This is a genomic window from Janthinobacterium sp. GW822-FHT07H11, from assembly GCF_058798615.1.
In genome coordinates, this window is sequence record NZ_CM179507.1 from 3,696,387 (window position 1) to 3,751,233 (window position 54,847).

The window sequence follows — 54,847 nt, forward strand, 5'->3', positions numbered from 1 at the left end:
CATTGCCGGCACGATTTTACTGGGCGGCGGCGCGCGCCTGCTGCAAATCCTCGACCCGCACGCCCTGCTGCGCATCGAAAACGTGCCCCACGTGCTGGCCCTGCAGGCGGCGGGCGCCAAGCTGAGCACGGCGCGCTACCATGCGCAAAGCGAACGCCGCCAGTGCGTGAGCTTTCACGCGGCCGGCGCCACGTTTGCCTTTGAAATGTGCGCGATCCAGGAAATCATCAAGGTGCCCGAGCTGCACAGCTCGCTGCTGAACAGTGCATTGTGCCTCGGGCGCATGCATTTTCGCGGCAGCCAGGTGGCCGTCGTCGACTTCGGCGCCCTGCTGCAGGCGGCCGCATCCGGCGAGGCGGCCAGGGAAGCCACGCCGGACCAGCGCGTCATCGTCTTGCGCCTGGACGAGGCGACAGTGGGCTTCCTCGTCGATTCCGTCGACAGCATCGTGCATTTTTTTGCCGATGACGTGCTGCCGATTCCCCTGCTGAGCAAGGCGCGCGCCGCCATGTTCGCCGGCTGCATCACGAAAGAAGGCCTGGGCGACATCATCCTCCTCGACCACAAGGGCATGCTGTCGCAGGCGGAGATCGTCGAGATGCGCGACGGCCACAAGCGCCTGTATCCAGACGACACGGACACGGCCAGCGCCGCCACGCGCAAGGCGCAGCGCCGCGTCTACATCACGTTTACGGTGGAAACGCCGTTCGCCGTGGAAATCGGGCAGGTGCGCGAAATCATCGATTTCAGCGGCGCCATCACGACGCCGCCGGGCATGCCGGCCTGCATGCGCGGCATGCTCAACCTTCGCCAGCAAATGATCAGCATCATCGACCTGCGCCAGCTGTATGCGATGCCGGCCCTGCCGGACGCCAGCGCGGGCAAGATCTTGATCGTGGAACGGGGCGCCGAGCGCTTTGGCTTCCTCGTCGACCATGTCGACAACATCATGACCGTCTCCGACAGCCAGCGCTTTGCGGCGCCGCAAATCATCCGCACGGGCACGCACGACGACCTGCGCGGCGACATGGATGAAATGCTCGACATCGGCACGGACGCGCAGCGCCAGACCCTGTGCGTCTTCCAGTGCGAGCACCTGCTGGAAAAACTGGGGGCGGCGCTGCCGCAGGCGGCCTAGGATTGCTTACATGCCCGGCAACTGGTGGCCCTTGAACTGCTCGCGCAGCTTGTTCTTCTGTATCTTGCCCGTGGCGCCCATGGGCAAGGCGTCGATGAACAGCACGTCGTCGGGCGTCCACCACTTGGCGATCTTGCCGTCGAAAAACTGCAATAACGCTTCGCGCGTGACCGTCATGCCGGGACGCAACACCACCACGAGCACGGGGCGCTCATCCCATTTCGGGTGGAATACGCCGATGCAGGCCGCCTGCAGCACGGCCGGGTGCGCCATGGCCAGGTTTTCCAGGTCGATCGTGCCTATCCACTCGCCGCCCGACTTGATCACGTCCTTGCTGCGGTCCGTGATCTGCATATAGCCGTCCGCATCGATGGTGGCCACGTCGCCGGTGGGGAACCAGCCGTCCTGCAGCACCTCGCCGCCCTCGTTCTTGTAGTACGAGGAAATGATCCACGGTCCTTTGACCAGCAAATGGCCGTAGGCCACGCCATCCCACGGCAATTCCTTGCCGTCGTCGTCGACGATCTTCATGTCCACGCCGTAGATCGCATGGCCCTGCTTTTGCAGGATCTTGCGCTGCTCGTCCTTCGGCAAGGCCAGGTGCTTGGTCTGCAGGCCGCCCGCCGTGCCCAGCGGCGACATTTCCGTCATGCCCCAGGCGTGGATGACCTCGATGTCGAACTTGTCGATCAGGGTATCCATCATGGCCGGCGGGCACGCCGCGCCGCCGATCACGGTGCGGCGGAAGCTGGAAAATGTCAACTTGTTTTGCAAGGCATGATTGAGCAGGCCCAGCCAGACGGTGGGCACGCCGGCCGAGAACGTCACCTGCTCGGCCTCGAACAGCTCGTACAGGGACTTGCCGTCCAGCGCCGCGCCGGGAAACACCATGCGCGCGCCGGACAGGGGCACGGAATACGGCAAGCCCCAGGCATTCACGTGGAACATGGGCACGACGGGCAGCACCGTGTCCGAGGCGCGCACGTTCAGGGCGCTGGGCATGGCCGAGGCGTAGGCGTGCAGCACGGTCGAACGGTGCGAATACAGGGCGCCCTTGGGATTGCCCGTCGTGCCGGACGTATAGCACAGGGTGGCGGCCGAATTCTCGTCGAACAGGGGCCAGGTGTACTCGTCCGAATGCGTGGCGATCAAGTCTTCATAGCACAGCAGGTCGGGGATGCTGCTGCTGGCGGGCATGCGCTCGCGGTCGCACATCAGCACGAAGTGACGGACAAAGGTGCAGTCGGCGGCGATTTTCTCCACCACGGGCAAAAAGGTCAGGTCGAACAGCAGGACCTGGTCTTGCGCGTGATTGGAGATATAGGCGATCTGGTCGGGAAACAGGCGTGGATTGATGGTGTGCAGCACGGCACCCGAGCCGGACACGGCATAGTAGGCTTCCAGGTGGCGGTAGCCGTTCCAGGCCAGGGTGGCGACCCGCTCGCCCATGCCCACGCCAAGGCCATGCAGGGCGTTCGCCAGCCGGCGCGCGCGCTGGTGGCAATCGCGGTAGGTGTAGCGGTGCATATCGCCTTCCACGCGCCGCGAAATGATTTCGCTGCCGCCATAATGACGCGCTGCAAACTCGATAATGCTGGAAATCAACAGGGGTTGATTCATCATCTGGCCCATTACTGGACTCATGGGAAAAGCCGACATTGTGTCTCCTGGTGGGCGAGTAAATGCAAACACGCACGCGTCCATATCTACTCTTGAGTTTTAACTGACGGGAGCTAGTTTCGTACGGTCGTGCGGAAATGGTCAACGCATTTCGATATTGCACCGCAGCATGGAATTCTTGATTCCGTTTTCCGGTGCGCGCGCGCCAGGCCAGGCGGGGAAATCGGCGGACGGCGCACGCGGCGCCGGCCTGCGGTAAAATCGCCGTTCCAGGCCAGCGTCCGCTGCCGGCGCGCCTTTTATCGAATGGAACTGCCATCACCGCTCATACCTTACCACTGGACAATTCATTCGCGGCCTTGCCGCCCGCGTTCCACACGCGCTTGATGCCCACGCCCCTGCCCTCGCCCTATTTCGTCGCCGCCAGCGCGCCGGCAGCAGCCCTGATCGGCGTCGATCCCGCGCGCCTGGCCGAAGCCGACTATGTGGAGCTGCTGAGCGGCAATACGGTGGCGGAACGCTCGCAGCCGCTGTCGGCCGTGTATTCCGGCCACCAGTTCGGCGTCTGGGCCGGCCAGCTGGGCGATGGCCGCGCCATCCTGCTCGGCGATATCGCCACGGAACACGGCCCGATGGAGCTGCAGCTGAAAGGCGCGGGCGCCACGCCGTATTCGCGCATGGGTGACGGACGCGCCGTGCTGCGCTCGTCCATCCGCGAATTCCTGTGTTCGGAAGCCATGGCGGCGCTGGGCATCCCCACCTCGCGCGCGCTGGCCATCATGGGTTCGCAGCAAGGCATCCTGCGCGAAACGGTGGAAACGGCGGCCGTCGTGACGCGCATGGCGCCCACCTTTGTGCGCTTCGGCTCGTTCGAACACTGGTTTTACCGCAAGAAGCCGGACGAACTGAAAATCCTCGCCGACTACGTGATCGACGGCTTCTATCCCGCGCTGCGCGCGGCCGCCAATCCATACCAGGCCTTGCTGGCCGAAGTGTGCGTGCGCACGGCGCACATGATCGCGCAGTGGCAAGCCGTCGGCTTCATGCATGGCGTGATGAACACGGACAATATGTCCATCCTGGGCCTGACCCTCGATTACGGCCCCTTCGGCTTCATGGAAGCCTTCGATGCCGGGCACATCTGCAACCACACGGACCAGCAGGGCCGCTACTCGTACGAGAACCAGCCGCAGGTGGGCCACTGGAACTGCTATGCGCTGGGCCAGGCGCTGCTGCCGCTGATCGGCGAAGTGGAACTGGCGCAGGCCGCGCTGGACAGCTACCAGGGCGCGTTTGCCGACAAGATGAATGCCTTGCTGCGCGCCAAGCTGGGTTTGTGCACTGCACAAGAAGACGATACGCGTTTATTCGATGACATGTTTGCGCTAATGCAAGCCAATCACGTCGACTTCACGAACTTTTTCCGCGCCTTGTCTACACTGCAGGTGGCGGCACCCGAACATGACACGGTGCTGCGCGACATGTTCATCGACCGCCCCGCCTTCGATGCGTGGGCCGCCGCCTACCGCGCGCGCCTGCTGCTGGAGCACAGCGTCGATGCCGAACGGCAAGCGGCCATGAATGGCGTCAACCCGAAATACGTGCTGCGCAACTACCTGGCGCAAGTGGCCATCGAGCAAGCCCAGCAGCAAGATTACGCGGAAGTGGCGAAATTGCTGGAAATTTTGCAAAAGCCATTTGACGAACAGCCGGAACACCAGCACTATGCGGCCCTGCCGCCCGACTGGGCCAGCCACCTTGAAGTCAGTTGCTCATCCTGAGGTACTACCATGACCACGAATAAAGTCAAGAAAACCGATGCCGAATGGCGCGCCATGCTCGATTCCATGCAATACGAAGTGACGCGCCACGCGGCCACGGAACGCGCCTTCACGGGCAAGTTCTGGGACCACCATGAACACGGCGTCTACACCTGCGTCTGCTGCAACACGCCCCTGTTCGCGTCGGACACGAAATTCGACTCCGGCTGCGGCTGGCCCAGCTATTTCCAGGCGCTGGACCCGGCCAACGTGACGGAGATTGTCGACCGCAGCCATGGCATGGTGCGCACGGAAATCGTCTGCGCCGTCTGCGACGCCCACCTGGGCCACGTCTTCCCGGACGGCCCGCCGCCCACCGGTTTACGCTATTGCATCAATTCGGCCTCGCTGCGCTTCGATCCCCAGCCTTGATGCCCAGGGAATGGCGATGGAACAAGAATGTTGCTCCTAAGTCATTCCTAAGATGTTTACACCACGCTCATAGTAAAGTCTCGCCATGAAATTTCTATTCGACCTCTTCCCCCTGATCGCCTTCTTCGCCGCGTTCAAACTGGGCGGCATGTATGAAACGGCCACGCACGATTTCGTGCAGCACTATTTATCCGGCTTCGTGTCCGGCGGCCTGATCAAGGCCGACCAGGCGCCGTGGATACTCGCCACCCTGGTCGGCATCGTCGCCACCGCCTGCCAGGTCAGCTACCTGCTGCTGCGCGGACGCAAGGTGGACGGCATGCTGTGGCTGTCGCTGTTCATCTTTGTCGTGTTCGGCGGCGCCAGCATCTACCTGCATGACGATTTCTTCCTGAAATGGAAGCCGACCCTGATCTACTGGCTGTCCGGCCTGGCCCTCTTGATCGCCCACGTGGGTTTCAAGAAAAACCTGATCCGCAAGACCATGGAAGCGCAAGTGCAGTTGCCCGACGCCGTCTGGAACCAGCTGCTCGCTGCCTGGATCATTTTCTTCGGCGCCATCGGCGCGCTGAACCTGTTTGTCGCCTTCGTGCTGTACAAGGGCGACATGGCGGCCTGGGTCAGCTTCAAGGCGTTCGGCGCGACGGGCATTTTCTTTGCCTTCATCGTGGCGCAAACGCTGTTCCTGGCCAAACATATCAAGGAAGACGCATGAACACAGTGACGAACTCGCCGGAAACGCGCATGCAGCGCATCCGCTCCCGCCTGGAAACGGCACTTTCCCCCGTGGAATGCGTGCTGGAAGACGACTCGGCGCGCCACCGGGGCCACGCGGGCGCCGCCTCGGGCGGAGGCCATTACAATCTTCGCATTATTTCTAGCCAATTTGAGGGGCTCAGGCTCGTCATGCGCCATCGTCTGGTGTATGATTCCGTGCACGATATGATGCATAATGAGATACATGCATTGGCTATTGTTGCATTGGCGCCGTCCGAAGTATGAGAAGTGCGATACGGATGGCGTTTTTGGCGTGCCGGGAGGTTCCGGCACGGCGCATCAACAAACGCCGTGCACGCCATTTCTTCCATGCGTTTTTTACGAAACTTTCCCTAACAGGATTTAATAATGACTTTTAAGCCAGCCCGCTTGCTGATCGCACTACTCGCCGTTGTCGCGGTACCTGTTTTTGCGCAAAATGTTGCTGTTGTAAATGGCAAGCCTATCCCATCGTCGCGCGTTGATGCAGTCGTCAAGCAAGTCGTCGCCCAAGGCCAGCAACCGGATTCGCCGCAACTGCGCGAAATGATCAAGAAAGACTTGATCGGCCGCGAAGTGCTGATGCAAGAAGCGGAAAACAAGGGTTTCGGTAAAGATGCAGCCGTCAAGCAGCAAATCGAGAACGCCCGCCAGGCCATCGTCATCAACGCCCTGGTCGGCGACTACCTGAAAAAGAATCCCGTCACGGACGCTGAAATCAAAGCCGAATATGACCGCTTTGTCGCCCAGTCCGGCGACAAGGAATACCATGTGCGCCACATCCTGGCGGCGACCGAAGCCGAAGCGAAGGACATCATCGCCAAGCTGAAGGGCGGCGCCAAGTTCGAAGACCTGGCCAAGCAATCGAAAGATGCGGGCTCGGCCGACAATGGCGGCGACCTGGACTGGGCAGCCCCATCGTCGTTCCCGAAAGTGTTCTCGGACGCCTTCGTGAAACTGCAAAAAGGGCAAGTCACGGACACCCCGGTGCAAACGCCTAACGGTTTCCACGTGATCAAGCTGGACGACACCCGCGCGGCAAAACTGCCGACCCTGGAAGAAGTCAAGCCACAGATCGCTGAAGCGCTGCAGCAAAAGAAACTGCAGGCGTATCAGGAAGAAATGATCAAAAAAGCGAAAGTTCAATAAGAACTGACCACCCCGGCGCCCTTTTCGGCGCCGGTCGTGTATTCTGCGTTTGAATGCGCACTGCCCGCCAGGCGCGATCTTTGTATATTTATAGGAATGAACATGATTTTGAAGCCAGCCCGCCTGATCTTAGCCCTGGTCGCCGTCGTGGCGATCCCTGCGTTCGCACAAAACGTCGCCACCGTGAATGGCAAGGCCATCCCATCGTCGCGCGTCGACCAGGTTGTCAAGCAAGTCGTCGCCCAAGGCAAGCAAGCCGATTCGCCACAACTGCGCGAAGCCATCAAGAAAGACCTGATCGGCCGCGAAGTGCTGATCCAGGAAGCCGACAAACAAGGCTACGGCACCCGTCCTGAAGTCAAGGCGCAACTGGACAACGCCCGCCAAAGCATCATCATCAATGCCCTGCTGGCCGACTACGTCAAGAAAAACCCGGTCAAGGACGCTGAAATCAAGGCCGAGTACGACAAGTTCAAGGCCCAGGCAGGTGACAAGGAATACCATGCGCGCCACATCCTGGTGGCCACCGAAGCGGAAGCGAAAGACATCATCGCCAAGCTGAAAGGCGGCGCCAAGTTCGAAGAACTGGCGAAAGTATCGAAAGACGGCTCCGCTGCCAATGGCGGTGACCTGGACTGGGCCAGCCCGGCTTCCTACGTCAAGCCATTCTCCGACGCCATGGTCGCCCTGAAACCAGGCCAGGTCACGCAAACGCCCGTGCAATCGCAATTCGGCTTCCACGTGATCAAGCTGGAAGAAACCCGTCCGACGAAGCTGCCGGCGCTGGAAGAAGTCAAGGGCCAGGTGGCCGAGTCGCTGCAACAGAAGAAACTCGCCGCCTACCGCGATGAACTGATGAAGAAGGCCAAGATCCAATAAAAACGCCTGATATAAGCTACTGCGCGTCGCGCTTTGCGGCCTGCGATGCTCACCGTACCATCCGTACGGTTGCGCGTCTCGGCCACAAATCGCTGCCGCTCGCTACGCTTCTATCAGCCGTTTGGCTGGAATACCCGATCAAGCCTGCTGCGTTTCGTGACTTGCGGCCTGCGATGCTCACCGTACCATCCGTACGGTTGCGCGTCTCGGCCACAAATCGCTGCCGCTCGCTACGCTTCTATCAGTCGTTTGGCTAGCTGGACAAGAGCGCTCCCTGGAGCGCTTTTTTTACGCCTGGAGATGCCATGAATCTACATGCAGAATTGAAAGCCGCGCTGGAAGCGGCCGCCGAACCGGGCCGCGCAGAGCCCATGCAGGCGTATATGCGCGACCAGTTCGTCTTCCTGGGCGTGGCGGCGCCGCGGCGGCGGCTGGCCGCCAGGGGCTTGCTGGCGGGCTTGAAGGGCGTGGGGGCGGAGGCGCTGCTGGAACACGCGCAACGGCTGTGGCAGCAGCCCGAACGCGAATACCAGCACGTGGCGCTCGACATGCTGGACATGCACCGGCGCCAGCTGGGCATCGCTCACCTCCCCGCCCTGCTCGGCCTGGCGCGCCAGCGCGCGTGGTGGGACAGCGTGGACGGCATGGCCGGCATCGTCGGCGACGTGCTGCAGGCGGAACTGCGGCGCGGCGGCGACGGCCATGCGCACATGGAGGGCGCCTTGCGCCATGCGGATTTCTGGCTGCGCCGCATCGCCATGCTGCACCAGCTGGGCTGGCGCGGCGATACGGATGCACGCTGGCTGTTCGACGCGGCCCTGGCGCTGGCCCACGAAGACGAGTTTTTCATCCGCAAGGCCATCGGCTGGGCCCTGCGCGATTACGCGCGCCACGCGCCCGAGGCCGTGGCGGCGTTTGCCGGCGCCCAGCGCCTGCGGCTGTCGCCGCTCAGCTACCGCGAGGCGCTGAAGCACCAGCCGCCTTGAACGCCTGGCCGGCCAGCAATCGCAGCGCGGCGTCGATGCGCGGCGCCGCATCCCAGGCCGGCACGGGCGCCAGCTGCCCCAGCGCCATCTGCCGCAGCGGCTCGGCGATCACCATGGCCAGCAGCAAGCCGGCCAGCTCAGACGGATTATCGAGCGTCACATGGCCGCGCGCGGCCTGCCGGGCCAGCCAGTCGGCCAGCAGGGCCGTGCCCCGCTCGATGCCGTTGCGCTGGTACACGGCCAGCAGCTCGGCACGGGCGGGAAACTCCGTGCACAGCAGGCGGAACAGGCCCACGGCATCGGCTGTCAGCACGCGCGCCGCCATCGCCTGCAAGATCTCTTTTAGTAGGGGCAAGACCTCGGCCTGTGCGGCCGCATCGTGCGCCATGGCCGGCAAGAAGGCATCCGTCCAGCCGCGCACCACCAGCGCCACCAGTTCCTCGCGGTTGGCCGCGTACTGATACAGCGACTTCTTCGCCATGCCCGCGTGGCGCGCCACCGCTTCCATGGTCGTGGCCGCATAGCCTTCGTGCAGCAGCAGCCAGGTGGCCGCCTGCACGGCCGCCTCGCGCGCCTCCCCGGGTGGACGGGCCGGCCGGCCCCGCCCCCGCAACGGTGCCTGTTCTGTTTCCTGCATGCCTGCTCCTGCCTTGATCGATGGCCAATTCTACACTGAAAAATATTTAGGAAACGTAGTTCGTTTCTTTAATATATAATGGCCTCACCCAAACAAAGGAGAACGACATGACTGACACGCGCCACCATGAACATCCCTGGACCATCGCCCGCACGGGCGACTTGCTCGACCCGTTTCCGCTGCACCTGGAAACGGGCGTCACGCGCCTACCCGACGGCTGCCTGCTGGTGGCGGCGCGCACGGAACTGCACGGCTGCAGCGGGCGCATGCTGGACTGGTGGTTCACTTTCTTCGAGACGACGCAGCACATCAAGTGGTGGCATCCGCACGACCACGTGGCGCATCACGGCTGGGACAGCCGCTGGAAAAAAGGAGAGAATTACTACGGCGCCTCGATCGAAGCGGTGGAATCGCTGGGCGACATTCCGCCCGTGAAAGCCAAGCTGAAATTCCATGATCCGATGGAAGTCTTCGATCCGGCGCAACTGCAGCAGGCAAAGGCCAGCGGCGCCCTGTCGGCCGCCATCTGCGCGCGCATCGGCTTTGGCGACCACGTGGAACTCGATGGGCAAGGCGACCCGCTCGATGGCGAGATGCTGCACCTGACGCGCGACACGCCGACAGGCTGCGTGCTGCGCAGCCGCTTCTTGCTAGGTCGCAACAGCCTGGACCCCGTGCGCGACGTGCCCGACGTGCTGGGCCTGAACTTGCTGCGCCATTGCTACAGCGAATTTACCTATCTGTCGCGCTTTTTGCCCTCGCTCTACTACGGCGAGCACGGCAACGGCGAACAGGCCCCGCTGCCCTGGTAAGCGGCCTTACAGCCGTTTGTGCATGCGCGCCAGCGGCAGTTTGATGTCACCTGGCAAGTCGAGATGAAAATCTTCCGTCACGGCAAAGCCACTGGCCAGATAGAGCGGCACGCCGGGCAAGGTGGCGGCCAGTTCCAGCGCCGCAAAGCCGGCCGCCCGCGCCTGGCGCTCGCAATGGCGCATCAGCATGCTGCCCAGGCCCTGGCGCGCGCTAGCCGGCTCGACAAAGAAGGCGCGGATGCGCCCGGGCTGGCTGGCCGGGTCGAGCAGCGGGTCCGGCCCGCTCTTCGCGCGGTCGGCGCCGTACAGGGTGGCGCGCCGGCTCCAGCCGCCGCAAGCCAGCATGGCGCCGTCCCGCTCGATGAGGAAATAGGTCTGGTCGGCAACGAGCTGCGTATCGACGCCGAACACGTGGCGCGTCACGGCCTCGGCCTGCTCCATACTATAAAAGCCCGCGCTCAGCGCCACGCCGGAACGGGCGATCAGCGCGTTCATGGCGGGCACATCGGCCGGCAGCGCCACGCGCAGGCGCGTCAGGGCGCCAAAGCTGAACCAGGCGCGCGCGATGCGCCCCTGCTCCACCTCATAGGTCGCCACCAGTTCCTGCGCCGACACGCCATCGTCCGTGTCGCCATGGACGATCTCATGGTCGATCACCAGCTTGCCGCAGGCTATGCGGTTGAGCAACTGCGCCTGCGGCCGGCTGGCGGCGAAACGGGCCGCGAAACGGGGGCCGATCTGCGCACTGCCTTGTGCCAGCAAGATGTCCGGGTGCTGGAATTGCTGTGCGTCATCGGCATAGATGGCCAGCAAGGCAGGCACGTCGTGTTCGTTGTAGGCGTCCAGTTGCGCCTGGACCAGCGCCGTGGGGGAAATACGTGTATCGTTGGCCAATGCCATGCGCGCACCTGTTGTGATGTCGTTGGAAAGTTGCAAAGCGTAACATTGTCGCCCCTGTCGCGGCGCGGTTTACTGCGATAATAACAAGATTCGTCGCATCAAGCAGCTTGCGGCGTCACCAATCAATTGCACAATCGCAGCAGGAGTAAAGATCATGAAATGGGAAGGCAATCGCGAAAGCGACAATGTGGAAGACCGCCGTGGCGAGGATGGCGGCGGAGGGGGTGGTGGCGGCTTCGGCTTTGGCGGCCGCTCGATCGGCATCGGCACCATCGTCATCGCCCTCGTCGGCTCGTATGTGCTGGGCGTCAATCCCTTGACCTTGCTCAACCTGCTCAGCGGCGGTGGCGGCCAGGTCAGCACCCAGCCAGCGCCTGCGCGCCAGGCACCGGCAAACGACGAGATGACCCGCTTCGTGCGGACCGTGCTGGCCGATACGGAAGACACCTGGAGCGCCCTGTTCAAGGCCGAAGGCGGCAGCTACGTGAAACCCAAGCTGGTGCTGTTCTCGGGCAGCGTCCCGACGGCCTGCGGCACGGGCCAGAGCGCCAGCGGCCCCTTCTACTGCCCCGGCGACCAGAAAGTCTACCTGGACCTCGATTTCTTCAATCTGATGCAGCAGCGCTTCAAGGTCTCGGGCGAATTTGCCGAGGCCTACGTGATCGCGCATGAAGTGGGCCACCACGTGCAAAACCTGATGGGCCTGTCCGAAAAAGTCGACCAGGCGCGCCACACGCAATCGGAACGCCAGGCCAACGCCATGTCCGTGCGCCTGGAATTGCAGGCCGACTGCTTTGCCGGCGTGTGGGCCTACCACGCGAACGCCGACCGCAAGATCCTCGAGCAGGGCGACGTGGAAACGGCGCTCAAGGCGGCCACGGCCATCGGCGACGACGCGCTGCAGCGCCAGTCGCAAGGCCATGTCGTGCCGGACTCGTTTACCCACGGCACGTCGGAGCAGCGCGTGCGCTGGTTCAGCAAGGGCATCGAGAGCGGCCAGATTTCACAGTGCAATACCTTCGAGGCGCGCCAGCTGTAAACCGCCCGCAGACCAGGCGCGGCACAGCGCCCTGGCCCGTGCCGCCCCCAAGGCTGCACGGGCAGGCCCGGACTGCCTTTACTTCAAGTCGATGCGCCCGTACTGCCCGTGCGTCTCGTCGTTCGGCCCGGCCGCATAGAACAGGGTATTCAGAGGCTGGCTGTTGAGTCCATTGCCGAAGGCGATGCCCCACAGGCCATCGATCACCAGCGGCGTGCCGTCGGCCTTGCGCAGCGGACCGCCGGCGGCGCCCGTGGACGGGTCATAGGCATTGATCTTGCCGTCACCGAAATTCCCCACTAACAACATATTGCTGGCACTGCCAAAATCGGCCGGCGCCAGCGCCATGCCCCAGGGCGCATTCAGGGCGCCGCCGCTCACCAGGCGCTTGAGCAAGTTACCGCTGGTGTCATACACATTGATGATGCCCAAGCCGGCGCCCGCCTCTTCATCGTCGCCGCTCGCCTCCCGCTTCGCGTACGCGACAAAGATGCGTTCGCCGCTGGCCTGGATGCCGAACGGCGCATAGCCGGCCGGCAAGCCGGGGTCGCTGAATGCGCCGGGCAAGCTGACCCTGGCGAAATTGGCATCGAAGACATCGACGCGCCCGTTGTGGAAATCGGCCGCATACAGATAATTGGCGTTCGCATAACGCGAGATGGCCAGGCCCTTGTAGACGCTGCCGCCGGCGCTGCCGTCGAACACGACCACGGCCGTCGTGGGGCTGACCGATGGCGACCAGGCGGAAATGCTGCCGCTTTCGCTGGCAAAGATGAAGGGGCTGGGTGCCGTCACGCCGTTCTGGCTGAGCTTGAAGTCCTGCGTGCCGTTGAACACGATGCCGGTCGGTCCCGCCGGCGTGTCGACCACCAGCGATTGCGGCACGCCATTGCCATCGTAGAGCGTGGACTTGGCCGTGCCGTTGTCGGCCACCCAGACGAAGCCGCGCGGATTGAAGGCCACGCCCCAGGCGTTGACGAGATTGGCGTCCGTGTGTGCGGCCGGCAAGGCCGCCGTGTCGGACACGAGGCTGGTGACGGCATAGGCGCTTGCAGGCGGCGGGGGATGGTGATGATGGCCGCCGCCGCAGGCAAACAGGGCTGCGGCCAGCACGATGGCAAGACCGGCGCAAAGCATGTTGGTGAAACGGTGCGTCTTCATGGCATTCCCCCTCGGCGTGATGGGCAGTGTTGCGCTGCCTGCTTACAGGGTAGAAGCCGGCCATGCCGGACGCTTGAGTCGCGTCAAATACGGCGCAGATAGGCTGGCGTCAGGGCAGGCTGACGTCGTAGCGCTTGCCCAGTTTTTTCAGTTCGCCGCTGTCGATCAGGCTGGCGAATTCCTGGTCGAACTGCAGGCGCAGCCTGTCGAAATGGGGCGAGCGGGGAAAGGCGAAATAACCGTTCTGTACTTCGATGACCTTGGGCAGCGGCTTGACCTGGCGTTCATAGCCGAGCCGCGCGATGACGGGGTCGGTATTGCGGCGGTTGCTGACGAAGACATCGACGTGGTTATGCACCAGCATCTTCAAGCCATTTTCCACGGTATTGGCCACGCTGACCTGCAGGCCGGGCCGCACGCGCTCCCAGTCCGCGCCATAGGCCCAGCCATTGAGCAGCACCACGCGGCGGTTCTTCAGCGCCGCATAGTCGCCATCCCAGCCGACACTGGCATCCTGGCGCGTGTAGAAGACGATCTGGTCCTGGTAAAACGGCTTGTCGGAAAACGCCATGCCGGCGATGCGCTCCGGTGCCTTGTAGGGGCCGATCAGGATATCGGCCTGGCCCTGCACCAGCATGGCCTGCGCGCGTGCCCACGGCACCATGCGGAAGCGCACGGTGTTGCCCGTGCGCGCAGCCATCAGGCGCAGCAGTTCCGCGCCCAGGCCGCCATACTCGCCGCTGGCCTGGTATTCGAAGACGCGCTCGAACTGCGCGCCCACGGCCAGCAATTCGCGCGCCTGCGCGGGCAAGGCCAGCGCAGGCGCGGACAGCAGCAAGGCCAGGCCCAGCAGCCGCCTGCGCACCGCGCGCCGCGCCGTTTCCGTCATCAGCCGACGATGCGCAAGGAGTAATCGGTGGCCCGCACGTCCTTGGTCAGGCTGCCGATCGAGATGCGGTCCACGCCCGTTTCGGCAATCGCCCGCACGGTGTCGGCATTGATGCCGCCCGACGCTTCGAGCAAGGCGCGCCCTGCCGTCAAGGCCACGGCCTCGCGCAGCATGTCGTTGCTGAAGTTGTCGAGCAGCACGGAGACGGCGCCCGCGTCCAAGGCTTCCTGCAATTGCGCCAGGGTTTCCACCTCGATCTGCACGGGCACGCCCGCGTCGAGGTTGCGCGCGTTTTCCAGGGCCTGGCTGACGCCGCCCGCCGCCGCGATATGGTTTTCCTTGATCAAGATGCCGTCGTACAGGGCCAGGCGCTGGTTCTTGCCGCCGCCCACGCGTACCGCATACTTTTGCGCCAGGCGCAGGCCCGGCAAGGTCTTGCGCGTGTCCAGAATGGACGCCTTGGTGCCGGCGATCACATCGACATACCGGCGCGTGGCCGTGGCCACGGCCGACAGCAGCTGCAGGAAATTGAGGGCGCTGCGCTCGGCCGTGAGCAGGGCGCGCGCCGGCGCCTGGATCGTGCACACGACGCTGTCGGCCGTCATCATGTCGCCTTCGGCGTAATGCCAAACGATGTCGATGCCGCGGTCCAGGCTTTTCATGATGCCTTCAAACCACGGCGCGCCGCACAGCACGGCCGCTTCGCGCACGATGACACGGGCCGTGACGATCTGGTCGGGCGGCACCAGCTCGCCCGTCAGGTCGCACTGGCCCACGTCTTCCAGCAAGGCGGCCAGCAGATTGCCTTCAAAGGCGCGCGCCAGCGCGGGATCGAAGGGAGCGAAAGAATTAACGAGGGTACTCATGCTGGACCGATTCCTTGGAACAATGTGGTTTCTTTAGCCAGGTCTGCGCCTGGCTGGAGGCCCGCCTTCTTGGCGGCGGCGAAGTCGAGCATGCGATTGATCGAGCGCACGGCCAGCTGGCCGACGGCGGGATCGACATGGATTTCGTTGTGCATGTTTTCCAGCGTTTGCGCCAGGTTCAGCAAGCCGTTCATGGCCATCCACGGGCAGTGCGCGCAGCTTTTGCACGTGGCGCTGTTGCCGGCCGTGGGCGCCTCGATGAAGCGCTTTCCGGGCGCGGCCGCGCGCATCTTGTGCAGGATGCCGTTGTCGGTGGCGACAATAAACGTGTCCGTATCCATGGTTTGCGCTGCCGCAATCATTTGCGACGTAGAACCGACCATGTCGGCCAGCGCCACCACGTTGGCGGGCGACTCCGGATGCACGAGCACCTTGGCGTGTGGATACTCTTCCTTGAGCAGATCGAGTTCGATGCCCTTGAATTCGTCGTGCACCAGGCAGGAACCCTGCCACAACAGCATGTCGGCGCCCGTTTCTTTCTGGATATACGAACCCAGGTGCTTGTCCGGCGCCCACAGGATTTTCTTGCCCTGCGCATGCAGATGGGCAACGATATCGAGGCCGATCGACGACGTCACCATCCAGTCCGCGCGCGCCTTGACGGCCGCGCTGGTGTTGGCGTAGACGACGACGGTGCGGTCCGGATGGGCGTCGCAGAAGGCCGTGAATTCATCGACCGGGCAGCCGAGGTCGAGCGAACAGGTCGCGTCGAGGTCGGGCATCAATACGGTTTTTTCGGGACTGAGGATCTTGGCCGTTTCGCCCATGAAGCGCACGCCGGCCACGACCAAAGTCTTGGCCGGATGGTCGCGGCCGAAGCGGGCCATTTCCAGCGAGTCGGAGACGCAGCCGCCCGTGGCTTCGGCCAGGTCTTGCAGGTCGGCATCAACGTAATAGTGGGCAACGAGCACGGCTTCGCGCTCGATCAGCAAGCGCTTGATGCGCGTGATCAGTTCGGCTTTTTCAGCCGGGGACGGCGTCGCTGGCGTGCGTGCCCAGGCGTGGGCGGTGCAGCTGGCTCCGTCTTGTGGGTGTTCATACTCGACGGATTTGATGGCTAAAGTTTGCATGGCTGTGTCAAACAAAAACGGGATAGACCGGCACGATTGCAATAAAGCAGGTGCGCCGGAACGAAAGGACCGCGGCGCGTCGGTGTGGTGCTGGGTGGCTGGCTAGCTGGCCCCGTCATGTCGGATTACGCTCCGCTAATCCGACCTACCCAACTGACCGCTTGCATCTGACGTAGGTCGGATTAGCGCACAGCGCGTAATCCGACGCAACGTTAATCGATACCCTGGCTCTTCAAATAGTCTTCGTAGTTGCCGCGGTAATCGACCACTTCATCTTCCTTGATCTCGATGATGCGGTTCGCCAGCGAGGACACGAATTCGCGGTCATGCGAGACGAAGATCAGGGTGCCCGCGTATTTTTCCAGCGCGATATTCAGCGATTCGATCGATTCCATGTCCATGTGGTTGGTCGGCTCATCGAGCATCAGCACGTTGTGGCGGCCCAGCATCAGCTTGCCGTACATCATGCGGCCCTTCTCGCCACCGGACAGTACCTTGACGGCCTTTTTCACATCGTCGCCGCCGAACAGCAAGCGGCCCAGGATGGAGCGCACGGCCTGGTCATCGTCGCCCTCTTTCGTCCACTGGCCGATCCAGTCGGTCAGGTTCGTATCCTTGGCGAAATCTTCCGTCGGATCTTGCGGCATGTAGCCGACGTTGGCGTTTTCCGCCCACTTCACGCGGCCCTGGTCCGGCTGCAGGCCGGCAATATCGCCCGCGATACAGCGCAGCATGGTGGTCTTGCCGGCGCCGTTGGCGCCGATGATGGCGATGCGCTCGCCCGCCTCGACCATGATGCTGAAATTCTTGAACAGCTGGCGATCGAAGCCTTTCGAGATGTTCTCGACTTCCACGGCCAGGCGGTGCAGTTTCTTTTCGCCGTCGAAACGCACGAACGGGTAGGCGCGCGACGAAGGCTTGATGTCGTCGACCTTGATCTTTTCGATCTGCTTGGCGCGCGACGTGGCCTGGCGCGCCTTCGACTTGTTGGCGGCGAAGCGGCGCACGAATTCTTGCAATTCCGCAACCTTGTCTTTCGCTTTCGCGTTGTTGGCCAGCTGCTGGTTGCGCGCCTGGGTCGAGGCGAACATGTATTCGTCGTAGTTGCCCGGATAAATCTTCAAGGTGCCGTAGTCCATGTCGGCCACGTGGGTGCAGACCTGGTTCAGGAAGTGGCGATCATGGGAAATGATGATCATGGTGGAATTGCGCTCGTTGAGCACGTCTTCCAGCCAGCGAATCGTGTTGATGTCCAGGTTATTCGTCGGCTCGTCGAGCAGCAGGATGTCCGGGTTCGAGAACAGGGCCTGTGCCAGCAGCACGCGCAGCTTCCAGCCTGGCGAAACGTTGCTCATCGGGCCTTGATGCAGCTCGATGGCGACACCGGCGCCCAGCAGCAGTTCGCCGGCGCGCGATTCGGCCGTGTAGCCGTCGTATTCGGAGACCTTGCCTTCCAGTTCGGCCGCCTGCATGTAGTCGTCGTCCGTCGCTTCCGGGTTCGCGTAGATCGCGTCACGCTGCTGGATGGCGGCCCACATTTCCGTGTGGCCCATCATGACGACGTCGAGCACGCGCATGTCTTCAAACGCGAACTGGTCCTGGCGCAGCTTGCCCAGGCGCTCGTTGGTATCGAGCATGACATTGCCGCCCGAAGGGTCCAGGTCGCCGCCGAGGATCTTCATGAACGTCGACTTGCCGCAGCCGTTGGCGCCGATCAAGCCATAGCGGTTGCCGTCGCCGAACTTGACGGAGATATTCTCAAACAATGGCTTGGCGCCAAACTGCATCGTAATATTTGCGGTTGATAGCATGTGATATTGGGTCTTTATTCAGTGAAAACAGCTAGTTAAGTACTTTTCTTCCATTATACAGCACCCACCCTCTTCCACTCTATAGTGGCCCGGCAAGGGCAAGGGCAGCCACTGCGGCGAAACACAGGGTGGATGATGGCAAGAAAATATGATTGCCGCATTTTCATTTAGCCGATACGCTGCTTGCCTCCCTGCTTGCCTCCCGTTCCCCACTCCTTACTTCACAGGCATCACTTGAAAAAAATCACCATCGCCGCCGCCGTGGCGGCCATCGCCATCGCCGCCACCGCCTACGCTTCGCCGTACTACGCCTTGCGCCAGATCAAGACCGCCCTGGCCGAGCGCAACGCCGACGCCCTGGCCGCGCACGTGGACTTCCCCGCCCTGCGCGCCAGCGTCAAGACCCAGCTCGAAGCGAGCATGGCGCGCAGCATCGAAGCGACCGCCGGCAGCGGCAATCCGCTGGCCGCCCTGGGCCAGTCGATCGCCGGCGCCATGCTGGGCAAGATGGTCGATGCCATGGTCTCGCCCGCCGGCGTCGTCGCCCTCGTCAACAAGAGCGCCGTCAGCCCGCAGGCGGATGCGGACGCGCCGACCGATGGCGCGCAGACAAAGGCCGCGTATTCGGCAGGCTATGCCGGCGTGAACACCTTCGTCGTGCGCGCCAAGGATGGCAATGCGCAGCAAGGCGCGCTGGTCCTGCAGCGCCATGGCCTGTGGGACTGGAAGCTGAGTTCGATCGAAATCGCGTCGGCGATGGCTGCACGTTAAAGGAAAGGCACGCGCATGCGCAGGCGATCTGAGACACAATGCATGTCGTTTTACTTCAGATTGCAGGAGCTTTCATGCTGAAACATACGGTCTTATCGCTGGCGATGGCCCTCGCCGGTGCCGCGCCATGCGCCCACGCCCTCGATGGCACGGCCGGGAGCAGCCATTCTGTCGCCGCGCGCATGCAGGCGGAAACATCCAGTGCGGCCGACCCCGACGCGCCCGCGCCGCTGCCCGTGTCCAGCGACATTTCGCTGGCCGAACTGGAGCGCCGCTGGGCGCTGGGACAGGCGCAGGCCGAAGAAAAACACTACACCAGCGCGCTCGACCCGGCCGCGCTGACGGTCCTGGCGCAGCAGATGGATTGCCGCGATATCGTCGGCGTACAACCGTTCGGCTTCCCGCTCGATCAAACGCATCCTGCCGTGCTGAGCGGTGCGCACCTGCTGGCGCGCTGCCCGGACAGGGCCTACGTGACGATCACGGCGATGTCGATGGCGGGCAAGACGGGCAAGCGCGTCACGATGTCACCGCAAGCGTTCAAGCAGACGGTCGACGGCAGGCCCGCGCGGCGCCTGTATTACAAGGCGCCCAACGGCCGCCAGAGGGAAACGCTGACCATCCTCGACGGCAGTTATGCATATGCGCTCGAGTACTGGTCGCTCGATGACAGCCAGCATAGCGGCATGGTCGGCATGCGCCGCATGGAAACATTGACGTTGCCGCAACAACAGGGGAAGTGATCGCGCAGGGACGAGCCCGGGGCAAAGCCTTGTCGGCCGTAAACGGCAGTGGCCGGCGGCAAACCTGCCGCCGGCCACGTTCAGGCACGGCTGCTTACATGCCCAGGGACTTGAGCAGGTCGGCGTTGTCGTCGTCTTCCGGCTCCACCGCCGGTGCCGGGGCGGCGTCGCGTTCGCGGTTCGCGTATTCGCTATCCATCAGCGAGTCGGCGTCGACTTCGCGCGAGTCGAAATCGTGCAGCTTGATGAACTCGGTACGGTCGATCGCCAGTTCCAGATAGAAAATGTTATTCTTTTCCGTATAGAAAGTGACGCGGCGCATTTCCGGGCGGTCCAGCGGCGTATCGACGCTGAGCATCACCTGCTTGTTCAGCACCAGCATTTTCGGCTGGCTCTGGGTGATATTCGTTTGCAGCTCGCGCCGCACCTTGCCCGTGAAGTCGCCCACGATCTGGTTCATCAGCTCGCCCATGATGTTCGACACCTCGTCCGACGTGTAGAAGCTGGCCAGCTCGGACTTCGGCATACCCATGTGCAACATATAGCGCTCGTAGATTTCCATCGCCGTATCGGCGGCGAAATTGAGCACCACCAGGCCCGTGAAACCGCCGTCGAACATGACGAAACAACCGATATCGGGCTTCAATCCCGTCTTGGTGATGCGCTGCACCATCCCGGAATAATTGACCTTGCTTTGCGTTGCCACATTGAGCACCCGAACCACCGAGTTGCACAAACTCATCAACAAATCTTCTGTACCGTACACAACATCCTTTTCTGCATCCATGAGCAACCTCTCCTACTATTTGAAAGATGACAGCACTGTTCCCTGCCCGCCGCGAGCCCCGACAAGACAAATCGCTCAGCAAGCGGGCGACTTCACCTTTGCATGCCTGATCGTGCCTGGCTCCGCCGGTCTTGCCGCCGGAGCCGAACCCTACTCTTACTTTTTTCTGTATAGAAATAAGTATCTGATGCGCAGAATACCGAGATGTAACATTTCCGTCCAGCCATACCTGCATTTACTTGATGATCTGTGCGGAAATACCATATCCGACCTGGGCACGGACATTGGCACAGGAAATAGTAACTAAAAATCAAGTGCCCGCAAGACCACAGCGCTGGCCAGCAGGTCGCGGCTCAGGCAAGCGAAGGCGCGCTGGCCGATGCGCAGACGGTGGGCGTCGAAAACGGCCAGCAGGTCGCCGCCCTGCCCCTGGTCCAGGCTGTGCAAGGCCGTCACGGTGATGCGGCAGGTTTTTTCCGTCCCGAAGACGGCCAGGTGAAAGCTGATGGCATCGCCCGCCGGTTCAAGCGCGATGCTGTCCCTGAGAATGTCATAAGGCATGGCCGGACTGCTCCTGGCAAGGTTGTCACGGCAACGGCGCTCAAGCTGGGCACGATTTTCCGCTAGGAATACAGGCATCGCGACGTTTCCTGCGATCGATCATGAGTGCCAGTCAGGCAAGACTACCGGTAGCGCACGCAAGCCACCGTCTGTTACCGAACATTCGCGCATGCAAGAGCCCGCACGCGGCACGCCTTCCGTGCGGCCCTTGTTGCGGCCGTGCCTGAACACCTAGAATAGTGCTTTATATCAAACATATCCGTGACGGCAGCCGGCGGCACTGTCGCGCACAATACCGGAAAAGACGACGACACTGATGAGTACTCTTGTAGAGCTGGTAACGGCGGAAATGACGGCGGCCATCCACGCCTGGTTCGATGAACGGCTGCAACGCAACGACCTGGAGCAATCCGTCAAGCGCACGACCCTGCAAGCAGGCGTCTTCAACGACTTGATGCTTGACTACAAGCCGGGCCGCACGATGGTCGATGATATCGACCTGGGCCTCGATATCGACGACGCTCCCCGTTCCGGCACGGCGGCGCGCCTGGACGATGCGCAGATGCGCGAGGCTGTCGTGCCACAACTGACGGCCGTGGTACAGGCCCGCCTGGCGCCGCTGGTGGACACGCCGATGATCGACTACCGCTTCACCTGCCGCGGCAAGTTCCAGACGGCGCAGGGCAAGCTGCACCTGACGTTGCTGGAATACGTCAACGAGGATAAACGCCTGGCCTTGCTGGAAAACATACACGCGTACATCGGGCAAAAGCTCACGCATGGCAAGCAGCCGACGAAGCCGCTGGAAACGTTCTTCCTGGCGCGCCACCTGCTCGACCTGCAATTGTTCCCGCAACTCGACGTGGCCTGGACCATCGCCCAGTACGAACGCATCCAGGCCTTGAACAAGACCCAGCCGGACGACTTGGCCAGGCACCGTTCCGACATCATCCGCGCCATCACGCAATGGGCGGAAAACATTTTCCTGCCGCAATTTTATGACCGCGCGCTGTCCGCCTACCGCGCCACCGAATACACGCTGAAAGCGGGCGCGGCGCCCGATGCACGGACGCTGCAGCCTATCGACCTGCTGCTGCATGGCGCGGTGATGATCCTGCGCCACGACGCCAGCTACGCCAAGTCCAAGGGCCTGACATTCCTGGAAATCGCGCGCGAACTGGGCAGCGAACGGGCCGTGCGCATGCTCGAGGAAGGCAGCGGCAGCTTCCCCGATGCCGACATCCACCTGAAAAATGCGCTGCTCGAATGCCGCGCCAACGACGTGTTTGCCACCATCAGTATCACGATTGCCCGGGAAGAGGAAAGCGCGTATGCGCAGGCGCTGGCGTTCATCACGCATTTGCTCAACAACGGCTTCCCGAAAAGCTACCAGATCAAGCTCAAATCCAAGGCCAAGGCATACCTGCCGATCAAGGGACTGGCGAAATCCGACACGCACCGCTTCTTTGCCAATGCCCTCGCCCATGCCGCCCTGCAGCCGCAGCTCGAAGCCTATGCGCGCGCCGCCATCGAGCGCTTCGAATTCTATGCCGACACGGAGGGGGAAAACAATTGCATGCCCGGCAGCTATGCCACGTTCGGCCTGGGTTTGCTCGACGCGCGCTATTTCCCGCTGGTGCGGCACTACATGGCCAACGTCGACGAGGAGCACCAGTCGGTGCAGGACCAGTTCACGGCCGCCTTTGCCGAACGGCACGGCGTGACGACGGAGTCCGCGCCCGTGCTGGCGGCCTGCCTGCGCGCCTGCACGGATAACGCAAAAGTAAAAATCCAGGCGGAACTGGACGAAGTGGAAAAGCTGGAACTGTTCTGCCAGCAGTTGCAGGGACTGGAAGGCTATCTGGTCGAGCACATGCTGTATCCGATCTGGGGCAAGCTGGAAAAACTGGCCACTTTGGCGCGCAAGGCGGACGGCCGGCGCAAGGAGCTGCTGCTGGCTTTGCTGGAAGCGGCGAGCAAGACGCACGCCTAAAGTGCGCAACGTTATGACTTTCACCATCTATAATGCGCGCGCCAGAGTTGCTATAAAGCATCTTTTGGCGCCTGACATCGACTCATGGAGAATAGACATGCACCAAACAGTAGCAACATCGCGTAGCGCCCTGCTGGCGGCAGCCTTTGCCGCCGTGGCGCTGGCGCAGCCCGCCATCGCCGCGGAAACCGCCGTGGAACTCGCGCCGCTAGCCGTCGCCAACCTGTACATCAAGACCATCATCAACCACGATGAAGCCAGCGTCGCCCAGCTCAACGCCTATTTGCGCCCCACGCGCCTGGCGGGCCACCAGAGCGCCGAATACGCGTCGTACAGCGGATTGAAGGAGACGGATGCGAAATTCCCGAAAGAAACCGGCAAGCTGATCGCCGACCTGTTCCCCGCCGCCATGCGCGCGGCCGTCACGCCGGCCGCCGAACAGCTGACCGCGAACATCATCGCCGCCAAGAATGGCGCCGCGTGCCAGGCCACCAAGGCGGACCCTGTGACGGTGGAGAACGGCATGCAAACGTCCGCCGTCAGCTTCGAATGCCAGCTCGTCAAGGTGCCCGTGGCATGGGCGCCTGCAGCCCAGCAACTGGCGAAAAGCGGCTGCACGGTCGAGCAATGCAAGGCCGGCCTGCAAAAGATCGCCGCCACCTACACGGGCTCGCCAAAGCAGACCTGGCGCGCCGTGTTTGCCGTCAGCCGCGAAAAGGACTCGGAAGCGTGGCGCAACGATTTCGCGCGCGAAACTTTCGATGAAATCTGGGAATACCTGTAATCCTGGCCTCGTTTACAATGGCCCGATGAACAAGTTGACTCCGGTACCGCAGCCCGCAGGCCTGACCCTGCTGCGCCTGCTCGCCCCCGACCATGTGGAAGGCGCGGTGGTTGCACAAGCGCTGGCGCAAGACTTGCCTGCACTGCACGGCAAGCAATTGCTGGCGCTGCTGCGCCGGCTGCGCGCCGCGCAATCGAACCAGCAGCACTATGCGGGCGCCAGCCCGGCGCAGGCCGAGCAGCAGTTCGGCGCCGCCATCGCCGCCGTCAAGGCGGAACTGGCCACGCGCCCGCACATCCTCAACAAGCAGGAAGCGAAGGCCTTGCGCCAGGCGGCGGCAAAAAAGCGTTAATCGGGACGCCAGCCGCCCGCCAGGCCTTTCGTGTGGGCAAGCACGCCAGCCCCCTCCTATAATTGAACGCTCTCCTGTTTCCGCTCTTGAAAGGCGCCCCCATGCCCACACGATTTTCCCGCCTTGTATTCGGCTGCGCCATGCTGGCCCTGACCGGCCTGGCGACCGCACAGGCGTCCGGCGCCCGGCCCACCATCGGCCCCATCGACGCGCGCGCCGTGTGGCAGGAACGCTCCTTGTCGGCCTGCCGCAGCGAACAATCGCCCACCGCGCCCGACGTCTGCCTGCTGCGCACCATGCAGCGCTCGGGTGCCCGCCCGCAAGCCATCGCCGCCGCCAACATGCTGGTCAAGGCAAACAAGGCCGGCTTTATCTCGGCCTGGCGCCCGCTGGGCAAGGCGGCCCTGGCCACCGTCACCTATCCGTTCCGCGCCAACACGAATGAAGGCACCTTGCTGATCGGCAGCGATGGCGCCGCCATCGACGTCGACGAGCACTCCGTGCGCGAGGAAGACCGCGCCACGCCTGCATGGCAAGCGTTTACCGCCGCCCACCCGGATGCCATGCCGTTTGCGCCCGCCGAGTTCGTCGGCAGCACGGCGACGGCCGATGGCGGCCAGCGCCTGCTGTTTTCCACGCCTCTGATCACCTGCCACGCCTGCGCCGACGACGGTGCGCTGCTGGTCGCCTACACGATCGACAAGGCCGGTATCGTGCTCGAGCGAAAACTCTTGACGATCAAGTAAGGCTGCACCAAAGATAAGATAGAATTGCTTGATGGCATGTCTATACGCGTACATGCCATCGATCCAAACTTACTTATCACAGGAAACCATGCGCCGCTCTTGCCTTGCACTGCACCTCACCGCCGCCCTGCTGCTGTCCAGCTCCTTCCACCTCGCCACCGCCGCGCCCGCCGCTACCGCCAGCGCGGCCACGCCGCTCGTCATCGGCGAGAGTTTCACGATCGATTCGCAGGCGCTGAAGGAACAGCGCCACATCAATGTGTACATGGCGCGCGCCTGGGACACGCCGCCCGACGCGCCGCTGCCCGTGCTGTACATGCCCGATGGCGGCATCCAGGAAGACTTTTTGCACGTGGCCGGCCTGCTGCAGGTGTCGGTAGCGAATGGCACCATGCGTCCGTTCATGCTGGTCGGCATGCAGAACACGCAGCGCCGGCGCGACCTGACGGGGCCGACGGACAGCGCGGCAGACCGCAAGATCGCCCCCGTGGTGGGCGGCTCGCCAGCCTACCGGGCCTTCATCCGCGATGAACTGATGCCGGAAATCAAGCGCCGCTACCGCACGACGGGCGAAACGGCCATCGTCGGCGAATCGCTGGCCGGCCTGTTCGTGGTGGAAACCTATCTGCTGGAACCGCAGCTGTTCGACCATTACCTGGCCTTCGACCCCAGCCTGTGGTGGAATGGCGGCGCCCTGCCGCGCCAGGCGGCGGCCCTGCTGGCCAAGGGCAAGCCGGGCAAGCACAGCCTGTACCTGGCGTCCAGCAGCGAAGCGGGCATCGCCGTGGAAGTGCAGCGCCTGGCCGACGTGCTGGCAAAGCAGGCGCCGCCCGGCTTGCAGTGGCACCAGGAAAAGATGCCGGCCGAAACCCATGGCACGATCTACCATCCGGCAGCGTTAACAGCGTTCCGCGCCGTGTTCAAGCCGGCCGCCGCGCCCCAGTAAGCAGGACGGCTACGCCACCGGCAGCGCCTGCCCCATCTGCTCGCGCAGCCAGCGCAGCAAGGCGGTGCGGCGCACATCGCCGTCGAACGGCAGCGGCGACAGCAAGACATAGGCGCTGCCGTCGCGCCGGAAACCCAGGGGCGCCACCAGGCGTCCGCTGTCGATCTCTTCGCGCACCATGAAGATGGAGCCGATCGCCACTCCCAGGCCGGCGCAGGCGGCTTGCAGGCTCAGGTAGAAATGCTCGTAGATCTGGCTGTCGCCGTGGCCGGCGCCGGTGTTGCCCGCATCGGCGGCGCGCCACTGCGCCCAGGCGGCCGGGCGCGACGCCGTGTGCAGCAGGCGCTGCGCGGACAGGTCCAGCTTGCCTTGCAGCAGCAGCGCGGGCGCGCACGCGGGCGCGATCCATTCGTCGCCCACTTTTTCCACATGCAATCCCCCATCCCACGCGAAATCGTTGCGCCGCAGCGCCACGTCCACCGCATCGCGCTGGAACGCCACCGGCCCGCCCGAGGCGAACAGGTGCAGCGGCACGTCGGGATGGCGCTGGTAAAAGTCGCCGAGGCGCGGAATCAGCCATTTCATGGCAATCGTCGGCTCGCAGGACACCACCAGCGGCGCCGGGCGCGCCGGCTGGCGCACGGCGTCGAGGGCGGCGTCGAGCCGTTCGAACGCTTGTTGGACGGCATCGCGCAACTGTGCGCCCGGCGCAGTCAGGAAGACGCCGCGATTGCGACGCTCGAACAGGGCCGTGCCGAGCGACGTTTCCAGCAGGCGGATTTGCCGGCTGACCGCCCCGTGCGTCACGTGCAGCTCGTCGGCCGCCTGGACGAAGCTGCCCAGCCTGGCGGCCGCCTCGAAGAAACGCAAGCTGCCGAGTGCCGTCTGTCTGGTCATCATCTGTCACTTTTTCTCACACATACCGACAAGATATCATCGTTTTTCCTCGTCCGCCATTCTAGCGATAATGTGTGTCCCAGCCACCGGCATGGGGCAGATGCCGCCCCCGCACAGGCGATGATTACTCACCGATTGCCATGCGCCGCCACTCCCAAGGAAGAACCATGATTGCATTGCTTGCCGTTGCATTGATTACCCTGCTCGCCTCCATCGTGCCCGGCCCCGATTTCGCGATGGTCACGCGCAACAGCTATCTGCATGGCCGCCGCGCCGGCCTGCTGGCCGCGCTCGGCATCGCGCTGGGCGTGCAGGTGCACGTGTTCTATACGATGTTTGGCGTGGGCCTGATCATCGCCAGTGCACCAGCCCTGTTTACGGTGATCAAGTTTGCCGGTGCCGCCTACCTGATCGTGATCGGCTGGAAAACCTGGAGCAACCGCGCCGGCCTCGTCATCGACCTGCAGGGCGGCGCCCGCGTGCCCCGGCGCACGATCCTGCTGGGCGGCTTCCTGACGAATGCCCTGAACCCGAAAACCACCTTGTTTGTCATCAGCACCTACACCCAGGTAGTGCAGCCGGGCACGCCGTTGGGCGTCCAGTTCGGCTACGGCCTGTGCATGTCCGCCATCCACCTCGCGTGGTTTGCCCTCGTGGCCATCTTTTTCTCGCAGGCAAGCTTTCGCTTGCGCATGGTCAAGCAGCAGCGCACGATCGACCGGCTGATCGGCACGCTGCTGATGGCGCTCGGCGTGCTGCTGGCCTGCGCCAACATGGACAAACTGTAATGGCGCGCACGGCTCGGGTGCGCGCTACGGCGGGTAAAATCGGCGGCCCTGCTTTTCCCATCCAGCCCCCCCATGAGCTTTTTGCAATTATTTATCCTTTCCCTCGTCCAGGGCTTCGCCGAGCTGCTGCCCGTGTCCAGCTCCGCCCACGTCATCGTGGCGGAAAAACTGATGGGACTGGATCCGACCTCGCCCGAGCTGACCATGCTGCTGGTGATGCTGCACACTGGCACCATGTTCGCCGTCATCGTGTATTTCTGGGCATCCTGGCGCGCCACGTATTTCAGTGCGGCCGGCGCCTTGCGCAGCAATGTGCTGCTGCTGGCGGCCGCCACGGCCCTGACGGGCATCGTCGGCTTCGGCTTGCTCAAGGGCATCACCCATGTCATGCGCAAGGAGAGGCCCGGCTTTGAAATCGAACACCTGTTCGGCAATGCGACACTGATGGCCGCCGCCCTGGCCGCCGCCGGCGTGCTGATCATCGTGTCGTCGCGCCTGCAGGCGCGCCAGCATGGCACCTTGTCCATCGGCAAGGCGATGGTGATCGGCGCCGTGCAGGGCCTGTGCCTGCCCTTCCGCGGCTTTTCCCGCTCGGGCGCCACCATTTCCGCCGGCATCGCCATGGGCGTGCCGCAGCGCCGCGCCGAAGAGTTCAGCTTTGCCCTGGCCGTCGTGCTGACGCCGGCCGTGCTGGCCAAGGAAGGCTGGCGCTTCTACCAGGCCGTGGCAAATGGCGGCCTGGACCATCTGGAACACGGCAACAGCCTGCTGCACCTGCTCGGCCCCAGCCTGCTGGGCATGCTGCTGTCGTTCCTGGCCGGCTTGCTGGCCCTGCGCTGGCTGTCGCGCTGGCTAGAACAGGGGCGCTGGCATTTCTTTGGCGCGTATTGCCTGCTGGCCTCTGCCGTGGTGCTGTACGTAGGGTAAAATCGCCGGGTTTCTAGTTTACACACACATCCCAGCCAGGTTTTACAGAAAGCCAACGATGAATTTCGCCGCCACCGCCGCCCTCTCGCTTGCCATGTCCACCGATGCCTTCGCGGCTGCCGTCGGCAAGGGCGCCGCCCTGCACAAGCCGCGATGGCGCGAGGCGCTGCGCACGGGCCTGATCTTTGGCGTCATCGAGGCGATCACGCCCCTCATCGGCTGGGCGCTGGGCAGCGTGGCCGCGCCCTACGTGGAAGCGTGGGACCACTGGATCGCCTTCAGCCTGCTGGGCATCATCGGCCTGTTAATGATACGCAATGCCCTGTCCGATGCCGACGAGGAAGAAGCCCCCGCGCAATCGCACTCGTTCTGGGTGCTGGCCGTGACGGGCCTGGCCACCAGCATCGACGCCATGGTGGTGGGCGCGGGACTGGCCTTGCTGGGTGCCAATATCGTCGTCACGGCCGCCGCCATCGGCTTTTCCACCTTCGTCGTGGTGACCCTGGGCGTGATGCTGGGCCGCGTGCTCGGGACCATCGCCGGGCGGCGCGCCGAGCTGGTGGGCGGCCTGGTATTGATCGTCATCGGTTGCGTCATCCTGTACGAACATATCGGCCATCCGGCCTGACGAAGGGGCGACCAACAGGCGCGCACGCCACAGGCAGCGGCGCGGCTGGCCGCGCGCTTTGTGCTACATTCATTACTCTGCATTCCTGTCTCGCAAGGTGACCATCATGGAAACTCTGGAGCTGCTTTTTGCCGCGCTGCTACGCGAAACGGCCGTATCGATCCGCGACCATCACGTACCGTTTGCCATCAAACACGACGAGCGCGCCTACTTCGAATGGATGGATGGGCATCCGATCAATGGCTATATCCAGGAAGCGTATCGCGAGATCGAAGAAACGGCGCAGCAGATCCGCGCCATACGCGCTGGGTGATGACGCTTGCCGCAAGCTGCTGCGCGGGGCGCTTTGCGGCCGGCGATGCTCACCGTACTCATGTACGGTTGCGCTTCTCGGCCACACATCGCCGCCGCTCGCTACGCTTGCAGCCAGCGTCGATACGCTAGTTGAATGCGTTCAAGGGACGTATTGATACAAATCAAACACTCAGCTGTTTTATACGCTCAAAAAGGTCTGAGCCACCACAATCAGGTCTGGAGGCGGCAAACATGGAGCAACAACAAAAACACCAGATCAGGGGCTATGAATTTCATGTGGCGGGGGCGCTGGAGAAGGATGGGCGCTACCGGGGCATGATACTGATCAGCAAGCGGGGCGACACGCAGCAAGTGTATGCCAAGCCCGTGCTGATTGAAACGCCCAGCAGTTTCAAGTCCGTGCATGCGGCCTTGATCGAGGCCTCGGCGTATGCCCAGGAACTCATCTATAACGGCGCCATCAAGGCGCTGCTGCCGGCCGATGCGCCACTGGCGGATACACAGGCTGGCACGCAGGCGCCGCAGCCGCCGGATTTCGTCGGCAACTGACGCCGGCACGCCCATCCGGCCGCCTTGGGCGCGCGTATAATGACGCGCTTTCCCGGATAAGAACTCAGCACCATGGAATATGTGAATTTACCGCTGGCCTTCCTGATCGGCTGTGCCCTGATCGCCTTGCTGGCCAAGAAGAACGGCCACTCCTGGTACCTGTTTTTCTTCGCCATCGCCGTACCCGCCCCGCTGTTGCTGCTGCTGTTGCCGCACTTGCTGGGCAGCGGCGTGGCGGCGCTGCCGGCCGTGCGCCTGGGCACGGCCATGCTGTTTCCTGTCGCGGGCCTGCTGCTGGCCTTGCGACGCAAGGCCTGAACGGCCCCGCTCAGCGCGCCGGGGCGCCGTCGGCCAGGCGCCAGCCCACGGACAGCGCCAGTTGCTGCGCTTCTTTTTCATTGCTGCAATCGTCGTAATCGCAAGTATCTTCATACGCGCCGCACGCATGGTTCTGGCTGATGAAGGAGCCGACCCAGCGTCCGTCGCGGCGCTGGCGCGCCGTGGCGCTGATGGTGAAACCCTTGTGTATCGTGGGATTGTCAAAAGACATAATGTTTTCCTCCGCTGTCTACGCGTCAGGGACCTGACTTGCCATCACTGTGCGCCTGCCGCCGCGCGCGGTCTGTACGTTTGATCACACTCACGCCGCGTGCGACCGCGCGGCGGCGCGCCTGCGCCTTCGGGTATGATTTGGCCATGTGTGGACGATACGATCAAAACGAGACGGCGCGCGCGCTGGCGGCGCATTTCGGCTGGGCCGACGCGGTCTTCGACAGCCAGGCCGAGCCGCACCTGAACGTGTCGCCCGGCACGTACCGGCCCGTGCTGCACATCGAGGATGGCGTGCGCCGCGTCGACGACGTGTTCTGGGGCTACCGTCCCGCCTGGGCCGCGCAAGCCGTGCCGGCGCCCGGCAAGAAGAAAATTCCCATCGCTATCAATGCCCGCCTGGAAAAACTCGCCGGCGCCTACTGGAAACCCTTGCTGCGCGCGGGGCGCGGCATCGTCTGCGTGGCCGGCTGGTATGAATGGACTGGTGAAAAAGGCCACAAGCAGCCCTGGCACATCCACCGCAAGGACCGCGCACCCCTGTTCCTGCTGGCGCTGGCGCAGTTCGGGCCGTACAAGCACAGCCGCGAAGAAGCGGGCTGCGTGCTGGTGACGGCAGACAGCCTGGGCGGCATGGTCGACATCCACGACCGCCGCCCCGTGGCCGTCAACCTGGAAGACGCCCACCGCTGGCTCAATCCGCAGCTGTCGCCCGAAGCGGCGCTGCAGCTGGCCCGCACCTGCATGCTCGACGCGGACTTGTTCGAATGGCATGCCGTCGATAATCCGCTGGTGCCGTCCGCCAAGGCCAAGGCACCACCGCCGGCGTCGCCGCAAGGCGCCTTCGACTGGGGCACCGACTAACTCAGCCGGGCAAGCGCGCCAGCCTGCGCCACAGCGCCTCCATCGGCCCCTGGCGGAAGTGCCGCAGCCAATAGCGGCTCAGCAGCACCTGCCCCGCCATGATCACCAGGGCCAGGCCCAGCATCTCGATGGGGCGCAGCGTGGCGCCCCAGCCCAGCCCGGGCCCCTGCAGCAGCCAGGTACCGAGCGCCGATTGCAGCAGGTAGTTGCTGAGCGCCATGCGGCCCACGGGCGCCAGCCATGACCCCAGCCAGCGCAGCATGAAGGGGCCGGCCAGCATCAGCGCCGCCACATAACCGGCCGCCAGCACGGGGCCGCCCGCGAACAGGCCCATTTCGAACAGGGCCGTATCGAACACGGTTTGATAGGGATCGGCTACCTGCCACGCGATGGCGCCCGCCGCCAGCAGGTTGAACGGCAAGCCCGCGCCCAGTCCCACGGCACGCACCCGGCGCCACAGGCACTGGTGGCGCCGCGGCCGCGTCAGCCAACCGCAACGCACGGACAAGATGCCCAGCAAGAACAGCACGATGATATGCGGCAGCATGACGATGGCGTACAGCAGCGACATCAGGTAATCGTTGGCGCGCAGCCTGGCCACGGCCCACGCGCCGCCCTGCGTATAGGTCGCGTAGCGGGCGGCGAAGCTTTGCAAATCCTGCGCCGTATCCGGTGCGCCGCCCTGCTGGCCCACGGGAATCAAGAGGCACATGAACAGCAGAAAACCGCCCGCCACCAGCCAGGCGCGGTTGCGCACGCGGCTCAGTTTGGCGCCGGCCAGCGGCAGGACCAGCATGCCGGCCAGCGCGTACGAGGTCAGCACGTCGCCGCTCCAGATGCAAAAACCGTGCAGCAGGCCAAGCGCGAGCAGCCAGCGCAGCCGCCGCCGGTAGGCCGCTTGCGCCGCCTCCCAGCTGCCCAGCTGGCGTTTCAGGGAGCGTGTCTGCAGGGCGAAGCCGGCGCCAAACAGAAACGCGAAGATGGGATAGAACTTCAGTTGCGCCAGCGCCGCCACGCCGAAAATGACGAGCTGGTCCAGCACGGGCGGCTGGGCGGGCAAGGTGCCATAGCGCAAGGACAGGCTGCCCCAGGCGAAGGACCAGATATTCACCAGCAAGATGCCGAACACGGCGATGCCGCGCAGCACGTCGAGCTGCAGCAACCTGCCGGCCCTGGCGTGCATCGAGTCCAAGGCGGCGTTCAGGGGCGCGCCAGGGTCGGGTAGTCGCTCACCTGCAGGCTGAAGCCGGCGTCGTCCGAATGCAGCCGCGCCTGGCCGCCGAAGGGCAAGGTAACGCGGCGGCGGATGTGGCCGAATTCGAGCCCCGTCAGCACGGGCACGGGCAGGCGCGCGCGCACATAGGCCAGCATGGCGTCAAAATCGTAGCCCTTGTCCATGGGACTCAATTTATAGGCGGAAAAGTCACCGAGCACGACCGCATGCTGGCGCTGCAGCACGCCCGCGTGCAGCAATTGCAGCAGCATGCGCTCGACCCGGTACGGGTGTTCGTTGACGTCTTCCAGGAACAAAATGCCGCCATCGACCTGCGGGAAATACGGCGTGCCGAGCAGGTGCACGAGCATGGCCAGGTTGCCGCCCCACAAGGTACCCACGGCCTCGACCTGCGGATTGCCGGCAGACACGCCCGTGACCGTGTGCGTGGGACCGGCCAGGCAGGACCACAGTTGATCGAGCGTAAATGGCTCGGGCTCGTCGCGCGTGAAATCGTCGCAGAGCATGGGGCCGGCAAAGCTGGCGCGGCCCGTCTTGGCCAGCAAGCCCATGTGGAAAGCCGTGAAATCGCTGTAGCCGACGAACAGCTTGCGGCTGGCCGCCATGCGGTCGAAATCGATGTCGGGCAGGATGCGGCTGATGCCGTAGCTGCCGCGCAAGGCCAGCACCACCTGCACGTCCGGGTCGGCGGCCGCCGCGTCCAGCTGCGCCAGGCGGCCCGCATCCGTGCCGCCGAAGCGCTGGAAAGTATGTTCAGGGTCGTAGTAACTGTGGACGGTGGCGCCCTGCGCCCGCAAGCGGGCGATGCCGCGCGCCACGGCCGCCTCATCGGGCGCGCAACCGCCGGGGGCGACGATGGCGATGCCAATTTCAGGTGTCTTCAAAATGCCCATGCCTTCAAAAGTGGTGGGCGCGCCTAGGCTGGCTGGGAGCGCATCTGGGGCGCCATCTTACCTTGCAGATGCACATCGATCAAGGCGAGCAGGCGCTCGATCAGCTGGGGCGGCATGTCGTGCCCCATGCCTTCGATCACTTCCAGCCGGGCGCCCGGAATCAGCGCCGCCGTATCGATGCCGCAGGCGACGGGGATCAGGGGGTCGGCCGCGCCATGTATCACCAGCGCCGGACAGCTGATGCTCGGCAGCAAGGCCGTGCGCTCGCCCGAGGCGGCAATCGCCACCATCTGCCGCGCCACGCCTTCCGGGCAACTGCCCCGCTGCAGCGCCGCCTCGATGCGCTGGTACAGCAGTTTTTCCGAGACGGGATAGGCGGGACTGCCGATGACGCGCGCGGTGGCGGCCATATGGTCCATCAGTTCGGTGCGGCTGGCATGGCGTTTCGGCCGTTGCAGCAAGGCGTTGCGCGCCGCCCGCGTGGGACCGGGCAAGCCGCGCCGGCCGCTGCTCGACATGATGGAAGTCAGACTGAGCACCTGCCGCGGCGCGCGCGCCGCCATCACTTGCGCGATCATGCCGCCCATGGACACGCCGATCACGTGCGCCTGGGCGATGCGCAAGGCCGCCAGCAAGCCCAGCGCGTCGTCCGCCATGTCGTTCAAGGTGTAAGACGTTTTCAGGGGCCAGCCCAGCAGGTTTTTCACGTAGGCCAGCGGCAGATACGGCTTGCCCGCGAGCGCCATCTTGCTCGACAGGCCGCTGTCGCGGTTGTCGAAACGCACGACCCGAAAGCCTTGCTCGACGATGCCTTCGACGAAGTCCGCCGGCCAGGCGATCAGCTGCATGCCCAGGCCCATGATCAGCAGCACGCACGGATCGTTGGGGTCGCCGTGGCTTTCATAAGCGATGTTGAGGCCATTGGCCATGATGGTTGCCATGCTTGCCTCTCTTTCAGGAACCGGCACGCAGGCACGATCTGCGGTCCTGGAGTCAGCATACCACTATTGTGATAGTACCATCATGACTCATGCGGCAGTCCCTCTGCACTGTTGCCGCGCCGGTACGCCGGGCGGCAACGCTGCAGTGTCGACGCTGCTGTTTACTTGGCTTTTGGCAAGGAATCAGCCAGGTCCACCCACGCTTGCGGCTGCGGCTTGCCGCGCTCGCGCACGCCGAAGAAGGAGACCACTTGCGTGCCGTCGTTGTCGAAGAACTCGACGGAAGTCACGCCGCCGCGCTTGACGACCCAGCCGCTGCGCAGGGCCGTGTCGCGGATGTGCAGGTTGAAGTCCGGGTCCAGCACGTTGAAGAAGCCGCCGGCGGCCATGGTTTTTTCGATCTTGCCGCTGTAGATCTGCGTCAAGCCTTCATTACCCAGGAAGACCATGATGGCGACCTTGTCCCTGGCCGCGTTTTCCAGCAAGGTACGCAGCGCTTGCGGCGTCACGCGCTCGACCACGCCGGCCGGCGCCAGGCGCAGCGCCTGCTCGCGCGTCAAGTGGAATTCGCGCATGATTTGCGCGAACTGGTGCACGTCCGTCATGTCTTTCCAGGCCAGCTGGAATTCCTTGACGTCGATCTCGCTGTCCGGCTTTTCCGCCGCTTTCGGCGCCACGGCCAGCACGTTCAGTTCCGCGCCTTGCTGCGGCAGGCGGAAAGTCGCCACCAATTTATCGTAGACGGCCACGCCCGCCTCGTTGCGCACATAAATCTTGTGCACGGCCGTGCCGTTGGCGTCAAAGAATTGCAAGCTGCGCGTGGGCTTGCCGTCGCGACCAGGCTGCTCCACGGCAAATGCGTACTTCCAGTTTTCAAAGTGGAAACGCAGGTCGATCTGGCCGCCCAGGTAACCGCCCGCGATATTGCGCTGGCGCGCTTCCGTTTCCGGGTCCTTGGTGTCGGCCTGCTCGGACTTGTCGCCCGCCTGCTTGAACTTGCTGGCCACGCCCGTCGTCTCAATGACGCCGTTTTCATTGCGCGTGATCGCTTGCACGAGGCCCAGGTCCAGCGCGGCGCGCATGATTTCGCGCGGTTGGTTGCCATCGGCCTGCAAGCGCGTGACGCCCTTGCCGATATTGGTTGCCAGCAATTGCGCTTCGGACACGCCCAGCGCGCGCGCCGCGTCGCGGATCTGCAGCTTCGGCTGCTCCGTGCGCAAGGTGGACCAGCGTTCCGCCAGGGTGGCTGGGGCCGCGGTTGCGTTTGCAATCAGCAGGCTGCCTAGCAGGGATAGAACGAGTTTGGATAACTTCATAGAGAGACCATTCAATCAAACATGGAAAAAAAGAGGGGCAGGCGCCCCTCCCCGGTAAAAATTTAGAAATTGACGCTGAGGCTGGCGGCGACGTTGCGGCCCGGCTTGGCGTAGCGCTCGATCTCGGCGCGGCTGGCGGCCGTGGTGCCGGCGGACAGGCTGCGCGCGGCGGCGTAGTCCCAGTACTTGCGATCCGTCAAGTTGTACACGCCGACGACGATCTTCGCGTTCTTGTGCACGTTCCAGTAGGTCGACAAGTCAAGGATGGTGTACGACGGCACGCTGAAGCGCGGCGCGGTCGCGCCCATCAGCAAGTCATTCGCCGCCTGTTTTTCCCCCGCATGCACGGCCGTCAGGGCCAGGCCGAACAGCTCGTTCGCGTGGTCGTAGCCGAAGGTCAGGGCCGACTTGGCCGGCGCCACCGAGTTCAGATCGCCGCTGTCGCCCGTCCGGGTATTGAAGGAGCGGCCCTTGGCCACGCCCGTGGCCAGGTCGACGTGGTAGCCCTGCATGGCCGGCGCCCAGGCGCCCAGCTCCGCGCGCAGGGTCAGCTCGGCGCCCCAGGTGCGCGCATTGCCGATGTTTTCCGGACGGAACAGGCCCTGGGTGATGGTGGGATAGTTGACCGGGTCATCGTCCTGCATCACATACTCGATCATGTTTTTGTATTCCGTCTGGTAGACGGAGGCATGCAGGCTCAAACCCTTGGCGACGTCGCCCTTCAGGCCCAGTTCATACGCCTGGCTGGTTTCCTTGCGCAGATTCGCATTGCCCAGCACGGCATAGCCCTTGCCCGTGCCCGTATAGCTGATGGAATCATAGGTGCCCGTGCGCTCGGCCGCCGTCGGCAGGCGCGTGCCGCGCGTGACGGTGGCGTAGGCGTTTATTTGCGGCAAGACTTCCACGGACAGGCTCAGGCTGGGCGTGAAATAGCTGTCGCTCTGCTTGCGCACTTCCTTGGACGCGCCCGGCACGCCGATGGCATAGCCTTGCAGGTTCTTCGGCGCGTCCCTGCGGTAATCGGCACGCAAGCCCGGCGTCAGCACGGCTTTCTTGCCAGCCAGATTAAAACTGAGGTCGTCGCGCACGTACAGGGCCAGCTTGCTCGTGTCCATGTCGGCCATGCGGTTCTTGTTGGTGATTTGATGCTGGCCCGTGGCGATGATGAGGCGGTCTTCGCGCCACGGACGCCGGGTTTTCAGCTGTTCCAGCTGCACGCCGTACAGCAGCGCGTTGTCGGCGTTGAGCTGCTTGAACGCTTCCGACGTGACGCCGATGCTGTCATTCTTGAAGCTGGTGTCGATGGCGCGCTGCGCCGGGCTGCCAAAGGTGTAGACGCCTTGCGTCTTGTCGTCGGTTTTCGCATTCTGCAGATACACTTTCGACGTCAGGCGGTCGAACAGGGCGAAATCCTTGAGCACCACGTCGTGGCCCAGGCTCACGCGCGTGCGCTTGGTGGTGGAATCCTGCTGCACGCCCGTCGGGTAATACGTGCTGACCTTGCTGCGCAGATCGCGCTGGTTCTTGCGCTCGAACATGTCGACCGTCAAGTCCAGCTTTTGTTCGCCCGGCAAGGTCCACACCAGCTTGGACAGCAAGGCGTTCGAATGCCAGTCATCGGGATTGGGCGGCGTGGTGCCGCGGCTGTCCGTCTGCTCGCCGTCGCGGTGCACGTAGACGGCCAGGCCTTGCAGCGTGGCGCCTATCCTGGCGGCGCCCGTCAGGGTGTGCGCATTGCTGCGGTCGGCCGTGGCGCGGCCGTATTTATAGGCAACATAGTGATCCTGCCCCTCGCCCAGGTAATCCTCGGGCGACTTGGTGATGAAGGCCACGCCGCCGCCCAGGCCCGGATTGGCGCCGCTGGCGGCCGTCGTGCCAGAATCGATGCGCACTTCGCGGAACGTTTCAGGGTCGAAATAATCGCGGCCCGTGGCGAAGGCGTTGAGGGTGTTGCCGTCCGGCTTGGGTGCCGCGTCGGGCAGCGCAATGCCATCGAGCTCCAGGCTGACCCGGTTGCCTTCCAGGCCGCGGATGTTGTAGCCCGTATTGCCGGAACCGTCCCACACGCTGCCGCTGCCCGAGGCCGCCGCCGGCGCGGTAATCAAGGGCAGGTAGCGCACGATGCCGCCCATCCCGGTGACATTGCGGCGCTCCAGGTCGTCCGCCGTGACGACCGTCTTGGTGCCGGCGCGACGCTCGTAGTCCTGCTTGGCATTGACGACGATTTCCGGGAACACCGGCAGCCTGGCCGGCTCCTGGGCGGCCGTGCCCGCATTGACGGCGGCCGTTTGCGCCTGCGCGGGCAACAACGGTGCCGCAAACAGGCCCAGCAAGGCGGCGCGCAAGACCAGGTTGTGGCGGTGGAAGGCAGGAACGACGGGGGCAGCGGAGCGCTGCGTAGACACTGTAGTCATGATGATCCGGTGGAAGAGTGGAGGCTGGCTCTTGAACCCGGATCGGCAACGATGCGTAAGGGAAGTTTGCTGGCGAAAACAATACTGTAACACGAATCATTCTCATTTGAGAATGGCAATTGGTCTATACAGATGTTATTTCGCAACAGTTATAAAAAATGCCAGCCGGGATGGCTGGCATGGCTGACATACCGGCAAGGCCCTGGCGGCCCTGCCCTGTCAGGCCGGCGGATGGGCCAGCTTGCGCGCGTCCGCCTGGGCGCGGCGGCGCTCGGCAAAGAAACGCTTGAGGAAGGCGCCGCACTCGTCGGCCAGCACGCCGCCTGCGATGGCCGTCTGGTGGTTCAGCGCCGGCAGCTCGAACAGGTTCAGCACGGAACCGCAGGCACCCGTCTTCGGGTCGCCCGCGCCGTACACGACGCGCGCCAGCCGCGCATGCAGCATGGCGCCCGAGCACATCACGCACGGCTCCAGCGTCACGTACAGCTCGCAACCGGGTAGCCGGTAGTTGCCCAGCTTGTCGGCGGCCGCGCGCAAGGCCATCACTTCGGCGTGCGCCGTAGGGTCGTGGCGGCCGATGGGCTGGTTGTAGCCGACGGCGATGACTTCCCCATCCTTGACGACGACGGCGCCCACGGGCACTTCGCCCAGGTCCCATGCGTGCTGCGCCTGCTCCAGGGCCAGCTGCATGTAGCGCGCATCCTGCGCGCCATCCCGCACTTCAGTCATCGGTCACTTCTGCCCAGCAATTCGGCGTTTCATGCAGCACCAGCTTATGCAGGTGCAAGCCGGTGCCGAAATGGTCGGTAAAGGCCGCTTTCAGGATCTCGAAGGCGATGCGCGCCAGGTTTTCCACGGTCGGGATGCGGTCGATGACGACGGTTTTATGGTCGGGCAGGCTGGCCAGGAAGTCGCGCACGGCCGTGTCCTTCTCGTAGACGAGGAAGGCGTGGTCCCACACGTCGACCAGGTGCTGCTTGGCCAGCGTCTTGACGTCGGAAAAGTCCATGATCATGCCATTGTCGGAATTGCCTTCCGCTTCGATGACCTTGCCGACCAGGGTGATTTCCACCGTATAGCGGTGGCCGTGCAGGTTGCGGCACTGGCTTTTATGGTCGGGAATGCGGTGGCCCGCGTCGAATTCGAGCTTGCGTGTGATAGTCAGCATAGTGTGTTGTTAAGGTATTTGCAGGAGTTTATGGGTTTGCAGGCTCAGCTTCCACTTCGGGTTGCTTTTGCACGTCTCGATGGCCAGCTGCATGTTGTGCGCGGCCAGGGGGCCATCCATGGCCTGCACGAAGAAGTTCTCGAAATCGAGCCCTTCGTAGGCGGCCAGGTCTTGCTGGAACTGGGGAATGACGACCTTGATTTCGTTACCCTTGTGCACGACCAGGGTGGAACCCATCTTCGGGCTGACGCAGATCCAGTCCACGCCGGGCGGCACGGGCAAGGTGCCGTTGGTTTCGATGGCGATGGCAAAGCCGACCGCATGCATGGCGTCGATCAGGGCCGCATCGAGCTGCAGCAGCGGCTCGCCGCCCGTAAACACCACGTATTTGCTGGCCGCGTAGCTGGCCGGCCACAGGCTGTCGATCAGCGCGGCCAGTTCGGCCGGCGTCCTGAACTTGCCGCCCCGCTCGCCGTCCGTGCCGACGAAGTCCGTATCGCAGAACTGGCAGACGGCCGTGGCGCGGTCGCTTTCGCGGCCCGTCCACAGATTACAGCCGGAAAAGCGGCAAAACACGGCAGGACGGCCCGCATGCGCGCCTTCGCCCTGCAGCGTGTAAAAGATTTCTTTGATGCTATAAGTCACTGTATTTCCTAAGAGCTGGCTGGCGCCCTCGCGCATGGCGGACGCCTGGACGCGCGCGCGGCACGCGTGGCGAGGCAAGACAAGGCCGGCGCCGGGACCGCAAAAGCCGATTGACAACCCTCTATTATATGCCGCCCCGACAGTTCCCGTGCAAATGCCGCTGGCCTTGCCGGTTGCCACAGAAAAACGACAGCGTTGCGCGCCGCTCGCGGCAATCTGCATGGATTTTGCGTTTAGACAATATAAATGCATGCCAGTTACTATATTTTCAGCTAATAGAATTGCCTATTGGCAAACAATCGGGGAGCGAGCAGATGATGCAACGCACTACACGCCTGCCATGCCGCCTGCGGATACTCGCTTGCATGGGCGCCGGCGTCACCTTGTCCATTCATGCCGAACACGCCGCCCTGCCGCTGGCCGACGCGAGCACGCCGCTGAACCTGGTCACGGCCTGCGCCGTGCTGCTCGCGGCGCTGGTCTTGCTGCTGCTGTGGCGCCAGCGCCGCCTGGCGCAGCGCATCGACGCGCAATACCGGCTGCGCGCGCACGCCGAACCGGGCTTGCTCGAACGCGCGCGGCAAACGGCGCGCGAACAGGAGCGGCTGCGCATCGGGCGCGACATCCATGACGACCTGGGCCAGCACCTGCTGACGCTGAAGATCGACCTGGCCATGCTGCAGTCCGGTGCGCACGGCGCGCCAGCGCTGCTCAGGCAAAAACTGGCGCTGATCTCGCACAATGTGGACCTCAGCATCGCCGCACTGCGCTGCGTGATCCACGACCTGCGCCCGCCCGCCCTCGAAGGCGGCCTGCAAGCGGCCTTCGATGGCTTGCAGGCCGAATTTTCGCGCAGCACCGGCATCGCCTGCGAATGCGCGTGCGAATTCGACGCCGGCACGGACGGCCAGCACGATGCGCTGCTGTACCACGTGTTGCAGGAAGCGCTGGCAAACATCGCGCGCCACGCGCGGGCCACGCGCGTCATGCTGCGCCTGCGGTGCGACGACACCATGCTGCAACTGAGCATCAGCGACGACGGCGTCGGCATGCCCGCCGTACCCCGGCGCGCGGGCTGCGGCCTGGCCGGCATGCAGGAACGCCTGGCGGCGGCCGGCGGCAGCCTGTCCATCGACAGCCGCGCCGGCGGCGGCACCACGCTGCGCCTGTCGCTGCCGCTGGCGGCCGGCCCGGCCTGACGCTGGCGCGACACATTCCGATGGACAATTATTGCTCCATATCAACATCCTCGGGCCGCGACGCTGCATCATGGCCTTCTCGCCAGCCCCGATCCACGCCACATAAGGATGCGCCCATGCCGGACACGCACGCACATGCAAGCGAATCACCGTACGCCGAACCGCAGGGCTTCGCCGTGAAGATGATGGAATTGCTGGTCGTCCCGACCTTCGTGCTCGATGTCCATCGCAAGGTGATGATCTGGAACCGCGCCTGCGAACAGCTGACGGGGGTGCCGGCCGCCGAAGTGCTGGGCACGGACCAGCACGGCCGCTGCTTTTACGCGCAGCCACGGCCCACGCTGGCCGACCTGCTGCTGGCCGGCCGCGGCGGCGACCTGCAGGCGCTATATGCACAGCAGCAATACCGCAGCAGCACGGGCCACAATCTGTGCGCGGAAAACTGGTGCGACATGCCGCGCACGGGCCGGCGGCGCTACCTGGCCGTGGATGCCAGTCCCATCCATGGCAACAATGGCGAGCTGATCGCCGTCGTCGAAACCCTGCGCGACATGACCGATGAAAAGCGCGCGCAGCTGGCGCTGGAACGCCTGGCCACGCGCGACGGCCTGACGGGCCTGGCGAACCGCCGCTGCTTCGACGATACCCTGCATGCCGAATGGCAACGCGCCCAGCGCCACGGCCAGCCGCTGTCGCTGCTGATGGTCGATGTCGACAACTTCAAGCAATACAACGATTGCCACGGCCACCAGGGCGGCGACCAGTGCCTGCGCACGGTGGCCGGCGCCGTCGCCAGCGAAATGCGCGCGAACGACCTGGTGGCGCGCTATGGCGGCGAGGAATTCGCCGTGATCCTGCCCAACCAGTCGCTCAAGGGCGCGGCCATCGTGGCCGAACGCATACGCCAGCGCGTGGAACGACTGCGCTTGCCGCGCCAGCGCACGGGCGGCCCTTGCGTCACCGTCAGCATCGGCGCCGCCACCGCGCTGCCCGGCGCCGGCACGCAGCTGGGCCAGCTGATCCATACGGCCGACGGCGCCCTGTACCGCGCCAAGCACCTGGGCCGCAACCGCATCAGCCTGCCGGAAACGACGCTGAGCTAAGCGGCAAGTGCCGGCGAGATGCGCGGCGGCATGCGCGGACGCAGGACGTCGTCCGCATCCGCAGATTCCTGCCAGCGCGGCGCGACTATCCCAACCCTCTGACGGCACGCATCCTGCGGCCCGCCTCCAGGCGTCCCTCCTCGTCGTCGCCACGGCCACCCCTATGCACGGCGGCATGAATCTTCTATGCTGTGGTGTTGCACTTTCATTACATCCAAAAAAGAAGGAGCCCCCGTGTCAAGAGTCCTGCCCATTTTCATCCCCGCTTTCGCCCTGGCCCTGTCGGCCATGGCCGCGTCGAACCTGGCCGCCGCGCCCGTCAGGCCGGCCGCCGCCCACGGCGCCGCCGCCGGCAAGTCCGATTTGCTGCCGTTCAAGGCCACGGAAAAGACCCTGGCCAATGGATTAAAGATCATCATCGTGCCGACCGGCTTCCCGAACCTGGTGTCGCTGCAGATTCCCGTGCAGACAGGTTCGCGCAATGAAATCGAGCCGGGCAAGTCCGGTTTTGCGCATTTCTTCGAGCACATGATGTTTCGCGGTACCAAGGCTTATCCGCCCGAAAAATACCAGGAAGTCATCACCCGCGCCGGCGCGCGCCAGAACGCCTACACCAGCGACGACCTGACCAATTACCACACCACGTTTGCCAAGGAAGACCTGGAAACGCTGCTGAAGGTGGAAGCGGACCGCTTCCAGCACCTCGATTACGCGGAAGACGCGTTCAAGACGGAATCGCGGGCCGTGCTGGGCGAGTACAACAAGAACAGCGCCAACCCGGTCGCGAAACTGTTCGAGGTGATGCGCGACAGCGCCTACGCCACGCATACCTACAAGCACACGACGATGGGTTTTATCCAGGACATCGAGGACATGCCGAACCAGTACGCATACTCGAAGATCTTCTTCGACCGCTGGTACCGTCCCGAGCGCACCACCATCATCATCGCCGGCGACGTGGAACCACAAAAAGCCATTGCGCTGGTGGAAAAATACTGGGGCAAATGGCAGCGCGGCACGCCGCAGCCGGCCGTGCCGAAGGAGGCGGCGCCGCATGGTCCCGTCTACAAGCACGTGGCCTGGCCCACGCCCACGCTGCCGTGGGTGGCCGTGGGCTTCCACGCGCCCGCGTTTTCCGTGAAGGACAAGGACCAGGCGGCGCTGTCCACCCTGCTGTCGCTGGCGTTCGGCCGCACCTCGCCGCTGTACCAGCGCCTGGTGCAGAACGAGCAGAAGGTCGATCAACTGTTCGACATGACGCCGAAACGGGTCGACCCGACCCTGGCCGTGATCGGCGCGCGCGTGAAAGACATCGGCGACGCCGTGTATGTGCGCGACGCCATATTGACCACCGTGGCGCGGCTGCGCGACACGCCCGTCAGCGCGAAGGAGCTGGCGGACGCCAAGTCGGCGGAAAAATACGGCTTGATCCGCACGCTCGACAACACCGAGCAGATCGGCGGCACCCTGGCCTCGTTCGTGCACTTCGACCGCGCGTATGCCACCCTCAACGACTACTACCGCCTGCTCGACACGCTCACGCCGGCCGACCTGCAGGCGGCCGCGCGCAAATACCTGACGGACGAGGCCTTGGTGGTGAGCACCCTGTCGCACCAGCCGATGGCGGCCGCCATCGCCGCCACGCCGACACTGGCCAGCCTGCTGCCGGCCGCCTCGAACGCGCAGTTCGACGTGCTGCTGCAACGGTCCGCGCTGCCGCAGATCCGCTACAAGCTGCTGTTTGCGGCCGGTTCCGCGCACGACCCGCAGGGCAAGGAAGGGCTGGCCGCGCTGACGGCCGCCATGGTGGCCTCGGGCGGCTCGTCCGAGCGCAGGATCGACGAAGTCAACCAGGCCCTGTTTCCGCTGGCCGGCAGCTTTACCCAGCAGACGGACAAGGAAATGACGACGTTTACCGGCTCCATCCACAGGGACAACTGGAGCCAGTTCAATGACATCGCCCTGCCCCTGCTGCTCTCGCCCGGTTTCCGCGAAGACGACTTCCGCCGCCTGAAGGATGCGCAAAAGAACGCGCTGCTGCTGGACCTGAAGGACAATAACGAAGAGGAGTTCGCCAAGGAACGGCTGCAAACCAATGTGTATGCGGGCACGCCATACGGCCACCCGGTACTGGGCACGGTCGCCGGCATCGACGCCATCACCCTGGACGACGTGAAACAGTTCTGGAAGAGCGCGTATGCGCAGGGCGCCGTCAAGGTGGGCATGTCCGGCGACGTCTCCGACGCCATGACGGCCTCGCTGACGCAGGCGCTGGGCAAGCTGCCGGCCGGTCCCGGCCTGCCGGCCAGCGTCAAACCGGCGGGCCGCAAGGCCAACGGACTGGAAGTGGAAATCATCGAGAAGAACACGCGCGCCACGGCCATTTCCTTCGGCCTGCCCCTGGAGGTGACGCGCACGCACGCGGACTTCCCCGCCCTGTGGCTGGCGAAGACCTGGCTGGGCGAGCACCGCGCCTCGAATTCCTACCTGTACCAGCGCATCCGCGAGCTGCGCGGCATGAACTACGGCGATTACGCGTATATCGAAGCCTTCCCGCGCGGCATGTACCAGTTCTTCCCGAACCCGAACCTGGGCCGCAAGGCGCAGCTGTTCGAAATCTGGATACGCCCGGTGGCGCCGGAAAATGCCCATTTCGCCCTGCGCGTGGCGCTGACGGAACTGGGCAAGCTCATCGACAATGGCCTGACGCAGGACGATTTCGCCACCACGCGCGACTACCTGATGAAGAACGTCTTCGTCATGACGTCGACGCAAGACCAGCAGCTGGGCTACGCGCTCGATTCGCAATGGCATGGCACGCCCGAGTTCACCAAGCTGATGCGTGACGGCCTGTCGAAACTGACGCTGCAAGATGTCAACCGCGCCATCCAGCAGCACCTGTCGGCGAAGAACCTGTCCGTGGTGATGATCGCCAAGGATGCGGCGGGCCTCAAGGAAAAGCTCGTCAGCGACGTTTTCTCGCCGATCAAGTACGATGGCAACAAGCCGCAAGCCCTGCTCGACGAAGACCAGGTCATCGGCGCCATGCGGCTGAACATCGGGCCGGACGCGGTGACGGTCACGCCGGCGGCGCAGGCCTTCGCCAGGTAACCGTCCGTGCCGGCGCCCGCCCGTCCCGGCGCACTGCGTCGGGACGGCGGCGCTGGCAGCGGTCCGCTGCCGGCACGCGGCGGACCATTCAATTCACGCCTGCCGGAGCACGCCCATGCACGAATTCAAATTCAATATTTTTGGCACCTTGATCGCGGTGCGCGGCGCCGCCGGGGCATGGCGCGCCTTTTATCTTGGCGCGGAAGGAAAGCGCAGGCCCGCCGACTTCATCGTGCCATGCGATGTCGAGGAACAGGCGCTCTGCGAGTACCTGGCGGATCTGTTCCATGAAGATGCCACGCCGCGCAACAGCACGGCGACGCAACTGCCCTGACGGGCGCTGCCGGCGGCCACCATCACGCGGCCGCTGCTACGCGAACGGATTGGCCACCGACGTGACGGCGGGCGGCGGCAGCTGGTCCGGCAAGTCCTGCTTGTCCAGCTGCGCCACCACGTCGCCCAGCAGCTTTTGCAGCTGCTTGGCCAGGGCCAGGCCAGCCTTGTCCAGGGTCAGGTCGATATCGCCGCTGATGCTGATGCGGTCGACACGGTTTTCGATGCTCAGGCCGCCGATCTCCAGCACATCGCTTTCATTGGCGTAAGGGATGAATTTTTTTGCGCACATGGCATTTCCTCTCAAGAAGATGATTTTTTGGACTTGCTATTGATCTTGGGCAAACTCAGCATGCGCAGTTTCTGCTGCCGCGTCAGCGACGGTAACAGATTGATGCCTATCCTGTCTTCCAGTTGCGCGATGCTCAGCACTTCATATTGCTTGGTGTCGATGTTTTCGATGAAATAGGCGGCGCCGGCGCGCTGGCGCGGGCTGTACACGGCCTTGTATAGATGGCTGGGCACGATCACTCTTCCCACCTTGCGCAAATTGCCGCCGATAAAAGCCGGCCCCGTGATCACGTACAGGTCGCCCTCCTTCTTTGCCATCTTGCGCACGGCGCCTTCGATGCCGGCCCACACATAGCGGTTGTTGCGCGCGTCTTGCGGCACCATGTTGGCCAGGGTAAAGCTGTCGTGCTGGCTCTTGCGGTCCGGCATGTCGCCATTCGGCGCCATATGGCCACGGTCGAAGCCGCTACGGGCGTAATCGGCCAGTTCCGCGCGCTGGCTGGCAGGCAGGCTGCGCTCGGCATGGAAGGAATTCTCGCGCGACAAGTCCTGCGCCGCCTCCAGCCTGTTCGCCGTCAGGTGCTCGGCCGACCACAACGGCGTGCGCGTGATCCCCGAATGCATGACGCCGAACACGGTGTAGCACAGCTCCCTGGTCGCCACGTCGAGCTTGGGATTGGTGATTTCCGGCTCGCGGCCGTCGACATAATGGGCGGGACAGGCGCCCGCGTAGGCGGAGTTCGCGGCTAGGGCCGAAGCCAGCAGGCCGCACGCCAGGGTCAGCCTGGCGATCGATCGTTGAATCATAATTCCTTCATTGAAATTCTTGCAGGCCAACATTCTAGCGGACGATGGCCGCGCGCCACAAACCTGCCGTGCGCGCAGGCGGCGCCCTTGCGCACGGGTGCAAATAATGGGCAGGGGGACGGCGCAGCCGCATTCATATCTGATAAGATTGGTCCGATTTGTTCGCATCGACCCATCAAGATTTGGAGAGCATATGATCAAGAAAACACTGCTGCTCATCGTCGTCGCCATCGCCGCCATCCTCGGCTACGCAACGACGAAGCCCGACACCTTCAGCGTGCAGCGCGAAACGACCATCAAGGCGCCGCCGCAAAAGATCGCCGCGCTGATCACGGACTTCCACAACTGGCAAGCCTGGTCGCCGTGGGAAAAGCTCGATCCGGCCATGCAGCGCACCTTCACGGGGCCAGGCAGCGGACAGGGCGCGCAATACGCCTGGCAAGGCAACGACAAGGTGGGCGCGGGGCGCATGGAAATCACCGAGGCCGCCGGCCCCGAGCGCACGGTCATCAAGCTGGACTTCCTGAAGCCGTTCGAAAGCCACAACACCACCATCTTTACCCTGTCGCCCGACGGCGAGAACACGAAGGTAAACTGGACCATGACCGGTCCCAGCCCCTTCGTCAGCAAGGTCATGACGGTCTTCGTCAGCATGGATAGCATGATCGGCAAGGATTTCGAGAAAGGCTTGAACAAGCTGAAGGCGGCGGCGGAACAATAGCCCCGGCCGCAGGCGGGCGACAGGGCCTGCGCGGCCCTGTTTTCTTTGGCGGCAACCATACTGGAAGACGATTTGATGCCCATCCCCCCATCGCACCGCCTGCTGTTCCTGCTGCTGGCCGCCGGCGCCCGCCTCGTCCATGCGGCAGGCGAGGCGGCCACGCCGGCAGGCCCGGCCGCCGTGGCCCTGGCGGCGCCGCAATGCCCGCAGGTGAGCGTGCCGGAAGCGGCGCTGCGCGCGGGCCTGCACGGCACGACGCAGCTGCGGCTGCTGCTCAATGAACAGGGCGGCATCGATGAAGCGCAGGTCGCGCACGGCAGCGGCCATGCGCTGCTCGACGAAGCGGCGCGCGCGATGGCGCTGGCATGCCGCTTCACGCCCTACATGGCGCAGGGCAAGGCCAGCCGGGCATGGCTGTTGCTGCCCGTGGCGTTCCAGGCGTCCCGGCCGACGGCCGTGCTGGCGAACGGCAAGGCCCCCGTGCAGGCGGCCTGGCTCGACGTGCGCCACTGCGCCCGGCCCGACTACCCGCGCGCCGCCCAGGCGCAGGGCGCCCAGGGCACGACCTCTCTGGAATTGCTGATCGGCACCGACGGCGTGGTGCAGGAATCGCGGCTGGCCCGCAGCAGCGGCTATCCGCAACTCGACGAGGCGGCCCGCGCCGCCCTCGGCGCCTGCCGCTTCGCGCCCGCGCTGCGGGACGGCGCGCCGGTGCAGCAGTGGGCCAGCACCAGCTATGTCTGGCGGCTCGATGGCGGCTGACGGCCGCTGACAGGCCTGCCGCGCGGCAGGCTCAGAACTGTTCGATCCAGGCCGCCAGGTGATCGGGCGTCAAGCCCGGTTCGGCCTGCACCACCTTGCCCTGCAAGCCCTGCTCGCCCCGGTTCAGCTGCAATGACCAGCCGCGCCGCGCCAGCCACAGCAGGCTGGCCAGCCAGAACGCGTGGACGGCGGAGACGGGCGTGCCGGTCGGCGTTTCCAGGAATTCCGTCAGCAGGCGGCTGTCGAGGAACAGCGCCGTGCCGCCCTGGCTGTGCAGCGCCGCGCCAAACACGGGCAGCAGCATGTCGATCGCCTGCTCCACGCCGCGGCCGGGATGGTCGCGTTCCAGGCCCTCGAGCTGCTGGCGCACGGACGCGCAAAAGGCCGTGCCGCGGAACGCTTCCGAGCTGATCAGGTCGGCATAATCCATCAGCAGCCAGTCCGGCTCGGGCGGCGTGACGCCGGCCGTCAGGGCCGCCGACAGGTATGCTTCCACCGGCAATTGCTGTTCCGGCCCCGCCAGGCTCGCGCACAGCGTGTACAGCGTGCCGATGCGGTTGGCGATGGCTTGCCGCTGGCGCACCATGAGCTTTTCGCGCAGCAATTGCGCGTGCTCATTGCGCAAGCTGGCCAGTTCCAGCGCCTGCTTGAGTTCCATGCGCAGGGCAGCGATATCCCACGGCTTCTGGATGTAGCGGTGGATCTGCCCCTGGTTGACGGCTTCCACCGTATGCTCGAGCTCGGAATACGCGGTCGTCAGGATGCGCACGATGTGCGGATGGCGGTCCCAGCAATACGACAGCAGCTCGTTGCCATAGGCGCCGGGCATGCGCTGGTCCGAGACGAGCACGGCAATGCGGTCGGCCTGTTCGTCGAGGATGCGCTTGCCCTCCTCGACCGAGGTGGCGGTCAGCACGTCGGCCAGCGGCGCGATGGCGCGCTGGAAGTATTTGAGGGCGTTGGCCTCGTCATCGACATAGAGTATCGTCGGCAGGCCTCGCGCCGGCTCTCGCTGAGCCGGTAAACGCAGATTGGCGTCAATCATGCTCGTTCCTTATATGTACGGGAAAATTCAGGGTGACTGTGGTGGAACTGCCAGGCTCGGTGACGATATCGAGATTGCCGCCGAACGACTGCATCATGCGGCGGCAAAAAATCATGCCCCAGCCCGTGCCCTCATCGCCGCTGGCGGTGAGCGGGTCGTGCAGCAGCTGCTGCACGATTTCGGGCGCGATGCCGGGACCATTGTCGCGCACCGCGATATGCCCGCCGCCGACGGTGAGCGTCAGCTCGGGATGGGGGTGCTCGCCGACGGCGCGCAAGGCATTGCCCAGCACCGAGGACAGGATCAGCGACACGCAGTTGGGCGACTCGGCGATGGCAAAGTCTTGCCGCACGTCGACCGTGATGGCGGCGCGCTGGGCCGCGCTCAGCGGGTAGCTGTCGAGCAGCGCGTCCAGCAGTTGCCGCGCGCTGCCCATGCCGCGCCCGCCCTGCATGCCCGGCCCGGCAGTGGCCAGGCGCACGGTATCGACAAAGCTGGCCAGCACCGACAGGCAATAGCGGGCGTTGCCGTGCATGAGGGCGGCCGCTTCGCCGATCTCGGCCTGCACGGCGCCCTCCGCCTGCGCGCGCCGCGCGATGCCGCGCGCAAAATTGGCGATGGCCGCCAGCGGCGTATTCAATTCGTGGGCCAGGAAGGCCAGCGACTCTTCCATCGCCACCAGGCCCTGGCGCCGCGCGGCGCGCTCGCGCCCCGCCTGCACGGCCAGCTGCAGCGCGCCCAGCATGGCGGCCATGTCGAGCGGCTTTTCCAGCAGGCGGAACACGGCGCCGCCATTGATCAGTTCCAGCAGCACGTCCTTGTCCGCATACGCGGTCACCAGCAGGCAGACGATGTGCGGATAGCGGCGCGCCGTTTCATCGAGCAATTCGCTGCCCAGGCGGTCGGGCATGCGGTAGTCGGTGACCAGCACGTCGATGTCGCCGCCCTGCTCGGCCAGCACGGCCAGCGCCGCGTCCACGCCGGGCGCCGTCAGCACGCGGTAGCGCGGCGCGACCGCATAGTCGAAATACTTGCAGGCCAGGGCTTCATCGTCGACATACAGCACGGTGGCGCGGCTATCGCTGTGCATGCTAGCGGCCCTCCCAATCGGAACGCTGCAGGTCGAAATTCATGCTGGCCCACTCGCCGAGCACGCTTTCGGCGCTGAGCGTGCCGCCATGGCGTTCGATCACGCCATAGCTGATGCTCAAGCCCAGTCCCAGGCCCTGCCCCACTTCGCGCGTGGTGAAGAACGGCTCGAACACGCGCGCCAGGTTTTCCGGCGCGATGCCGGGGCCGTTGTCGCGCACGCTGATGCGCAGGCGGTCTTCGTCCCAGTGGGCCGTGACGCGGATTTCGAACGGCGGCGCATTGCCCTTGCGCATGGACAACACGGCATTGCCCAGCAGATTGATCAGCACGCCCACGATGGCCGCCTCGTCGCCGCGCACCAGCGTATCGACGGGCAGCGCATGGCTGATGCTGACATTCTTCGTTTCGTGGCCCACCAGGCGGATCGCCGCCTCGAGCGCGCTGCGGAACTGGAAATGCCCGTTTTCCAGCTGGTTGCCGCTCTTGCGGTAGGCAAAGGTCTTCAAGTCCGAGACGATGTGCTGCACGCGCAGCATGCCTTGCTTGGCGTCGGCCAGGCATTCGCTGACCAGCGCACTTTGCTTGGCGGCCGGGTCCTCGATGGCCACCTCGATGGCCATCATGCAGAAATTCACGGGATTGTTGACTTCATGCAGCATGCCGGCGGCCAGCGTGCCGATGGCGGCCATCTTTTCCTGCTGCAACATCTGCCCCTTGATATCGGCCAGGCTTTTATTCGTTTCTTCCAGCTGCGTATTCTTTTGCGCCACTTCCGCCTTCAGCTGGAACAGCATGAAGCGCGCGCGCTCGTTAAAGTAGGTAAACACGGCGCTGATGCTGGCCGACATGATGAGGAACAGGCAGTTGACGACAAACACGGCCTGCAGGTTGAAGCCGCGCGCATGCCAGGCGCAGGCGGCCACGTACAGCAGGCAGGAAACGGCGCCGAAGACCATGTTTTGCCACAGGCCGAAGGCCAGCACGATGCCGGACGAATAGATGGCCAGCGTCATGCCCACGTAATAGATCGAGGTGGCGCCCTCGGTGACGGCGATCATCCAGGCGATCATCACCTGCGGCAGCAGCAGCCAGATGAAGGTCAGCCCCTGGATACGGTCCTGCGCCCAGCGCGTGCGCATGGCCAGCACCACGCAAAAGATCAGCACCGACACGACGATGCGGGCGCTGGTGAACGCCGACTGCATGGCCGGATACAGGGCCGAATCGAGGCCCATGCCCAGCAGGATCAGGACGATGCCCGTGTAGGCGCCGCCGCGGCTGAATTCCAGGCGGAAGTCGCGCAATACGGCCGTATAGCCGGCGTGCAGGCCTGGACTGTCCATCAAGGAATGCTCACTTCCGCAAAGACATTGACGCCCGTGGCATCGACATAGATATGGTGCGCCGTCGCATATTCGGGCAACAAGGCCGACAAGCTCTCCTCATTGCGATAGATCAAATGCCATTCCAGCAAATGCTCCATGCCGAACTTGCCGGGATTGTTCGCATGCACGTTCGTGACGAGCAGGCGCCCGCCCGGCCCCACGCGCGACGCGAAGTGCAGCAGCAGGCGCGCGCACACCTTGTCGGACAGGTAGTCGAACAGGCCGGCGCAGTACACGGCGTCGAAACTGCCGGGCAGGCCGCTGATGCCCGCGCCATGGCGGCGCTTGAGCAGATTGTGCACGGAATCGTGCACATAGTCGATCTCGACGACGCGGCCCGTGCGCTGCATGATGGTGCTCAGGCGCGCGCGCGTCCAGTCCAGCGTTTCGCCGCTGAAGTCGACCAGCTCGAAGGCCAGCCACTGCGCGTCGGGGCAGGTCTCGAGGAAGCGCTGCACTTCGATGGCCGGGCCGCAGCCCACGTTGAGCACCTTGAAGACGCGTCCGGCCTCGCGCGCCGCGGCCGCCTTTTGCGCCAGGAACTCGCTCAGGATATCGATGCGGTTGCGGTGCGCGGTGGCCACGGCCGCCTGCAGGAAGGCGGCATTGACGATCTGGAAATAGGTGCTGGGCCCCTGGCGCGGATCGTCGAGCAGCTGGTTGACCATCTGGTAGTCGCCCGCGTAGCCGAGCGGCTTGGTAAACGTGCGGAAGACGAAGGGCGCGCGCAGGATCAGCGGGTGCAGCGCCGCCTGGGCAAAGGCGCGGTGGGCCGGCGCCCGCTCTTCCTCGACCAGCGAGGCCTCTTCCTCCAGCTGGCGCAAATACAGCTGGGTCTGTTCCATCAGCGGCTGCGCCAGTTCGTCGAAGATATCGGCGCGCAGGCGGCCATTTTCCTTGGGCAGCGAGTCCGACAGGTCGACCTGCTCGACCCAGCGCGCCACTTCCGACAGGAAGGCGCGCATTTCGTTGACGACGATCTGGTAGTCGCGGCGGATGCGGAAGCGCTCGCCCCAGCCGGAGACGAAGGCGCTCGCCTCCCTGGCCACGGCGCCCTTGACCACCACCACGTCGCTCAGCTCGCGCCACTCGTCGATCAGGGTCACGGAAACGATGGCCGTCAGGCCCGTATTGACGCTGCTGATGACGACCGCCTTGCCGACGTAGGCATTCTTCGCCCCCATGCGCACCGTCAGGTCGTTGAGCACCTCGCTCACCTGCACGATCGAGTAGGGATTATAGATTTCCATGACCAGCGAATTGCGCTGCACGTTGAAAATCGTGCCCCGCACCGCCTCACCCTGGGTGTTGCGGAAACTGACGACTGGATCGATTTGCGATTGTGAATACACGATTGAACATTATCAAGTTATCCGGTTCCCGGCTTGCCGCTTGCATCGGCAGGCCGGTTGCCAGACAGGGTTAGGGCAAGGCTAGCCGGTCGGCAGCGGCCGGCGCACCGTCGATATGGCGGCGCTGCGGCGTCGTGTGACGCCACGCCTGCCGGACCGCCTCAAAGCGCGTCTGTTCGCTCTCTTGCCGAGTGTACTATGGATGTAATAGAACGGGCAATTGTTCCCTATGGAATCTACATGACTGGCGCGGGCGCGCCACGGCAAACTCAGCCTGTACCGAACAGGGCCAGCGCGTGGCGCAGCAACTGCGGCGTCTGCCCCGTCCAGCGCTTGAACGAGCGGCGGAAGTTGGTCGCATCATGAAAGCCCAGATAGGCGGCCACCGCGTCGTTGTCGTAGCCGTGCGCCTGGAACAGGTAGATGGCCTGGTGCGCGCGCACCTGGTCGAGCTCGGCCTGGAAATGCGTGCCGTGGCGCGCCAGGTGGCGCTTCAGCGTGGCGGGACTGACGCCGAATTGCTGCGCCGTGCGTTCCAGCGTGGGCGCGCAGCGGATATGGGCCAGCAGGTAGTCGTACAGCGCGCCGAGCAGGCTCGGTGCCGGCACCGGCTCCAGCGCCGCCGCGCGCAAGGCCAGCGCCGCCGCCGTGGCATTGCCGCGCGGCCAGGGGCGGTCCAGCCAGCGCGATTCGATCAGCATGGCATCGATCTGGCAATCGAAGCGCAGGGCCTGGCCCAGGTGCACCTCGTGCTGCTCCACGTGGCGCGGGCGGGCGCGGTTGAAGCAGAAGCGCCACGGCAAGACTTCGCCGGCCAGCCAGCGGCACATGGCCGCCAGCGCCGTCATGTGCATCTCGACGAGGAAAGGCAGCTGGCTGGGCGCGCCGAACGAGTCCGTCCAGTACAGCACATGCAGCTCGCCCGCCTCGCGCAGGCGCGGTTGCAGCAGCGGACACAGCAAGGTATGGAAATCGCACAGGATGGCCAGGGCCTGGCGCAGGTTGCGCGCCTGCAGCAAGGCATGGCTGACGGCGCCGTAATGGCCTGGCAGCATCTGCTGGCCCAGCATGAAGCTGGTATCGAGGCTGTCGAGGCCGCGCGCCACGTTGGCCAGCAACTGCAGGTATTGCGCGGCGCTGAGCTGGCTTTCCTCGGACGGCAGCGCACCGTCGCCGAGGCCCGTGCCCTTGCACAGCGGCGCCGTGTCCAGCTCGCGGCTGCGCGCATAGTCGAGCACCAGCGCCGGCTGGTGCCGCGCCGCGATGCCGGGATCGCCCTGCTGCAACAACTGCATCAGGCAGGCGCGGCCGTGGTAGTGCCGGGAGCGGCCCGCGGCGCCTCCACTGCCCGGCTCAGTTCGGCCAGCACCACTTCCGGCACGCCGTCGGCCAGCGAGCAGGCGTGGCGCAGGCTCAGGCCGATTTCGCGGTTGTCGTTCGCATGGTGGCGCATCTGCCCCACCATCTGGCACAGGTGGCGCGCGGCAAGCGCCGCATCCTCGCGCGACACGCCAGGCATCAGCACGGCGAAGCGGTCGCCCGCATAGCGGCATAGCAAATCGTCATTGCGCAAGTTCAACAACAGCATGTGGCCCACGGCCTGCAGCACGCGGTCGCCTTCGCGGTGGCCGTATTCGCGGTTAATCAGGTGAAAGCTGTCGATATCGAGCAAGACCAGCGCGCAGTCGAAGCCGGGGCGGCGTTCCTGTTCCAGGCGGATCTGCGTGCGCAGGTAGCTGGCGTCGGCCAGCTGGGTGATGCGGTCGAAGGCGCGGTGGTCGCGGAACAGGCGCTCGCGCTTTTGCAGGTGTTCGTTCAGGCGGAACTGTTCCTGGCGCCAGTAGTACATGCCGATGGTCAGCACCAGCAT

Annotated in this window: 58 protein-coding genes (2 of these 58 only partly in view); 30 read left to right on the forward strand and 28 right to left on the reverse strand. The window is 64.4% G+C overall.

The window, feature by feature from the left end; all coding sequences use genetic code 11:
• Window positions 1–1,138, forward strand: the 3' portion of a protein-coding gene (locus AC3RCJ_RS16300) for a chemotaxis protein CheW (RefSeq protein WP_492958068.1). It extends 380 nt beyond the left edge of the window; only the last 1,138 of its 1,518 coding nucleotides appear in the window; its start codon lies beyond the left edge, outside the window; its stop codon occupies window positions 1,136–1,138.
• Between the two features lie 6 nt (window positions 1,139–1,144).
• Here the strand turns inward: AC3RCJ_RS16300 and AC3RCJ_RS16305 are convergent, their stop codons facing one another.
• Window positions 1,145–2,797 (reverse strand): 3-(methylthio)propionyl-CoA ligase, encoded by a 1,653-nt coding sequence (locus AC3RCJ_RS16305; RefSeq protein WP_492958070.1) that lies wholly within the window; start codon window positions 2,795–2,797, stop codon window positions 1,145–1,147.
• Window positions 2,798–3,042: 245 nt separating this feature from the next.
• Between AC3RCJ_RS16305 and AC3RCJ_RS16310 the strand changes: the two genes are divergently transcribed.
• The 7 genes from AC3RCJ_RS16310 to AC3RCJ_RS16340 all read left to right on the forward strand — a co-directional run bounded on the left by AC3RCJ_RS16310 (window position 3,043) and on the right by AC3RCJ_RS16340 (window position 8,720).
• Window positions 3,043–4,539 carry a protein adenylyltransferase SelO gene (locus tag AC3RCJ_RS16310; RefSeq protein WP_492958285.1) on the forward strand — a complete coding sequence of 499 codons (1,497 nt, stop codon included), beginning with the start codon at window positions 3,043–3,045 and terminating at the stop codon, window positions 4,537–4,539.
• 9 nt (window positions 4,540–4,548) lie between these two features.
• Window positions 4,549–4,950, forward strand: a complete 402-nt coding sequence (msrB, locus tag AC3RCJ_RS16315) for a peptide-methionine (R)-S-oxide reductase MsrB (RefSeq protein WP_034756083.1) — start codon at window positions 4,549–4,551, stop codon at window positions 4,948–4,950.
• 85 nt (window positions 4,951–5,035) lie between these two features.
• A complete protein-coding gene (locus AC3RCJ_RS16320) occupies window positions 5,036–5,665 on the forward strand; it encodes a septation protein A (RefSeq protein WP_492958072.1) in 630 nt (209 codons plus the stop codon).
• Window positions 5,662–5,952, forward strand: coding sequence for a BolA family protein (locus AC3RCJ_RS16325; RefSeq protein ID WP_492958074.1), 291 nt, complete (start codon window positions 5,662–5,664; stop codon window positions 5,950–5,952). The genes AC3RCJ_RS16320 and AC3RCJ_RS16325 overlap by 4 nt, the downstream gene beginning before the upstream one ends.
• Before the next feature lie 123 nt (window positions 5,953–6,075).
• Window positions 6,076–6,855, forward strand: coding sequence for a peptidylprolyl isomerase (locus AC3RCJ_RS16330; protein ID WP_492958076.1), 780 nt, complete (start codon window positions 6,076–6,078; stop codon window positions 6,853–6,855).
• Between the two features lie 102 nt (window positions 6,856–6,957).
• A complete protein-coding gene (locus tag AC3RCJ_RS16335; protein ID WP_492958078.1) occupies window positions 6,958–7,734 on the forward strand; it encodes a peptidylprolyl isomerase in 777 nt (258 codons plus the stop codon).
• Window positions 7,735–8,039: 305 nt separating this feature from the next.
• Window positions 8,040–8,720 (forward strand): DNA alkylation repair protein, encoded by a 681-nt coding sequence (locus AC3RCJ_RS16340; protein ID WP_492958080.1) that lies wholly within the window; start codon window positions 8,040–8,042, stop codon window positions 8,718–8,720.
• Here AC3RCJ_RS16340 and AC3RCJ_RS16345 read toward each other — a convergent pair.
• A complete protein-coding gene (locus AC3RCJ_RS16345) occupies window positions 8,683–9,357 on the reverse strand; it encodes a TetR/AcrR family transcriptional regulator (protein ID WP_492958082.1) in 675 nt (224 codons plus the stop codon). The genes AC3RCJ_RS16340 and AC3RCJ_RS16345 overlap by 38 nt on opposite strands.
• Before the next feature lie 107 nt (window positions 9,358–9,464).
• Here AC3RCJ_RS16345 and AC3RCJ_RS16350 point away from each other — a divergent pair, with 107 nt between their 5' ends.
• Window positions 9,465–10,169 (forward strand): DAPG hydrolase family protein, encoded by a 705-nt coding sequence (locus AC3RCJ_RS16350; protein WP_492958084.1) that lies wholly within the window; start codon window positions 9,465–9,467, stop codon window positions 10,167–10,169.
• A gap of 6 nt (window positions 10,170–10,175) precedes the next feature.
• Here the strand turns inward: AC3RCJ_RS16350 and AC3RCJ_RS16355 are convergent, their stop codons facing one another.
• Complete coding sequence (locus tag AC3RCJ_RS16355) at window positions 10,176–11,069, reverse strand: GNAT family N-acetyltransferase (RefSeq protein WP_492958086.1); 894 nt, start codon at window positions 11,067–11,069, stop codon at window positions 10,176–10,178.
• 154 nt (window positions 11,070–11,223) lie between these two features.
• Between AC3RCJ_RS16355 and ypfJ the strand changes: the two genes are divergently transcribed.
• Window positions 11,224–12,108 carry a KPN_02809 family neutral zinc metallopeptidase gene (ypfJ, locus tag AC3RCJ_RS16360; RefSeq protein ID WP_492958088.1) on the forward strand — a complete coding sequence of 295 codons (885 nt, stop codon included), beginning with the start codon at window positions 11,224–11,226 and terminating at the stop codon, window positions 12,106–12,108.
• Between the two features lie 78 nt (window positions 12,109–12,186).
• Here ypfJ and AC3RCJ_RS16365 read toward each other — a convergent pair whose 3' ends face one another.
• The 5 genes from AC3RCJ_RS16365 to AC3RCJ_RS16385 all read right to left on the reverse strand — a co-directional run bounded on the left by AC3RCJ_RS16365 (window position 12,187) and on the right by AC3RCJ_RS16385 (window position 17,965).
• Complete coding sequence (locus AC3RCJ_RS16365; protein ID WP_492958090.1) at window positions 12,187–13,269, reverse strand: TIGR03118 family protein; 1,083 nt, start codon at window positions 13,267–13,269, stop codon at window positions 12,187–12,189.
• Window positions 13,270–13,378: 109 nt separating this feature from the next.
• A complete protein-coding gene (locus tag AC3RCJ_RS16370; protein ID WP_492958092.1) occupies window positions 13,379–14,158 on the reverse strand; it encodes a substrate-binding periplasmic protein in 780 nt (259 codons plus the stop codon).
• A complete protein-coding gene (gene nadC / locus AC3RCJ_RS16375; RefSeq protein ID WP_492958094.1) occupies window positions 14,158–15,024 on the reverse strand; it encodes a carboxylating nicotinate-nucleotide diphosphorylase in 867 nt (288 codons plus the stop codon). The genes AC3RCJ_RS16370 and nadC overlap by 1 nt, the downstream gene beginning before the upstream one ends.
• On the reverse strand, window positions 15,021–16,154 hold the full coding sequence (gene nadA, locus AC3RCJ_RS16380; RefSeq protein WP_492958096.1) for a quinolinate synthase NadA: 1,134 nt from the start codon (window positions 16,152–16,154) through the stop codon (window positions 15,021–15,023). The genes nadC and nadA overlap by 4 nt, the downstream gene beginning before the upstream one ends.
• Window positions 16,155–16,366: 212 nt before the next feature.
• The gene (locus AC3RCJ_RS16385) at window positions 16,367–17,965 is read right to left on the reverse strand and encodes an ABC-F family ATPase (protein WP_131686473.1); all 1,599 of its coding nucleotides are present in this window, start codon (window positions 17,963–17,965) and stop codon (window positions 16,367–16,369) included.
• Window positions 17,966–18,199: 234 nt separating this feature from the next.
• Here AC3RCJ_RS16385 and AC3RCJ_RS16390 point away from each other — a divergent pair, with 234 nt between their 5' ends.
• Entirely contained in the window at window positions 18,200–18,736 is a 537-nt protein-coding gene (locus tag AC3RCJ_RS16390) for a DUF2939 domain-containing protein (RefSeq protein ID WP_492958098.1), read from the forward strand.
• Between the two features lie 74 nt (window positions 18,737–18,810).
• On the forward strand, window positions 18,811–19,479 hold the full coding sequence (locus AC3RCJ_RS16395) for a hypothetical protein (protein ID WP_492958100.1): 669 nt from the start codon (window positions 18,811–18,813) through the stop codon (window positions 19,477–19,479).
• A gap of 94 nt (window positions 19,480–19,573) precedes the next feature.
• Here AC3RCJ_RS16395 and AC3RCJ_RS16400 read toward each other — a convergent pair whose 3' ends face one another.
• Complete coding sequence (locus AC3RCJ_RS16400) at window positions 19,574–20,266, reverse strand: DUF3334 family protein (RefSeq protein WP_492958102.1); 693 nt, start codon at window positions 20,264–20,266, stop codon at window positions 19,574–19,576.
• A gap of 303 nt (window positions 20,267–20,569) precedes the next feature.
• Complete coding sequence (locus AC3RCJ_RS16405) at window positions 20,570–20,827, reverse strand: DUF1488 family protein (RefSeq protein WP_492958104.1); 258 nt, start codon at window positions 20,825–20,827, stop codon at window positions 20,570–20,572.
• Window positions 20,828–21,143: 316 nt separating this feature from the next.
• Here AC3RCJ_RS16405 and AC3RCJ_RS16410 point away from each other — a divergent pair, with 316 nt between their 5' ends.
• The 5 genes from AC3RCJ_RS16410 (at window position 21,144) to AC3RCJ_RS16430 (ending at window position 25,648) form a co-directional block, all read left to right on the forward strand.
• Complete coding sequence (locus AC3RCJ_RS16410) at window positions 21,144–22,820, forward strand: DUF6138 family protein (protein WP_492958106.1); 1,677 nt, start codon at window positions 21,144–21,146, stop codon at window positions 22,818–22,820.
• 97 nt (window positions 22,821–22,917) lie between these two features.
• Complete coding sequence (locus AC3RCJ_RS16415; protein WP_492958108.1) at window positions 22,918–23,604, forward strand: hypothetical protein; 687 nt, start codon at window positions 22,918–22,920, stop codon at window positions 23,602–23,604.
• A gap of 25 nt (window positions 23,605–23,629) precedes the next feature.
• Entirely contained in the window at window positions 23,630–23,956 is a 327-nt protein-coding gene (locus tag AC3RCJ_RS16420; protein ID WP_492958110.1) for a hypothetical protein, read from the forward strand.
• A 101-nt stretch (window positions 23,957–24,057) separates the two neighbouring features.
• The gene (locus AC3RCJ_RS16425) at window positions 24,058–24,702 is read left to right on the forward strand and encodes a hypothetical protein (protein ID WP_492958112.1); all 645 of its coding nucleotides are present in this window, start codon (window positions 24,058–24,060) and stop codon (window positions 24,700–24,702) included.
• 88 nt (window positions 24,703–24,790) lie between these two features.
• Entirely contained in the window at window positions 24,791–25,648 is an 858-nt protein-coding gene (locus AC3RCJ_RS16430; RefSeq protein WP_492958114.1) for an alpha/beta hydrolase, read from the forward strand.
• Window positions 25,649–25,657: 9 nt separating this feature from the next.
• Here the strand turns inward: AC3RCJ_RS16430 and AC3RCJ_RS16435 are convergent, their stop codons facing one another.
• Window positions 25,658–26,548 (reverse strand): LysR substrate-binding domain-containing protein, encoded by an 891-nt coding sequence (locus tag AC3RCJ_RS16435; protein WP_492958116.1) that lies wholly within the window; start codon window positions 26,546–26,548, stop codon window positions 25,658–25,660.
• Window positions 26,549–26,712: 164 nt separating this feature from the next.
• Between AC3RCJ_RS16435 and AC3RCJ_RS16440 the strand changes: the two genes are divergently transcribed.
• The 6 genes from AC3RCJ_RS16440 to AC3RCJ_RS16465 all read left to right on the forward strand — a co-directional run bounded on the left by AC3RCJ_RS16440 (window position 26,713) and on the right by AC3RCJ_RS16465 (window position 30,070).
• A complete protein-coding gene (locus AC3RCJ_RS16440; protein ID WP_492958118.1) occupies window positions 26,713–27,333 on the forward strand; it encodes a LysE family translocator in 621 nt (206 codons plus the stop codon).
• Window positions 27,334–27,405: 72 nt separating this feature from the next.
• The gene (locus AC3RCJ_RS16445; RefSeq protein WP_492958120.1) at window positions 27,406–28,260 is read left to right on the forward strand and encodes an undecaprenyl-diphosphate phosphatase; all 855 of its coding nucleotides are present in this window, start codon (window positions 27,406–27,408) and stop codon (window positions 28,258–28,260) included.
• Between the two features lie 58 nt (window positions 28,261–28,318).
• Window positions 28,319–28,888 (forward strand): manganese efflux pump MntP, encoded by a 570-nt coding sequence (gene mntP / locus AC3RCJ_RS16450; RefSeq protein ID WP_492958122.1) that lies wholly within the window; start codon window positions 28,319–28,321, stop codon window positions 28,886–28,888.
• Window positions 28,889–28,994: 106 nt separating this feature from the next.
• A complete protein-coding gene (locus tag AC3RCJ_RS16455; RefSeq protein ID WP_492958124.1) occupies window positions 28,995–29,201 on the forward strand; it encodes a hypothetical protein in 207 nt (68 codons plus the stop codon).
• Window positions 29,202–29,434: 233 nt separating this feature from the next.
• Entirely contained in the window at window positions 29,435–29,752 is a 318-nt protein-coding gene (locus tag AC3RCJ_RS16460; RefSeq protein ID WP_492958126.1) for a hypothetical protein, read from the forward strand.
• Window positions 29,753–29,824: 72 nt separating this feature from the next.
• Window positions 29,825–30,070, forward strand: a complete 246-nt coding sequence (locus AC3RCJ_RS16465; protein WP_492958128.1) for a hypothetical protein — start codon at window positions 29,825–29,827, stop codon at window positions 30,068–30,070.
• A gap of 10 nt (window positions 30,071–30,080) precedes the next feature.
• Here the strand turns inward: AC3RCJ_RS16465 and AC3RCJ_RS16470 are convergent, their stop codons facing one another.
• Window positions 30,081–30,302 carry a hypothetical protein gene (locus AC3RCJ_RS16470; RefSeq protein WP_492958130.1) on the reverse strand — a complete coding sequence of 74 codons (222 nt, stop codon included), beginning with the start codon at window positions 30,300–30,302 and terminating at the stop codon, window positions 30,081–30,083.
• A 146-nt stretch (window positions 30,303–30,448) separates the two neighbouring features.
• Between AC3RCJ_RS16470 and AC3RCJ_RS16475 the strand changes: the two genes are divergently transcribed.
• On the forward strand, window positions 30,449–31,165 hold the full coding sequence (locus AC3RCJ_RS16475) for an SOS response-associated peptidase (RefSeq protein ID WP_492958132.1): 717 nt from the start codon (window positions 30,449–30,451) through the stop codon (window positions 31,163–31,165).
• A gap of 1 nt (window position 31,166) precedes the next feature.
• Here AC3RCJ_RS16475 and AC3RCJ_RS16480 read toward each other — a convergent pair whose 3' ends face one another.
• From AC3RCJ_RS16480 to queE, 8 genes are all read right to left on the reverse strand, one after another.
• Complete coding sequence (locus AC3RCJ_RS16480; RefSeq protein ID WP_492958287.1) at window positions 31,167–32,348, reverse strand: DUF418 domain-containing protein; 1,182 nt, start codon at window positions 32,346–32,348, stop codon at window positions 31,167–31,169.
• 17 nt (window positions 32,349–32,365) lie between these two features.
• A complete protein-coding gene (gene ldcA, locus AC3RCJ_RS16485; RefSeq protein WP_492958134.1) occupies window positions 32,366–33,283 on the reverse strand; it encodes a muramoyltetrapeptide carboxypeptidase in 918 nt (305 codons plus the stop codon).
• A 32-nt stretch (window positions 33,284–33,315) separates the two neighbouring features.
• A complete protein-coding gene (locus tag AC3RCJ_RS16490; RefSeq protein WP_492958136.1) occupies window positions 33,316–34,233 on the reverse strand; it encodes an alpha/beta fold hydrolase in 918 nt (305 codons plus the stop codon).
• Between the two features lie 161 nt (window positions 34,234–34,394).
• Window positions 34,395–35,549 (reverse strand): hemin-degrading factor, encoded by a 1,155-nt coding sequence (locus AC3RCJ_RS16495; protein ID WP_492958138.1) that lies wholly within the window; start codon window positions 35,547–35,549, stop codon window positions 34,395–34,397.
• 62 nt (window positions 35,550–35,611) lie between these two features.
• Window positions 35,612–37,963, reverse strand: coding sequence for a TonB-dependent hemoglobin/transferrin/lactoferrin family receptor (locus AC3RCJ_RS16500; RefSeq protein WP_492958140.1), 2,352 nt, complete (start codon window positions 37,961–37,963; stop codon window positions 35,612–35,614).
• 219 nt (window positions 37,964–38,182) lie between these two features.
• Window positions 38,183–38,692 carry a tRNA adenosine(34) deaminase TadA gene (gene tadA / locus AC3RCJ_RS16505; RefSeq protein ID WP_492958142.1) on the reverse strand — a complete coding sequence of 170 codons (510 nt, stop codon included), beginning with the start codon at window positions 38,690–38,692 and terminating at the stop codon, window positions 38,183–38,185.
• The gene (gene queD / locus AC3RCJ_RS16510) at window positions 38,685–39,131 is read right to left on the reverse strand and encodes a 6-carboxytetrahydropterin synthase QueD (RefSeq protein WP_035819191.1); all 447 of its coding nucleotides are present in this window, start codon (window positions 39,129–39,131) and stop codon (window positions 38,685–38,687) included. The genes tadA and queD overlap by 8 nt, the downstream gene beginning before the upstream one ends.
• 9 nt (window positions 39,132–39,140) lie before the next feature.
• Complete coding sequence (gene queE, locus AC3RCJ_RS16515) at window positions 39,141–39,776, reverse strand: 7-carboxy-7-deazaguanine synthase (RefSeq protein ID WP_492958145.1); 636 nt, start codon at window positions 39,774–39,776, stop codon at window positions 39,141–39,143.
• Between the two features lie 314 nt (window positions 39,777–40,090).
• On the opposite strand from queE, the gene AC3RCJ_RS16520 reads away from it, so the two are divergent.
• From AC3RCJ_RS16520 to AC3RCJ_RS16535, 4 genes are all read left to right on the forward strand, one after another.
• Entirely contained in the window at window positions 40,091–40,975 is an 885-nt protein-coding gene (locus tag AC3RCJ_RS16520; protein ID WP_492958147.1) for a sensor histidine kinase, read from the forward strand.
• 116 nt (window positions 40,976–41,091) lie between these two features.
• A complete protein-coding gene (locus AC3RCJ_RS16525; protein ID WP_492958149.1) occupies window positions 41,092–42,078 on the forward strand; it encodes a sensor domain-containing diguanylate cyclase in 987 nt (328 codons plus the stop codon).
• 234 nt (window positions 42,079–42,312) lie between these two features.
• Window positions 42,313–45,189, forward strand: a complete 2,877-nt coding sequence (locus AC3RCJ_RS16530) for a M16 family metallopeptidase (RefSeq protein WP_492958151.1) — start codon at window positions 42,313–42,315, stop codon at window positions 45,187–45,189.
• A 115-nt stretch (window positions 45,190–45,304) separates the two neighbouring features.
• Complete coding sequence (locus AC3RCJ_RS16535; RefSeq protein WP_492958153.1) at window positions 45,305–45,523, forward strand: DUF7661 family protein; 219 nt, start codon at window positions 45,305–45,307, stop codon at window positions 45,521–45,523.
• 36 nt (window positions 45,524–45,559) lie between these two features.
• Here the strand turns inward: AC3RCJ_RS16535 and AC3RCJ_RS16540 are convergent, their stop codons facing one another.
• Window positions 45,560–45,814 carry a hypothetical protein gene (locus tag AC3RCJ_RS16540; protein WP_492958155.1) on the reverse strand — a complete coding sequence of 85 codons (255 nt, stop codon included), beginning with the start codon at window positions 45,812–45,814 and terminating at the stop codon, window positions 45,560–45,562.
• Between the two features lie 11 nt (window positions 45,815–45,825).
• Entirely contained in the window at window positions 45,826–46,620 is a 795-nt protein-coding gene (locus AC3RCJ_RS16545; RefSeq protein WP_492958157.1) for a DNA/RNA non-specific endonuclease, read from the reverse strand.
• 193 nt (window positions 46,621–46,813) lie between these two features.
• Here AC3RCJ_RS16545 and AC3RCJ_RS16550 point away from each other — a divergent pair, with 193 nt between their 5' ends.
• Window positions 46,814–47,341, forward strand: coding sequence for an SRPBCC family protein (locus AC3RCJ_RS16550; protein WP_492958159.1), 528 nt, complete (start codon window positions 46,814–46,816; stop codon window positions 47,339–47,341).
• 75 nt (window positions 47,342–47,416) lie between these two features.
• Complete coding sequence (locus AC3RCJ_RS16555) at window positions 47,417–48,103, forward strand: energy transducer TonB (RefSeq protein ID WP_492958161.1); 687 nt, start codon at window positions 47,417–47,419, stop codon at window positions 48,101–48,103.
• A gap of 31 nt (window positions 48,104–48,134) precedes the next feature.
• Here the strand turns inward: AC3RCJ_RS16555 and AC3RCJ_RS16560 are convergent, their stop codons facing one another.
• The 6 genes from AC3RCJ_RS16560 to AC3RCJ_RS16585 form a co-directional block, all read right to left on the reverse strand.
• Window positions 48,135–49,148, reverse strand: a complete 1,014-nt coding sequence (locus AC3RCJ_RS16560) for a response regulator (RefSeq protein ID WP_492958163.1) — start codon at window positions 49,146–49,148, stop codon at window positions 48,135–48,137.
• Window positions 49,141–50,238, reverse strand: a complete 1,098-nt coding sequence (locus AC3RCJ_RS16565) for an ATP-binding protein (RefSeq protein ID WP_492958165.1) — start codon at window positions 50,236–50,238, stop codon at window positions 49,141–49,143. Before AC3RCJ_RS16565 ends, AC3RCJ_RS16560 begins: the two co-directional genes overlap by 8 nt.
• A gap of 1 nt (window position 50,239) precedes the next feature.
• On the reverse strand, window positions 50,240–51,583 hold the full coding sequence (locus AC3RCJ_RS16570) for a sensor histidine kinase (RefSeq protein ID WP_492958167.1): 1,344 nt from the start codon (window positions 51,581–51,583) through the stop codon (window positions 50,240–50,242).
• On the reverse strand, window positions 51,583–52,977 hold the full coding sequence (locus AC3RCJ_RS16575) for a class I SAM-dependent methyltransferase (RefSeq protein ID WP_492958169.1): 1,395 nt from the start codon (window positions 52,975–52,977) through the stop codon (window positions 51,583–51,585). The genes AC3RCJ_RS16570 and AC3RCJ_RS16575 overlap by 1 nt, the downstream gene beginning before the upstream one ends.
• 269 nt (window positions 52,978–53,246) lie before the next feature.
• Window positions 53,247–54,272, reverse strand: a complete 1,026-nt coding sequence (locus tag AC3RCJ_RS16580) for an AraC family transcriptional regulator (protein WP_492958171.1) — start codon at window positions 54,270–54,272, stop codon at window positions 53,247–53,249.
• A protein-coding gene (locus tag AC3RCJ_RS16585) for a GGDEF domain-containing protein (RefSeq protein WP_492958173.1) crosses the window boundary here: on the reverse strand, window positions 54,272–54,847 show its 3' portion. 327 nt of this gene lie beyond the right edge of the window; only the last 576 of its 903 coding nucleotides appear in the window; the start codon falls outside the window, past its right edge; it ends in the stop codon at window positions 54,272–54,274. Before AC3RCJ_RS16585 ends, AC3RCJ_RS16580 begins: the two co-directional genes overlap by 1 nt.

What these genes read in the sequence shown, in the direction of transcription:
- AC3RCJ_RS16305 (WP_492958070.1), bottom strand. Translation starts at nt 2,797, where the DNA reads ATGTCGGCTTTTCCCATGAGTCCAGTAATGGGCCAGATGATGAATCAA.
- msrB (WP_034756083.1), top strand. Translation starts at nt 4,549, where the DNA reads ATGACCACGAATAAAGTCAAGAAAACCGATGCCGAATGGCGCGCCATG.
- AC3RCJ_RS16320 (WP_492958072.1), top strand. Translation starts at nt 5,036, where the DNA reads ATGAAATTTCTATTCGACCTCTTCCCCCTGATCGCCTTCTTCGCCGCG.
- AC3RCJ_RS16325 (WP_492958074.1), top strand. Translation starts at nt 5,662, where the DNA reads ATGAACACAGTGACGAACTCGCCGGAAACGCGCATGCAGCGCATCCGC.
- AC3RCJ_RS16330 (WP_492958076.1), top strand. Translation starts at nt 6,076, where the DNA reads ATGACTTTTAAGCCAGCCCGCTTGCTGATCGCACTACTCGCCGTTGTC.
- AC3RCJ_RS16335 (WP_492958078.1), top strand. Translation starts at nt 6,958, where the DNA reads ATGATTTTGAAGCCAGCCCGCCTGATCTTAGCCCTGGTCGCCGTCGTG.
- AC3RCJ_RS16340 (WP_492958080.1), top strand. Translation starts at nt 8,040, where the DNA reads ATGAATCTACATGCAGAATTGAAAGCCGCGCTGGAAGCGGCCGCCGAA.
- AC3RCJ_RS16345 (WP_492958082.1), bottom strand. Translation starts at nt 9,357, where the DNA reads ATGCAGGAAACAGAACAGGCACCGTTGCGGGGGCGGGGCCGGCCGGCC.
- AC3RCJ_RS16350 (WP_492958084.1), top strand. Translation starts at nt 9,465, where the DNA reads ATGACTGACACGCGCCACCATGAACATCCCTGGACCATCGCCCGCACG.
- AC3RCJ_RS16355 (WP_492958086.1), bottom strand. Translation starts at nt 11,069, where the DNA reads ATGGCATTGGCCAACGATACACGTATTTCCCCCACGGCGCTGGTCCAG.
- ypfJ (WP_492958088.1), top strand. Translation starts at nt 11,224, where the DNA reads ATGAAATGGGAAGGCAATCGCGAAAGCGACAATGTGGAAGACCGCCGT.
- AC3RCJ_RS16365 (WP_492958090.1), bottom strand. Translation starts at nt 13,269, where the DNA reads ATGAAGACGCACCGTTTCACCAACATGCTTTGCGCCGGTCTTGCCATC.
- AC3RCJ_RS16370 (WP_492958092.1), bottom strand. Translation starts at nt 14,158, where the DNA reads ATGACGGAAACGGCGCGGCGCGCGGTGCGCAGGCGGCTGCTGGGCCTG.
- nadC (WP_492958094.1), bottom strand. Translation starts at nt 15,024, where the DNA reads ATGAGTACCCTCGTTAATTCTTTCGCTCCCTTCGATCCCGCGCTGGCG.
- nadA (WP_492958096.1), bottom strand. Translation starts at nt 16,154, where the DNA reads ATGCAAACTTTAGCCATCAAATCCGTCGAGTATGAACACCCACAAGAC.
- AC3RCJ_RS16385 (WP_131686473.1), bottom strand. Translation starts at nt 17,965, where the DNA reads ATGCTATCAACCGCAAATATTACGATGCAGTTTGGCGCCAAGCCATTG.
- AC3RCJ_RS16395 (WP_492958100.1), top strand. Translation starts at nt 18,811, where the DNA reads ATGCTGAAACATACGGTCTTATCGCTGGCGATGGCCCTCGCCGGTGCC.
- AC3RCJ_RS16400 (WP_492958102.1), bottom strand. Translation starts at nt 20,266, where the DNA reads ATGGATGCAGAAAAGGATGTTGTGTACGGTACAGAAGATTTGTTGATG.
- AC3RCJ_RS16405 (WP_492958104.1), bottom strand. Translation starts at nt 20,827, where the DNA reads ATGCCTTATGACATTCTCAGGGACAGCATCGCGCTTGAACCGGCGGGC.
- AC3RCJ_RS16410 (WP_492958106.1), top strand. Translation starts at nt 21,144, where the DNA reads ATGAGTACTCTTGTAGAGCTGGTAACGGCGGAAATGACGGCGGCCATC.
- AC3RCJ_RS16415 (WP_492958108.1), top strand. Translation starts at nt 22,918, where the DNA reads ATGCACCAAACAGTAGCAACATCGCGTAGCGCCCTGCTGGCGGCAGCC.
- AC3RCJ_RS16420 (WP_492958110.1), top strand. Translation starts at nt 23,630, where the DNA reads ATGAACAAGTTGACTCCGGTACCGCAGCCCGCAGGCCTGACCCTGCTG.
- AC3RCJ_RS16425 (WP_492958112.1), top strand. Translation starts at nt 24,058, where the DNA reads ATGCCCACACGATTTTCCCGCCTTGTATTCGGCTGCGCCATGCTGGCC.
- AC3RCJ_RS16430 (WP_492958114.1), top strand. Translation starts at nt 24,791, where the DNA reads ATGCGCCGCTCTTGCCTTGCACTGCACCTCACCGCCGCCCTGCTGCTG.
- AC3RCJ_RS16435 (WP_492958116.1), bottom strand. Translation starts at nt 26,548, where the DNA reads ATGATGACCAGACAGACGGCACTCGGCAGCTTGCGTTTCTTCGAGGCG.
- AC3RCJ_RS16440 (WP_492958118.1), top strand. Translation starts at nt 26,713, where the DNA reads ATGATTGCATTGCTTGCCGTTGCATTGATTACCCTGCTCGCCTCCATC.
- AC3RCJ_RS16445 (WP_492958120.1), top strand. Translation starts at nt 27,406, where the DNA reads ATGAGCTTTTTGCAATTATTTATCCTTTCCCTCGTCCAGGGCTTCGCC.
- mntP (WP_492958122.1), top strand. Translation starts at nt 28,319, where the DNA reads ATGAATTTCGCCGCCACCGCCGCCCTCTCGCTTGCCATGTCCACCGAT.
- AC3RCJ_RS16455 (WP_492958124.1), top strand. Translation starts at nt 28,995, where the DNA reads ATGGAAACTCTGGAGCTGCTTTTTGCCGCGCTGCTACGCGAAACGGCC.
- AC3RCJ_RS16460 (WP_492958126.1), top strand. Translation starts at nt 29,435, where the DNA reads ATGGAGCAACAACAAAAACACCAGATCAGGGGCTATGAATTTCATGTG.
- AC3RCJ_RS16465 (WP_492958128.1), top strand. Translation starts at nt 29,825, where the DNA reads ATGGAATATGTGAATTTACCGCTGGCCTTCCTGATCGGCTGTGCCCTG.
- AC3RCJ_RS16470 (WP_492958130.1), bottom strand. Translation starts at nt 30,302, where the DNA reads ATGTCTTTTGACAATCCCACGATACACAAGGGTTTCACCATCAGCGCC.
- AC3RCJ_RS16475 (WP_492958132.1), top strand. Translation starts at nt 30,449, where the DNA reads ATGTGTGGACGATACGATCAAAACGAGACGGCGCGCGCGCTGGCGGCG.
- AC3RCJ_RS16480 (WP_492958287.1), bottom strand. Translation starts at nt 32,348, where the DNA reads ATGCACGCCAGGGCCGGCAGGTTGCTGCAGCTCGACGTGCTGCGCGGC.
- AC3RCJ_RS16490 (WP_492958136.1), bottom strand. Translation starts at nt 34,233, where the DNA reads ATGGCAACCATCATGGCCAATGGCCTCAACATCGCTTATGAAAGCCAC.
- AC3RCJ_RS16495 (WP_492958138.1), bottom strand. Translation starts at nt 35,549, where the DNA reads ATGAAGTTATCCAAACTCGTTCTATCCCTGCTAGGCAGCCTGCTGATT.
- AC3RCJ_RS16500 (WP_492958140.1), bottom strand. Translation starts at nt 37,963, where the DNA reads ATGACTACAGTGTCTACGCAGCGCTCCGCTGCCCCCGTCGTTCCTGCC.
- tadA (WP_492958142.1), bottom strand. Translation starts at nt 38,692, where the DNA reads ATGACTGAAGTGCGGGATGGCGCGCAGGATGCGCGCTACATGCAGCTG.
- queD (WP_035819191.1), bottom strand. Translation starts at nt 39,131, where the DNA reads ATGCTGACTATCACACGCAAGCTCGAATTCGACGCGGGCCACCGCATT.
- AC3RCJ_RS16520 (WP_492958147.1), top strand. Translation starts at nt 40,091, where the DNA reads ATGATGCAACGCACTACACGCCTGCCATGCCGCCTGCGGATACTCGCT.
- AC3RCJ_RS16525 (WP_492958149.1), top strand. Translation starts at nt 41,092, where the DNA reads ATGCCGGACACGCACGCACATGCAAGCGAATCACCGTACGCCGAACCG.
- AC3RCJ_RS16535 (WP_492958153.1), top strand. Translation starts at nt 45,305, where the DNA reads ATGCACGAATTCAAATTCAATATTTTTGGCACCTTGATCGCGGTGCGC.
- AC3RCJ_RS16540 (WP_492958155.1), bottom strand. Translation starts at nt 45,814, where the DNA reads ATGTGCGCAAAAAAATTCATCCCTTACGCCAATGAAAGCGATGTGCTG.
- AC3RCJ_RS16545 (WP_492958157.1), bottom strand. Translation starts at nt 46,620, where the DNA reads ATGATTCAACGATCGATCGCCAGGCTGACCCTGGCGTGCGGCCTGCTG.
- AC3RCJ_RS16550 (WP_492958159.1), top strand. Translation starts at nt 46,814, where the DNA reads ATGATCAAGAAAACACTGCTGCTCATCGTCGTCGCCATCGCCGCCATC.
- AC3RCJ_RS16555 (WP_492958161.1), top strand. Translation starts at nt 47,417, where the DNA reads ATGCCCATCCCCCCATCGCACCGCCTGCTGTTCCTGCTGCTGGCCGCC.
- AC3RCJ_RS16560 (WP_492958163.1), bottom strand. Translation starts at nt 49,148, where the DNA reads ATGATTGACGCCAATCTGCGTTTACCGGCTCAGCGAGAGCCGGCGCGA.
- AC3RCJ_RS16565 (WP_492958165.1), bottom strand. Translation starts at nt 50,238, where the DNA reads ATGCACAGCGATAGCCGCGCCACCGTGCTGTATGTCGACGATGAAGCC.
- AC3RCJ_RS16570 (WP_492958167.1), bottom strand. Translation starts at nt 51,583, where the DNA reads ATGGACAGTCCAGGCCTGCACGCCGGCTATACGGCCGTATTGCGCGAC.
- AC3RCJ_RS16580 (WP_492958171.1), bottom strand. Translation starts at nt 54,272, where the DNA reads ATGCAGTTGTTGCAGCAGGGCGATCCCGGCATCGCGGCGCGGCACCAG.